This is a genomic window from Pseudofrankia asymbiotica (assembly GCF_001983105.1).
GTDB classification, from domain to species: Bacteria; Actinomycetota; Actinomycetes; order Frankiales; family Frankiaceae; genus Pseudofrankia; species Pseudofrankia asymbiotica.
Window position 1 is genome coordinate 1 of record NZ_MOMC01000042.1, and the last position, 57671, is coordinate 57671.

At 72.0% G+C, this 57671-nt stretch carries 43 protein-coding genes (1 of these 43 running past the window's edge); 16 read left to right on the plus strand and 27 right to left on the minus strand.

Annotation, left to right across the window (positions count from 1 at the left end):
- Positions 1–51: 51 nt before the first annotated feature.
- The 10 genes from BL253_RS20285 to BL253_RS20330 all read right to left on the minus strand — a co-directional run bounded on the left by BL253_RS20285 (position 52) and on the right by BL253_RS20330 (position 17586).
- Positions 52–1206, minus strand: coding sequence for a cysteine protease StiP family protein (locus BL253_RS20285; RefSeq protein ID WP_076818772.1), 1155 nt, complete (start codon positions 1204–1206; stop codon positions 52–54).
- 80 nt (positions 1207–1286) lie between these two features.
- Positions 1287–2693 (minus strand): phosphoribosyltransferase family protein, encoded by a 1407-nt coding sequence (locus tag BL253_RS20290; protein ID WP_420801699.1) that lies wholly within the window; start codon positions 2691–2693, stop codon positions 1287–1289.
- Positions 2694–2824: 131 nt separating this feature from the next.
- The gene (locus BL253_RS20295; RefSeq protein WP_076818714.1) at positions 2825–4018 is read right to left on the minus strand and encodes an HpcH/HpaI aldolase/citrate lyase family protein; all 1194 of its coding nucleotides are present in this window, start codon (positions 4016–4018) and stop codon (positions 2825–2827) included.
- A gap of 363 nt (positions 4019–4381) precedes the next feature.
- Positions 4382–5839 carry a glycoside hydrolase family 26 protein gene (locus BL253_RS20300; RefSeq protein WP_241834963.1) on the minus strand — a complete coding sequence of 486 codons (1458 nt, stop codon included), beginning with the start codon at positions 5837–5839 and terminating at the stop codon, positions 4382–4384.
- 556 nt (positions 5840–6395) lie between these two features.
- Entirely contained in the window at positions 6396–10889 is a 4494-nt protein-coding gene (locus BL253_RS42365) for a hypothetical protein (RefSeq protein WP_076818715.1), read from the minus strand.
- Between the two features lie 742 nt (positions 10890–11631).
- A complete protein-coding gene (locus tag BL253_RS20310) occupies positions 11632–13323 on the minus strand; it encodes an Hsp70 family protein (protein ID WP_076818716.1) in 1692 nt (563 codons plus the stop codon).
- Between the two features lie 124 nt (positions 13324–13447).
- On the minus strand, positions 13448–14368 hold the full coding sequence (locus BL253_RS20315; RefSeq protein ID WP_076818717.1) for a hypothetical protein: 921 nt from the start codon (positions 14366–14368) through the stop codon (positions 13448–13450).
- Complete coding sequence (locus BL253_RS20320; RefSeq protein WP_076818718.1) at positions 14365–15036, minus strand: TerD family protein; 672 nt, start codon at positions 15034–15036, stop codon at positions 14365–14367. The genes BL253_RS20315 and BL253_RS20320 overlap by 4 nt, the downstream gene beginning before the upstream one ends.
- Before the next feature lie 292 nt (positions 15037–15328).
- The gene (locus tag BL253_RS20325; RefSeq protein WP_076818774.1) at positions 15329–16480 is read right to left on the minus strand and encodes a DUF475 domain-containing protein; all 1152 of its coding nucleotides are present in this window, start codon (positions 16478–16480) and stop codon (positions 15329–15331) included.
- Positions 16481–17010: 530 nt separating this feature from the next.
- Complete coding sequence (locus BL253_RS20330; RefSeq protein WP_076818719.1) at positions 17011–17586, minus strand: TerD family protein; 576 nt, start codon at positions 17584–17586, stop codon at positions 17011–17013.
- 1483 nt (positions 17587–19069) lie between these two features.
- Here BL253_RS20330 and BL253_RS20335 point away from each other — a divergent pair.
- The 4 genes from BL253_RS20335 to glgB all read left to right on the plus strand — a co-directional run bounded on the left by BL253_RS20335 (position 19070) and on the right by glgB (position 27623).
- The gene (locus tag BL253_RS20335; protein WP_198946330.1) at positions 19070–21055 is read left to right on the plus strand and encodes an alpha-1,4-glucan--maltose-1-phosphate maltosyltransferase; all 1986 of its coding nucleotides are present in this window, start codon (positions 19070–19072) and stop codon (positions 21053–21055) included.
- On the plus strand, positions 21052–22785 hold the full coding sequence (treS, locus tag BL253_RS20340; RefSeq protein ID WP_076818721.1) for a maltose alpha-D-glucosyltransferase: 1734 nt from the start codon (positions 21052–21054) through the stop codon (positions 22783–22785). Before BL253_RS20335 ends, treS begins: the two co-directional genes overlap by 4 nt.
- A 688-nt stretch (positions 22786–23473) precedes the next feature.
- Positions 23474–24976 (plus strand): maltokinase N-terminal cap-like domain-containing protein, encoded by a 1503-nt coding sequence (locus BL253_RS20345; protein WP_076818775.1) that lies wholly within the window; start codon positions 23474–23476, stop codon positions 24974–24976.
- Positions 24977–25181: 205 nt separating this feature from the next.
- Complete coding sequence (gene glgB / locus BL253_RS20350; protein ID WP_076818722.1) at positions 25182–27623, plus strand: 1,4-alpha-glucan branching protein GlgB; 2442 nt, start codon at positions 25182–25184, stop codon at positions 27621–27623.
- A 52-nt stretch (positions 27624–27675) separates the two neighbouring features.
- On the opposite strand, the gene BL253_RS20355 is transcribed toward glgB, so the two are convergent.
- Positions 27676–28710: a tetratricopeptide repeat protein gene (locus tag BL253_RS20355; protein WP_076818723.1), complete on the minus strand. Its 1035-nt coding sequence runs from the start codon at positions 28708–28710 to the stop codon at positions 27676–27678.
- Positions 28711–28890: 180 nt separating this feature from the next.
- Positions 28891–29184, minus strand: coding sequence for an MTH1187 family thiamine-binding protein (locus BL253_RS20360; protein WP_076818724.1), 294 nt, complete (start codon positions 29182–29184; stop codon positions 28891–28893).
- Between the two features lie 617 nt (positions 29185–29801).
- Between BL253_RS20360 and BL253_RS20365 the strand changes: the two genes are divergently transcribed.
- Entirely contained in the window at positions 29802–31343 is a 1542-nt protein-coding gene (locus BL253_RS20365; RefSeq protein WP_076818776.1) for an ATP-binding response regulator, read from the plus strand.
- An 82-nt stretch (positions 31344–31425) separates the two neighbouring features.
- On the opposite strand, the gene BL253_RS20370 is transcribed toward BL253_RS20365, so the two are convergent.
- The 5 genes from BL253_RS20370 to BL253_RS20390 all read right to left on the minus strand — a co-directional run bounded on the left by BL253_RS20370 (position 31426) and on the right by BL253_RS20390 (position 36004).
- Positions 31426–31881 (minus strand): cupin domain-containing protein, encoded by a 456-nt coding sequence (locus BL253_RS20370; protein ID WP_076818777.1) that lies wholly within the window; start codon positions 31879–31881, stop codon positions 31426–31428.
- Between the two features lie 5 nt (positions 31882–31886).
- Positions 31887–32951, minus strand: a complete 1065-nt coding sequence (gene meaB / locus BL253_RS20375; protein ID WP_081438489.1) for a methylmalonyl Co-A mutase-associated GTPase MeaB — start codon at positions 32949–32951, stop codon at positions 31887–31889.
- A 16-nt stretch (positions 32952–32967) separates the two neighbouring features.
- Positions 32968–34158, minus strand: a complete 1191-nt coding sequence (locus BL253_RS20380) for an acetyl-CoA C-acetyltransferase (protein WP_076818726.1) — start codon at positions 34156–34158, stop codon at positions 32968–32970.
- A 284-nt stretch (positions 34159–34442) separates the two neighbouring features.
- On the minus strand, positions 34443–35450 hold the full coding sequence (locus tag BL253_RS20385) for an FG-GAP repeat domain-containing protein (protein ID WP_076818727.1): 1008 nt from the start codon (positions 35448–35450) through the stop codon (positions 34443–34445).
- On the minus strand, positions 35447–36004 hold the full coding sequence (locus BL253_RS20390; RefSeq protein ID WP_076818728.1) for a SigE family RNA polymerase sigma factor: 558 nt from the start codon (positions 36002–36004) through the stop codon (positions 35447–35449). Before BL253_RS20390 ends, BL253_RS20385 begins: the two co-directional genes overlap by 4 nt.
- Positions 36005–36414: 410 nt before the next feature.
- Between BL253_RS20390 and ccrA the strand changes: the two genes are divergently transcribed.
- Complete coding sequence (ccrA, locus tag BL253_RS20395) at positions 36415–37764, plus strand: crotonyl-CoA carboxylase/reductase (RefSeq protein WP_076818729.1); 1350 nt, start codon at positions 36415–36417, stop codon at positions 37762–37764.
- A 585-nt stretch (positions 37765–38349) separates the two neighbouring features.
- On the plus strand, positions 38350–39039 hold the full coding sequence (locus BL253_RS20400) for a sugar-binding protein (RefSeq protein ID WP_076818730.1): 690 nt from the start codon (positions 38350–38352) through the stop codon (positions 39037–39039).
- A 207-nt stretch (positions 39040–39246) separates the two neighbouring features.
- On the opposite strand, the gene BL253_RS20405 is transcribed toward BL253_RS20400, so the two are convergent.
- Together BL253_RS20405 and BL253_RS20410 are read right to left on the minus strand one after the other, a co-directional pair.
- Positions 39247–39570 (minus strand): hypothetical protein, encoded by a 324-nt coding sequence (locus BL253_RS20405; protein WP_076818778.1) that lies wholly within the window; start codon positions 39568–39570, stop codon positions 39247–39249.
- 45 nt (positions 39571–39615) lie between these two features.
- Positions 39616–40161, minus strand: coding sequence for a YkvA family protein (locus BL253_RS20410; protein WP_076818731.1), 546 nt, complete (start codon positions 40159–40161; stop codon positions 39616–39618).
- Positions 40162–40736: 575 nt separating this feature from the next.
- Between BL253_RS20410 and BL253_RS20415 the strand changes: the two genes are divergently transcribed.
- On the plus strand, positions 40737–42509 hold the full coding sequence (locus BL253_RS20415; RefSeq protein ID WP_076818732.1) for a 3-hydroxyacyl-CoA dehydrogenase family protein: 1773 nt from the start codon (positions 40737–40739) through the stop codon (positions 42507–42509).
- Between the two features lie 497 nt (positions 42510–43006).
- Here the strand turns inward: BL253_RS20415 and nucS are convergent, their stop codons facing one another.
- Together nucS and BL253_RS20425 are read right to left on the minus strand one after the other, a co-directional pair.
- The gene (gene nucS, locus BL253_RS20420; protein ID WP_076818733.1) at positions 43007–43669 is read right to left on the minus strand and encodes an endonuclease NucS; all 663 of its coding nucleotides are present in this window, start codon (positions 43667–43669) and stop codon (positions 43007–43009) included.
- A gap of 82 nt (positions 43670–43751) precedes the next feature.
- The gene (locus BL253_RS20425) at positions 43752–44300 is read right to left on the minus strand and encodes an HD domain-containing protein (RefSeq protein WP_420801697.1); all 549 of its coding nucleotides are present in this window, start codon (positions 44298–44300) and stop codon (positions 43752–43754) included.
- A 384-nt stretch (positions 44301–44684) separates the two neighbouring features.
- Between BL253_RS20425 and murA the strand changes: the two genes are divergently transcribed.
- From murA to BL253_RS20445, 4 genes are all read left to right on the plus strand, one after another.
- Complete coding sequence (gene murA, locus BL253_RS20430; RefSeq protein ID WP_076818734.1) at positions 44685–45959, plus strand: UDP-N-acetylglucosamine 1-carboxyvinyltransferase; 1275 nt, start codon at positions 44685–44687, stop codon at positions 45957–45959.
- A gap of 199 nt (positions 45960–46158) precedes the next feature.
- A complete protein-coding gene (locus BL253_RS20435) occupies positions 46159–46860 on the plus strand; it encodes a hypothetical protein (RefSeq protein WP_076818735.1) in 702 nt (233 codons plus the stop codon).
- Between the two features lie 313 nt (positions 46861–47173).
- Positions 47174–49207, plus strand: coding sequence for a protein meaA (locus BL253_RS20440; protein WP_076818736.1), 2034 nt, complete (start codon positions 47174–47176; stop codon positions 49205–49207).
- Between the two features lie 94 nt (positions 49208–49301).
- Positions 49302–51059, plus strand: a complete 1758-nt coding sequence (locus BL253_RS20445; RefSeq protein WP_076818737.1) for an ATP-binding protein — start codon at positions 49302–49304, stop codon at positions 51057–51059.
- Between the two features lie 78 nt (positions 51060–51137).
- Here the strand turns inward: BL253_RS20445 and BL253_RS20450 are convergent, their stop codons facing one another.
- Positions 51138–51590, minus strand: a complete 453-nt coding sequence (locus tag BL253_RS20450) for an NUDIX hydrolase (protein WP_076818738.1) — start codon at positions 51588–51590, stop codon at positions 51138–51140.
- A gap of 34 nt (positions 51591–51624) precedes the next feature.
- Here BL253_RS20450 and BL253_RS43885 point away from each other — a divergent pair, with 34 nt between their 5' ends.
- The 4 genes from BL253_RS43885 (at position 51625) to BL253_RS20465 (ending at position 54083) form a co-directional block, all read left to right on the plus strand.
- Positions 51625–51819, plus strand: coding sequence for a hypothetical protein (locus tag BL253_RS43885; protein ID WP_241834966.1), 195 nt, complete (start codon positions 51625–51627; stop codon positions 51817–51819).
- A 69-nt stretch (positions 51820–51888) separates the two neighbouring features.
- Positions 51889–52608 carry a hypothetical protein gene (locus tag BL253_RS20455; protein WP_241834967.1) on the plus strand — a complete coding sequence of 240 codons (720 nt, stop codon included), beginning with the start codon at positions 51889–51891 and terminating at the stop codon, positions 52606–52608.
- A gap of 10 nt (positions 52609–52618) precedes the next feature.
- Positions 52619–53443: a protein phosphatase 2C domain-containing protein gene (locus tag BL253_RS20460; protein WP_076818739.1), complete on the plus strand. Its 825-nt coding sequence runs from the start codon at positions 52619–52621 to the stop codon at positions 53441–53443.
- A 67-nt stretch (positions 53444–53510) separates the two neighbouring features.
- Positions 53511–54083 carry a cob(I)yrinic acid a,c-diamide adenosyltransferase gene (locus tag BL253_RS20465; protein WP_076818740.1) on the plus strand — a complete coding sequence of 191 codons (573 nt, stop codon included), beginning with the start codon at positions 53511–53513 and terminating at the stop codon, positions 54081–54083.
- Positions 54084–54102: 19 nt separating this feature from the next.
- Here BL253_RS20465 and BL253_RS20470 read toward each other — a convergent pair whose 3' ends face one another.
- From BL253_RS20470 to BL253_RS20490, 5 genes are all read right to left on the minus strand, one after another.
- Complete coding sequence (locus BL253_RS20470) at positions 54103–54381, minus strand: type II toxin-antitoxin system RelE family toxin (RefSeq protein ID WP_076818741.1); 279 nt, start codon at positions 54379–54381, stop codon at positions 54103–54105.
- On the minus strand, positions 54381–54674 hold the full coding sequence (locus BL253_RS20475; RefSeq protein ID WP_198946332.1) for a type II toxin-antitoxin system Phd/YefM family antitoxin: 294 nt from the start codon (positions 54672–54674) through the stop codon (positions 54381–54383). Before BL253_RS20475 ends, BL253_RS20470 begins: the two co-directional genes overlap by 1 nt.
- A 180-nt stretch (positions 54675–54854) precedes the next feature.
- Positions 54855–55109, minus strand: a complete 255-nt coding sequence (locus tag BL253_RS20480) for a F0F1 ATP synthase subunit epsilon (RefSeq protein WP_076818781.1) — start codon at positions 55107–55109, stop codon at positions 54855–54857.
- Between the two features lie 8 nt (positions 55110–55117).
- The gene (atpD, locus tag BL253_RS20485; RefSeq protein ID WP_076818782.1) at positions 55118–56533 is read right to left on the minus strand and encodes a F0F1 ATP synthase subunit beta; all 1416 of its coding nucleotides are present in this window, start codon (positions 56531–56533) and stop codon (positions 55118–55120) included.
- Between the two features lie 454 nt (positions 56534–56987).
- Positions 56988–57671 carry the 3' portion of a F0F1 ATP synthase subunit gamma gene (locus BL253_RS20490; RefSeq protein WP_076818742.1) on the minus strand. Its footprint extends 213 nt past the window's final position, so 684 of the gene's 897 nt are visible here — the last part of the coding sequence; the start codon falls outside the window, past its right edge; it ends in the stop codon at positions 56988–56990.

The window sequence follows — 57671 nt, forward strand, 5'->3', positions numbered from 1 at the left end:
CGTCGGTCACGGCTGCGTCGGTCACGGCTGCGTCGGTCACGGCTGCGTCGGTCACGAGCCGTTGGCCTGGGGGGACGCGGCGGGGCGGTACCGGGACTGCGCCGTGTGGAACTCCGGGGCCTCCCCGTCGGCGCGCACCGGGCGGACGAGGCCGACGCAGGAGAACGGCAGGCCGGGCATCTCCTCGACCGGCACGCCGCGCGCCTCGGCCAGGGCGAGCACGTGCGCGAGCTCGCCGGCCCGGCCGGGGGCGATCAGCACCCGCCACGGCACCCGGCGCAGCAGCACCCTGGTCGCCTCGCCGACGCCTGGCTTCACCATCGCCACGTCGGGGATGTCGTACCGCTCGGCGATCCGCTCGACGGCGGCCCAGCCCTCCCAGGTCGGGGCCCGGTCGCCGGCCCACAGCCGGGGCCAGGTCTCGGCGACCTCGTCGGCGACGTCGGCGAACCGGGCGACGACCGTCTCGACGAAGTGGCGGGACAGGTCGTGCGCCTCCAGGTCGCGGTAGTACTTCGCGCCGTGGAAGTCGTCCGGGCCGATGTGCTCGGCGTTCAGCACCGTCCGGCTGACCAGCCCGCTGACCGTGGAGTTCAGGCAGGCGCTGGGGATGAGGAAGTCGTCGCGGGTGCCGTAGAGCGGCACGCACCGGGCCGGGTCCGCGAGCACCGCCAGAGTGTCGTCGAGGCCGAGCGGGACGACCGTCTCGGTGAGCACCCGGGTCATCACGCCCTTGCCCGTCCAGCCGTCGACGAACTGCAGCGCGGCCGGGTCGTGGCGGGCGGTGAGGTGGCGGACCGCGTTGAGGTCGACGCCCCTGTCCTTGATCACCGAGATCGCGTAGTGCGGCACGTCGAGGCCGTARCGGAAGGCGTACCAGCGGCGCATCAGGATGCCGATCGGCGTGCCGGCCCTGGCGATCGAGACCAGAACCGGCGCGGGCTTCGCGACCCGGACCAGCTCGGAGACGAGGCCGGCGGCCAGCGCCACCCTGGTCGCCGAGCGCTCCAGGGCCTGGTGGTACAGCTCCAGGTAGCCGTCGTCCGGCTGGTACTCGACCGGCAGGTCCTCGGAGTAGTGCCGGCCGCGCTGCATGTCCTCCTCGCGGTCCTCGGTGGGCCGCTCGAGGGCGACGGCGGAGAGGTCCTTGAGCAGGAACGTGACGTCCGCCGGGTCATAGGAGCCGGAGCCGATCGTGCCAGGCAGGCCCGCGCCGGGCGGCGCGTCCGCTGGGACCGGGCCGGCGGCGGGCCGGCCGGCGGCCGGTGTCGCCGCGGTCGTGGCGGTCACCGGGCGCCCGCCGGGACGAACGACGGCAGCGTGACGACGGTGACCGGCGCGCAGCGGCGCAGTACCTCGACCATGCCGGCGGGGGCCGGGCCATCGCCCGCGGCCGGCGCGGCCGCGTCCGTGCCGTCGTCGACGACCACGACGATGTCGTCGTAGCGACCGGGCGCGACGTTGTAGACCTGGCTGACGCGACCGGGGTCGTCCGGCGCGGGGAACTCCAGCGCGCACCGGATCGCGTAGCCGGGCACGTCGAGCGGGTGCACCGGCGACCGGGTCGTCGACTGGTAGCGCACGTCGCCRCCGGTCACCCGGCCGAGCGCCGCGGCAAGCCGCATCGGGGTGTACATGAGCTCCTCCGTCCCCAGCACGAGCGTCCGCCCGCCCGGCTCGACCAGCCGGTCCGCGATGGCGGCGGCCACGTCCCCGACCGTCTCCTCGAGCGGCCCGCGATGGCGCGGCGCCCAGCCGTGCCGCCCGCCGTCGGGCAGCCCGGCCGGCCAGGGCGGGCGCAGCCACGTCACCCGCCCCGCCGGGCCCAGCCCGGTCAGCGCCGGGCCGCCGGGCGTGTCACCCACGTCGCCACCCAGGTCGCCGCTCGCGGGGGCGGCGCCGCCCGCCACGGCGCCATGGCGTTCCCGCAGCGCCCGGGCACGGTCGGCCACGTCGGGCGGCACCGCGACCGTCGCGGACACCAGCGAGACGACGTCGACGGGCACGCCCAGCTCGTCCGCCACCTCGTCGAAGCGCGCCCGCGAGGCCGCCGGCCGCGCGTCCAGCAGCGTCGCCACCGTGTAGGCGGGGCGCGGGGCGAGCGCGTGCAGCGCCCGGATCGTGCCGAGCGCCGTGTTGCCGGTGGACAGCTCGTCGTCGACGAGCAGCAGCGGGCGCGGGTCGGTCAGCAGGCGCGGATCGGCGGGCAGCAGCCAGTGGTGCACGGCGTGGGAGTGCGTCTCGGCGAGCTCCAGCTCGGAGCGCATCCCCGCGACCGCGCGGCGGGTGGTGTGCAGGTAGTCGGCGTCGGCGAAGCCGTCGGCCACCGCGTGTCCAAGGGCGGTCGCCGTCTCGCAGTAGCCGAGGACGAACGGCGCGCCGCCGGTGCGGCCGACGGCCGAGACGTCGCGCGCCCTGGCGGCGAGGGCGGCGGCCGCGGCGAGCGCGACCTCGGGCCGGACCGGCAGGTGCTTGCCGAGCACCCGGCTGACCAGCAGGTGGGCGCGGCGCGGGTTGCGCCGCAGCGCGAGGCCGACAATGCCGCCCAGCCCGGTACCGGTGACGTCCTCGGTCACCTCGGCCGCCAGTCCCAGCGCCGCCCACAGCCAGCCGTCGTCGTCCCCGTTCCCGGCCGGCGGCCATGGGCTCGCGGGAGAACGGTCCGCCAGGCCCGCGAGCGGGAAGCTGTCCAGCACTGGACCACCATCCGCGAATCGGCCGGCCATGGAACCGCCTGGCTCCGAGACGCCCACCACAGCGTCGCCGGCCCTCCCGGCCGCGGGTGCCGAGCCGCCAGGTGCCGAGCCGCCAGGTGCCGGCGGCGTCAAGCCGCCACCGCCTGGCTGGCCGCGAGCACGTCGACGAAGGTGTGGCCCTCGCGCAGCACCCCGAAGGCGGCGGCGCGCCTGGTCACGGTCTGGGCCCAGATCCGGTGCGGGCGCAGCTCGTTCATCTTGTTCGCGTAGCGGCTCGGCTGGACGCCGCCCGACTCGCCGGCGAGGACCGTCTGCGCGTCCTCGTACTCCTCGTGGGTCACGACGTAGAGGGCGTGGACGGCGGYGACATGGCTGGGATGGATGACGGTCTTGCCGATCAGGCCGTTCGCCCTGTCCAGCACGACCTCCTTGATCAACCGGTCGAGGTCGGCGGAGACGAGGTCCTGGCGCAGCGCGGGGCCCTGGACGTCCGGGTCCGCGAGGTCCGCCGTGGCGAACGGGGTGACCCGCAGCGTGCTGAGGAACAGCCGCTCGGGCTGGGCGAAGTACTCCCAGACCGGCCCCGTGACGACATGGTCACCGCCGCGGCCGCAGACGTTGACGATGTCGGCGATGCAGTCGCGCACCACGGCGATGTCGTAGATGGTCAGGTCGCGGTCGCGGCGCAGCCCGTAGAGCCCGGAGAGGTCCGTGGCGCCGAGGCGCACCGCCAGCACATGGTCGGCGTGCTTGTCGAGCAGGCGGCGCACGCCGAGCAGCGTCTCCAGCCGGGTCTCCCGGTAGATGACCTCCGGGCTCTCCAGCACGGGCATGGCCCACAGGGGACGGCCGATCGTGTCGCTGGCCCGCAGCACCGCCTCCAGCGCCGGTTCGCCGCTGTCCTCGACGAACTTCGGCAGCACGAAGCCGGTCAGCACGTCCGCCGCCGGGGCCGAGAGCCCGGCGATGAGGGCGGGGATCTGCTCGGCCGCGCGCACCCGCACGAACAGCATGCCGGGATGGTCACCGACGCGGGGCGGCTCGTCGCCCAGCTGGTTGAGGGCGCGCATCACGTTCGCCTGCGCCGCCGCCACCTCGTGGTCGGCGATCGCGTCCTCGAGGCAGAGCACCATCGACGCGACACCAGCGGCTGACTGGCGGCGCACGTCGTCCGCGAGCCGCGGCCGGGTTCCCGGCGCGTACAGCGTGGCGCCGAGTGCCGTCGCGACCATCCGCCGGTCGTCGTCGCGGGTGATCTCGACGGGCGGCAGGTGGAACAACGCGTCACTGGCCGCCGAGTCGAGGAAGGCGAAGTGTCGCACCGCAGCGGCTCCTTCTAGCTCGACGGGCCTCGCCACTGGGCGCGCGGCTCGGCGTGTTCCCGCCGGGATGCGCTCGCGCGCCGCCGGACCTGCGAGAACGTCCGACGCGTCGGAACGTACCTTCCAGAAGGGGTGGAACGCTGGGAAACGTCCTACTGATGTCTTTCAGACATTTGTCCGTAATGCCGCCGTTCCGTACCAAGCCGGCGCAGCCGATCACGGATCCGATCGGCATCCGCCCGGTCGCCATCCGCGACAACGCGACGATCACCGGATGACTACTCTCCGCGACGCCGCGACGTCGCCATACCCCTGGGAGCCGGTCCGCCGCGGGGCGGACCGGCTCGCAGGGTGGCGCGACCGCTAGACCCCGGCGTCCCAGAGCTTCTTGTACTCGGCGGACGAGTTCGGGTTCACCCCGCCGTTCAGGATCGTGGAACAGACGTTGTTCGGCATCGGGTCGTCGTAGTACGACTCGTAGCCCATGACGTCCTTGTTGGCGACGAACGCCTCCCACATCTTCTTGATGTAGAGCGGGTTGTCGCCGCCGGGGTCGCCGGAGCAGGACGTGACGCCCCACTCACCGACGGAGAGCTTCTTGCCGTGCTCCCGGGCGAACCCGGCCGCGTAGCAGAGCCCGTTCGGGTCGTTGCACTGCCGGTCGAACGTCGCCTCGTCGGGCGACGGCGGGAACATGTCGTACGGGTCGATCCCGATGTAGTCGACGTACTCGTCGCCGGGGTAGGCGGGCCAGGGCGTGCCCCCGTCCGGGACCGGCGAGCCGTGGGCGTTGAACGTCCAGTCGATCTTGACGTCCGGGTCGGTGGACCGGATCGCGCTCGCGACGTTCTGGAAGCACTTCACCCAGTTCGTCGGGTCGGGGTCGACGTGCCAGTACATGAACCAGCCGTTGAACTCCCAGCCGATCCGCACGATCGTGTCGGCGCGGTTCTTGCTCACCAGGAAGGCGCCGAACCGCTTCCACTGGTCGTTGTAGGCACCGGTCGCGCACTCGGCGTTGTTGCCGACGCCCTCCGGGTACAGCGGCTGGCTGATCACCAGCTTGCCGGGGAAGCTGGCGAAGTCGTTCACCGGCCAGTTCGGCTCGACGATCGGGTCCCAGCCCTGCTCACGGACCGTGAACACGTGGGCGAGGTCGACCTGCCGGCCTCGCCACGTGCCGAAGTCCAGGTAGGGCTGCAGCTCGTTCGCCGGATGGACACCCGACATCCAGGGAAGCCCGGACAGCTTGCCGGCGGTGTCCAGCTTGCTCGTCGTCTCGGGCGCGCCCGCGGGCAGGCTCGGCGTGATCGTCGGCGTCGGCGCCGGCGTTGGGGTGCCCACGGTCAGCTCACCGGAGGCCGTCCGCGTGCCCTGACTGGCGGTCACCGACACTTTTCCGGCGAAGCCGGCCGGCACCTGGAAGCCGAGCAGCACCCGGCCGTCGCCCCCGGCCTTCATGGAGGCCGAGCCGCCAAGCTGCTCGGTGGTCGCCTCGATCTTCACGTTCTGGCCGGGAAGGAAGCCGCGGCCGCCGACGAGCACGACGTCGCCGTCGAACAGCACGATCGCCAGGGTCGGCACGGCGGCCACCCCGCTGGTCTGCCCGCTCTGGTCGAGTGGTGCCGCGGCGGACGGGGAGGCGGCCGGCGGCGTGGTCGCCGGTGGGGTGGTGGTGGCCGAAGCGGCCGTCACGCCGGGCACCGTGAGTGTCAGCAGCGCGACGGCGAAGACGCTCGCCAGCGCGGCGAGCTCACGTCGGCGGAAGCGGCGCCGGTGGGAACGGCGCCAGGTGTGTCCGCCCGCCGCTACGGCGGGCATGGAATCGACGGCTCGCTGAACCGGACGGCTCGCCGGAGGGGACAGGCGACCGTTGTCTGCCAAGGCCATGCGAACGCGCTGCCTTTCGGTCGTGGCGGGCGAGGCGGCGACCGCGTGGCGCCGACTCGTCCTTCCGCCGTGGGTGTGGAGCACCCGGAGGTGTCGGCGCACGTCACGGGCAGCGGCGCGTGGCCCCGTCCCCTCCGGAGCGGCCGTAACGGCCCTCCCAAACGGCGCCCGCCACCGTGGCCCTGGACGACGTGCCGAATACCGGCGCACCCTCGGATACACGGCAATACTTGATCACAAGCATGGTAATCGCCACGCCCATGCGAGCGGCAGCGGCCATGGGAAAACACTTCCGGACATTTCGGGATGCCTGTCCGCATGTGCGCCGCGATTCCGGCAAAAGCTCGCCAACCGCCCCCGAAAATCAACCGGGAAGCTACGTCAGATCAACCATGGATCAACCATGTGGGCCACGTCAGTGCCCCGCCCTCGACCGGCCCTGGCCGCGTGCACCCCTCACGGCCCGCTCCCGCCCAGCCCAGCCCGTCTAACGGATCACGAGTGCGTCGTCCGGCGGGTGCTCGACCGTGACCGGGTCGTCCGCGCCGTCAGCCACGGGCAGCACCCTGATCCCCCAGGGCAGCAGGGCGCCGTCGAGACGGACCTCCATGGTCCGGGTGACGCGCTGCGCGGACGGCGCGAGCCGGGCGAGCGCCTGTCCCTGCGCGAGCTCCGCCGGCGGCAGCGTCCCGGGGCGGGCGACGAGCACCAGCTCGGGCACCGTGCCCCCGCTGCGGACCCTCACCCGCAGGACTCGCCGCCGCCAGCCGGCGCGGGTGACCGAGTAGGCCGCCCAGGGCTCCCCCGAGCCACCCTCCGCCGGCTCGTCGGCCGGGTCGTCGTCCGCGTCCTCGTCTGACGCCCCGGTCATTCCGGCGCCGTCGTCGAACCTGTCGTCGGGATGGCCCGTCGGCGATGGGCCGGTGTCAGGCCCGGTGAGGTCCTCCGGTGGCGACAGGGTCAGCTGGTCCTGGTACCCGGCGTGCTCCGGCATCCCGGCACCGTCACCGAACTGGCCGTCCGGACCGGCCGCGGCGAACAGGCCACCCTGCATCGCCGGCAGCGTCCAGCCAGGCCGCGGGGCGGACGCCGGGCCATTCGCGGGCGCGGGCCAGGCAGGCGCGCCGAGCGCCGGAAGGTGCCCATCCCAGCCAGCCGCGCCGCCCGTCGGAGTGGCGGGGATCCACGGCGGCAGGGCGGCCAGTCCCGCCAGGCCCTGAGGCGGTGCCGCCGGGCCCGCCCAGCCTCCCTGGCCCGGCCACGCGCCCGCGTCGGACCCGGGCGACGACGGCCCTGGCTGGTGCGACGGAACGGGTGGAGCGGACGGCATGGGCGCGGGAGGCGGCTCCTGGCCGGGCTGGACGAGCTGGCCGGGCTGGACGGGCGCTTCCGGCCGGGGCACGACAGGCAGTCCGGAGCCCGACGTCGGCGGGTTCACCATCGGCGGCAACGGCCCGGTGGGTGCGGCCTGACCTCGCGGCCCTGGCGGTACCCCGGGCCCGGCCGCCGGAGCGGGAGGCGGACCGGGGACCGGCGCCGAGGCCTGCCCCTGGCCCAGGGACGGCATGGGCGGCGGCGCTCCGGGCGCCGTGGCGCCTGGCGTCCCCGTCGGCGGCATCCCGGCAGGCGGCGGTACGAGCGGAACCGCCGGGGGCGGCGCCTGCGGCATCACGGCGGGAGACGGCGGCGGCGCGGCGCCCGAGGAGGACACCGGCGCCCCGGCGGGCACGGGCGCACCGCCCAGAGCGGCCGGCGGCCGGGCGGCGACCGGTGCCGTCGCGGGCGGCGGCATCGCGCCGGGCGGCGGCATCGCACCGGATGGCCACGCATGGCCACGCGCCGGTGCCATGGGCATCGCCGACGTCGCCGACGGGAGCAGCAGCGCGGCGCTGGCGGGGGACGGCACCGGCATGGCCCCGGTGGGAGCAGGCAACGCTCCGGTCGTGGAGGCGGGCGGCAGTGGCGTGAGGTAGGACGCCTCCTGCGCGGCCGGAGCTCCCGGTACGGCCATCGGGCCCGTGCCGATCCCGCCGGCCGGAAGTGGCACGGCGGGCGCCCGGGCGAGCAGCTCGGCGCCGGCGGACGCGGCACGCGGCTGGCCGTTCACCCGGAACACCGGGAAGCAGGACACGTAGTACGGCCAGCCATCGCGCGGCGCGGCGAGCCGCCAGCCTCCACCGCGCAGGGCGAGACCCGCGATGGTCACCGTCGCGGCCGAGGCCACGGGATCGTCCGGGCCGGTCGGCATCCGGTCGCGCCGCCAGAGCACCCTGGCCTCGGTGAGCCCAGGCGCGAGACGGAAGAACAGCACCAGTTCGTCGCCCCGGTCCTCGACGCGCAGCTCCGTCACCCCGCCGGGGGCCACATGCTGGACCGGCCGGCCGACGACACCCCTGCCGCCGAGAACGCTGACCGGGGTGTAGATCACCGGACCGACCGCGGCCGAGTCCAGCAGCCGGCCGCGCCGGCTCGCGCCGACGAGGCGGGCCGGACCCGTGGCGGCGCCCAGCGGCAGGTCGGCGTTCTCCGGCCCGAACGGCCCTGCCGGGGGGGATGGCTGGGTGGGGTACCGGCCGGTGGTCGGCGTGGCCGTGTCCGGCAACACGCCCGACGTGGCGTAGATCCGCACGTCCGAACCGGGAAGCGCCGTCCAGCGCAGCATGGTCTCGCCACCCGCGAACGCGACGGACAGGTCGAGGACCGGCCGCGGCCGCAGCGCCACCGCGACCGAGGTCTCCACACCCGGCGTACGGGCCGGCGAGCCGCCTCCCTCGACGTACTCCACCGACAACCGATAACGGTAGGTGACGCCTGGTTGCACGTCCGGATCGGTCAGCACCCCGCCGCTGACCCGGGTGTGCCGGACCGACCGGTCCACGTCCCGGGGCTCCCCGTCGCCGACCGCGAGCCCCGCGGTGGGCGGTCCGGCGCCCCCGTCGTCCAGCGCCTCCATCGGGTCGAGCTGCTCGACCGCCTCGACCGCCCGCTCGACGGTCACCAGCTGGACCGGGCCCTCCAGACGCCAGGTCAGCCGGACGCCGTCCGTGGTCTGCTGGGCCCGGAGCCCCTCGACGTCCCGGCTGAGGACCAGCGGCGCGGTCCGCGCGACCGGCGAGTGGCGGCTGCCGGAGACCGCCGTCACCTCGTAGTACACCGGCGTCCACGCGGGCGCGCCGGCATCGGTCAGCTCCATCGCCGTGGTGGTGCCCAGGGCGAAGCGGGCCGGCGGGGCGCCGAGCGTCCCGGCGACCACCCGGTCCACCCGGAACGACAGCGGCGTCGCGGTGTCGGCGGCCCGCCAGCGCAGCAGGACCGCCCCGGCGGCGCCCGAGGAGGCACCCCCGGCCGGCATCGCGGCCAGGTCGACCGGCGGCGCGAGCGGGAGCGCGGCCAGTGCCGCGAGGGCCTCCGGGCTGTCGGAGGCGCTGGCCAGCACGGCGACGAGCGCGGCCTCCCGCGCCGCCGGCGGCAACGCGAGCGCCGCGTCCACCCGTCGCCGGATCATCGCCTGGGCCATGGTCAGCTCTTCGAGGACCTCGGCGGCGCCTCGGCCGTCCGGGCCGGGCACGTCGGCCGCCTGCGCGACCAGCCAGCGCGCCTGCTCCAGCGCGGCCTCGGCCCGGCCCGCGGCACGGTCATCCGCGAGCGCCCGCCATCCCGCGTCGGCGGCGGCGAGCGCGGCGGCCACGCGCGCGGCGAGCTCGTCGCCGGCTGCGACGGCGGGGGCACCCACGGCGGCGAGCGCCGGCCGTGCCCGGCCGACCAGCTCGACCGCCTCGGCCGGCCGGCCGTCGTCGAGCGCGCGGCGGATGGCGGTGAGCGCCTCCGTCGCGTCCCTGGACTGGCGCAGGCTCTGCCCGCACTGCCGGCAGACGACGGCCGCCGCCTCGGTGAGTCGCCCGCAGGTGGGGCAGACGACGTAGAGATCCGTGTCGCAGTACCGGCAGACCCGGACCTCGCCGACCGGCTCCGGACGCCCGCAGCCGGGGCAGACGACGAAGTCGACCGTCGCGCCGGTGCTCACCGGGACGCCCAGGTCGCGGGCCAGGCCCAGCACGACGGATCTGACCTGGGCCGCCGACAGGCCACGGCCGGCGCCCAGCGTCCGGCGCATCAGGCCCTCGAAGGCGACCGCGGTGATCTCGCCGTCGAGCAGGACGTGCTCCTCCACCGCGGCGCGCAGCTCGTCGGCCGCGTCGGCGAGCAGGCCCGCGGTGTAGGCGGCCGGGTCGCCCTCCAGCAGGCGGGTGCGGACCAGCGCGAGGAGGTCCGCGGTGACCGTCTTCTCCCGGTCGTGCGGCCGGCGGGCGTTCACCGCCGCGACAGCCTCGTAGGCGGCCACGAGCCGCGCGGGCGGCCCGTCAGGCGACACCCCGAGGAAGGCCCACAGCGAGGCGGTCGAGGTGTGGTCGCCGCGGCGCAGCGCCCGCAGCTCGTCGAGCCGTTCCCGGATCTGGCCGCGCGCGTCGGCGGGCAGCGGCGCGACGCCCACCCCGGCGGCGTCGTCGATGAGCCGTTCCCTGGCGAGCCGCGCGTCGAAGCGCTCGCCGACCACCCCGGCCTGGGCGGCGAGGCGGCGCAGGCCCTCGACCCGGGAGATCGGGATGCCGCCGAACCGCTCGCGGACAGTGGCCAGGTAGCCGTCGACCTTGGCGAGCCGCTCGGTGTCGCCGTCCCGGCGAGCCTCGATGACGCGCTGGCGGGTCCGCTCCCGCGCCTCGGCGTCGCGCAGCGGCGCCTCCCACTCCGCCCGCCGGCGGACGAGCTCCGCGGCGAGCGTCGCGTACTTCGCCGAGCTGCGCTCCCGCTGCAGGAACGCGAGCACCCGAGCGAGCCTCGCCTGTACCTCGGCGTCGGTGTCGCCGCCCTCGGGATCGAGGTCGGCGACGAAGAACGGGTCGTCGAGCCGCAGCGGAGAGCGCGCGCGCAGCACCGCCAGCACCCGCTGGCGGTAACCGCTGCCATCAAACGCCGCGCTCACGCCTCACCTCATGTAACGCTGTGCCGAGCGAGCGGGCGCCAGCCGCCCCGTACATCCACCACCATCAGAACCGGACGGGCAGCCGCCCGACTGCCGGGCCTCGCGATCGCGCCGCCACCGTCAACCGGGCGACGTCACTCGACGGCACCAGACCGACGCCCCGGCGGCCGCTTCCATACGTCACCCAGGTTACGGACCGCCCAGACCGGCGATGCAACGGGTTTCTCCGTTTCTGGTTCGCTCTGTTTCTGGTTCGCTCCGTCCGGGCGCGGCGCTCCGCGGCCGTCCTCGCCTGGCGGCTCGGACGACCACTCCACGCCGCGTCCTCCTGCGCTCACGGGCGCTCCGGCGACCTCGCCGCGGCCCAACCCCGATCGCTTCGCTCCGGGGCCGGGCCTACGCGAGGCGCGCCTCCGCGCCCAGCACGGTCACCTTGCGCTGGAGCGTTCCGGAACCCGGCTGAGGGCCGGTGTTCGGGGACACCTCGCTGCGCTCGTGCCGGGGGTCACGGCCGGCCAGCGGCCGGACCCGGACTGGTGACGTCGCAGCGCAACGCCACCGGGCTGGCCCGAAGGCGCACCTCGCGGAGGCCCGGCCATGGAGCGCAGCGACCATGGCCGGGCCGCAGCGAGGTCGCCGAAGGGCACGTGAGCGCAGGAGGACACGGCGCGGAGGTCCCTTGGGAGCGAAGCGAGTAAGGGGCCGTAGCGCCGTGCCCGCACGGAGCGAACCAGAGATACAGCTACTCGCGGCGCTCGATGAGCTTGCCGACCTTCTCGGCCTCGGCGGTGCGCAGCGCCTCGCTGCCCACGCCGGCGGTGACCCGCAGCACCAGCGGCTCCGGGGTGCCCGGATGCGTCGCGCGTACCTCGATCGTCTGGTCGCGGCCCATCACGAAGCTCACCTCGACGGGCGTGCCCCTGGGATGGCCGGACGGGATGCCGCGCAGCGCGTCGGCGACKATGACCTTGTTGTCCTCGATGACGGGCGACGCGACCGCGGTGCCCTGCTCGAAGACCCGGATGTCGACCTCGGTCTGGTCGTCGGTGACGGTGTAGAAGGTCCTGGTCACCGAGATCGGCAACGGGTCGTTCTGGTGAGCGAGGAAGGCCGCCACCGGCCGGCCCCGGTCCTCGGCGAAGATCCCGAAGCCGCGCGACGTGACGTTGGTGACGGTGGTGCGCACGAGGCCGGCGACCGCCGCCGCCGGCAGGCCCACCTCTCCCGCCCGCTCGGCCGCCGCCGCCGCGATGTCCGCGTCCGAGGCAGCGGTGAGATCGTCGTCGGCCCCGATCCGCCCGGCCTTGACCAGGTCGTCGTGGACGGCGCGCTCCAGCGCCTTCTTCTGGCCGTAGACCGCCGCGCCCTTGGCGACGGCGAGATCCGGGTCGACCAGCTTGCAGACCAGGCCGAACTCCTCCGCGAGCCGCCGGGCGACCGCCGGCGACTTGCTCATGCCACCCACGAGCAGGCAGGTGTCGATCTTCTCGACACCCTTCTCCCTCGCCCGGCCCAGCACCGAGCCGGTGAGCTCGATGGTGCGGTCGAGCAGCGGCTTGGTGAGCTCCTCGAAGGCCGCCCTGGTCACCTGCACGCTGGTGCGCCGGCCGCCGTGCACCACGAGGACGTCGACGCTCTCCCGGCCCGACAGCGCGAGCTTCGTGTCCTCGGCGGACGTGAGCAGCTCCTGCTCGTCGTAGACGTCGTCGAGCGGGTCGCCGGCGTCGGGCTGCGCCTCGACGAACCGGCGGGCGAGGTGGCGGACCAGCTCCAGGTCCCAGTCGGCGCCGCCGAGCTCGTGGTCGCCGTCGGTGGCGACGACCGTGATGCCGCCCTCGCGCAGCCGGATCACCGTCGTGTCGAAGGTGCCGCCGCCGAGGTCGTAGACGAGGACGGTCGACTCCGCCTTGCCGTCCTGGGCGAACCCGTACGCGAACGCGGCGGCCGTGGGCTCGTTGATGATGTCGACGACGTTGAGCCCGGCGAGCTCGCCCGCGAGCTTGGTCGCCTTGCGCTCCTCGTCGCCGAAGTAGGCGGGCACGGTGATGACGACGTCGGTCACCGGGCCGCCGGTGGCCCGCTCGGCGTCCGAGACCAGCGCCTTGAGGACGAGGCTGGAGACGGCGGCCGACGTGTACTCGACGCCGTGCGCGACGAACCGCCAGTCGGACGTGCCCATGTGCCGCTTGACCAGGCTCGCCACGTCGTCCGGCCGGATGCGCAGCTGCCGCTTGGCCTGGGTGCCGACGACGAACGAGACCTGACTGTCGGCACCCTCGTCGAACAGCACCACCGACGGGGTGGTCGGCTGCGACTCGATGTTGCGGATCACGTCAGGCCGGCCGTACTCGTCCAGCCGCGCGATACACGAGTACGTCGTACCCAGGTCGATCCCGAAGACCTTGGCGCCCCGGGCGCCGTCACCCTCCGCCACGCCGCACCGTCCCTTCCGACGCCCCGCGCCCGTTACGGTCGCCGGCTCGCCTTGTCTATCCCTTTGTACCCAGCACGTCCCGGCCGACTGTCACCAACCCACCCGGCCAGCTCTGCCCCAAGTTCTACCGGTGGCGGTAGACCTCGGCCTCGGCGGGGCGCAGCACGGTCGAGGTGCCGCGGACGAAGCCAGGCCGGACGCCGCGGGCGATCGTGCGGTCGCGCGCCGGCTCGTCGGTCCCGATGCCGCGCAGCGCGAGGTGGCGCGTCGGATCGAACGGGCTGCCGGGCACGGCGATGTAGGGCCGCACGTCGGCGGTGATGTCGAGTACCTGCAGAAGCTGCTTGCGCAGGATCCCGGCGACGCTCTGCGGATCGTCCGCGCCGAGGCTGGACATCTGGTCGTGCAGCCTGATCAGGCCGCGCAGCAGCGGGGTCATCGCCTCGGTCAGCTCGCCCTGGCGCAGCCGGGTGTTCTCCTCGTGCAGCCGGTCAACCATCTCGACGTCGTGCCGGCGCAGCCGCGCGAGCTCGTCGACCCGGCGGGCGAGCACGCCCAGCTGCTCGACCAGGTCACCGGCGGCGCCACCCGGCGGCGTCGGCGGGCCCACGGCGAGCCCACCCGGCATCCCGCCGGCCACACGCTCGCCGCCAGGGGGCGTGAGGGGCCGCTGGGCGGGCGCGCCCCAGTCCGGGCCGCCGTTCGTCGGTTCGTCGACCGGGTCGTAGCTGTCGTAAGGGCCGCCCTCGAACGACGGCCGGCCGTCGATGGCCCCACCGGACCTGCCCGACATGCCTCGCGGGTTCGAGATCGGGGAGATGTCCACGGCGTTCCCGGCCGTGGGCTTGCCGCGTGCCCCGTCCGACGCCGACATGATCGGCAGCGTCGTCGGGGCACCGGGGCTCCCCATTCCGGGGAGCCCCGCCGCGTCGCCGTCGTCGTCCGGGCCGGCGCCCTGGCTCTGTCCGGACGGCCCGAGAGGGTCCAGCCCGGGAAACCAGCGGCCGGACCGCTCTCGACGGCGACGGGAGTGCGGCTCGGTCACTTCCGGCCCGGCGTCCAGTTCAGGCCCCAGTTGTACAGGGCGTCGAGCTGGCGATGGCCGCCGACGTACTTGACCTCCCGGCTGACCGTGAAGTCGCCGGCGCCGTTGTTCGTGAGCAGCGCGATCGCGCACATCCGGGAGCCGCCCGCCTTCTCGTCGAGACGGACCTCGATCGGCGCGCCCTGCGCCGGGGTCAGCGTCACGACCGCGTCGGCCTGGTCGAAGGACGCGACGCCCTCGTAGATGAAGGCGAAGATCAGGACCCGGCGGATGTTGGCCGCCTGCGCCAGGTTCACGTAGAGGTTCTCACCGCCGACCGCCGACCCCGTCCGGTCGTCGGCGTCCAGCACGACGAAGGGCGGCGCGTCGAACGACCCGAAGCTGTTGCCCAGGGCCTGCACCACGCCGGACTGGCCGTTGGCCAGCTCGAACATGGCGGCGAGGTCGAGGTCGATCCCGCCGTTCGCGCCGAGCACGCGCTTGAGGAAGCCGCCCTTCTGCGGGGCGGAGCCCGTGTTCCAGTTGAGGTTGACGTGCAGCCGCCCGCCGCCGCCCTGCTTGGAGAGCGACACGGAGGGGGCGGACTTGGTGAGGGTGACCTTGCTCAGGGACACGCCGGGCGCCGCGCCAGGCGTGTCGCTCGGACGCTTCGAGTAGTCAATTGCCATGTCCGCTCCTTTGCGGTGTCGTCCGCGGCGGCCCGTCAGATCGGGGAGTCCGGGGCGGCCCGGGGGCAGACCTCCCGGCCGTCACCGGCCCGACGACCCGCCAACCATTCTGCACAGCGGTAGAAGTGGTGGAGTGTGGTGGAGTATCGCCGTCACGGCCCTGCCCCGCGAGGGCTCCCACCCGGCCGCCCGCCCGGCCTGTGAACAGGCACGGGACGGATGGCCGATGGGAAGGCCGCGTCCTGCCTGACCGTTACCCGCCTTCTCGGGCGGCCGCGTGGTCAGTGCGCGGTCAGGACTTGGCGCCGACTGGTTCCGGCGCCTCCTGCTCGCCAGCCTCGTCGCCCTCGTCACGGTTCGCGTTGCGGTGTCGCATCGACGACAGCAGAGCGACACCGATGAAGGCGACACCGATCAGCCCGGTGACGATCTCGGGAACCTCGGTCTCGATCGACACGGCGAGAATGACGGCGAGCGCGCCGATCGCGTAGTGAGCACCGTGCTCCAGGAACACGTACTCCGACAGCGTTCCCTGCCGCACCAGGTAGACGGTGAGCGACCGGATGTACATCGCGCCGATGCCCAGGCCGGCGGCGATGATGAAGATGTTCTGCGAGATGGCGAACGCGCCGACGACGCCGTCGAACGAGAACGACGCGTCCAGGACCTCGAGGTAGAGGAAGAGGAAGAAGGCCGCCTTCCCCGTCGCCACGACCACGCCGCCACCCTTGGCACCGGTGGCCGCGACGGCACCCGGCTCCGCCGCGGTGTCGTCGTCGTCCTCGTCGGCGCCGATCCCCTGCGCCTCGAAGAACTCACCCAGACCGCGCACGGCCAGATAGGTCGCGAGGCCCGCGAGCCCGGAGACGAGGACCTGCTCGGTGTGGTCGTCGGAGAAGGCCTCACCGACGACGAGCAGCGCGACCAGCCCAAGCACCACCGGAATGACGTCGAGCTGGCCGGCCCTGCGCAGCGGCTCCTCGATCCAGCGCAGCCACTGGACCTCACGCTCGGAGTCGAACATGAAGTCCAGGAAGATCATGAAGAGGAAGATGCCACCGAATGCCGCGATCGCGGGGTGGGCGTTGTGCAGATGGCCGGCATAGGTGAACCCGTCGCTCACCTTGTCCGAGTTGACCGCCAGGTCGATGACCTGTACCGGGCCCAGGTGGGCGGTGAGCGCGACCACGACGATCGGGAAGATCAACCGCATCCCGAAGACGGCGATGAGCACACCCACGGTGAGGAACAGCCGCTGCCAGACTGGGCTCATCCGGCCCAGGATGGTCGCGTTGATCACCGCGTTGTCGAACGACAGGCTGATCTCCAGGACCGCCAGGATCGCCACGATCGCGGCGGCGTGCCAGCCACCGAGCACGCCAGCGCCCGCGACAACCACAGCGGTTATCGCGAAGGACCAGCCAAAGATCCGCAAGATGTGCACCAGTACCAGCACCTCCGCGGACCGGTCGAGGAATGTGACCGGCGGGCGCCCTGGCACTACGGCTCCGGTCCGCCGGAGTCCGCCGCACCGCCGTCACTGGCGCCGCCGTCTGTCGCGCCGGCCCGAGCGCCCGGCCGTCCGTCCGGGCTCGGCGGCGCCGAGTGGCTCCGGCGATCTGGTCACCGGCCGAACGACCTTCGACACGCTCGTGGTACTTGCGCGGCTCTCGGCATCGTAGCCAGCACCCCATGGACAAAGCTGACAAGCGGGCGACACGTCGCCAACAATCACCGTCCCGACCGGGATGGCCACTCTCGCAGCGGCGGCTCCACCGCGCGCCGCGGCACGCCTCGACGCGGGCACCGCCTCCAGGAATCCGCGTGTCAGCGGATCACTGGAGGCAGCACCCAAGGCCTGTCACGCGGCCGGACTGACCCTCTCGGCCGGCCACCGGGCTCCCGTCTCCGCCGATCGGCGGAGACGTCGGCCGCGGAGGATTCCAGACGTTGGACCTCTTGGACGTTGACGCCCTAGACGTTGACGCCGTAGTCCTGCGCGATGCCGCGCAGACCGGTCGCGTAGCCCTGGCCGACCGCACGGAACTTCCAGTCGCTCCCGTGCCGGTAGACCTCACCGAAGATCATGGCGGTCTCGGTCGACGCGTCCTCGGACAGGTCGTAGCGAGCGATCTCGGCGCCACCCATGTCGTTGACGATCCGGATGAAGGCGTTGCGCACCTGGCCGAAGCTCTGCTGACGCGCCTCGGCGTCATAGATCGACACCGGGAAGACGATCTTGTCGATCTCCGCCGGCAGGCTGCCGAGGTTGATCTTCACCTGCTCGTCGTCACCCTCGCCCTCACCGGTGAGGTTGTCGCCCTGGTGCTCGATCGCGCCGTCCKGGCTCTTCAGGTTGTTGAAGAAGATGAAGTACTGGTCGGAGAGCACCCGGCCGTCGGCGCGGCAGGCGATCGCGCTCGCGTCCAGGTCGAAGTCGCTCCCGGTCGTCGTCCGAGCGTCCCAGCCGAGGCCGACGATCATACTCGTGAGACCGGGTGCCTCCTTCGACAACGAGACGTTGCCACCCTTGCTGAGGCTGACTCCCACTGTGTTCCTCCCGCTGTCCGTGCGAACGGGGCTTCGGCGCCCCGAGCACCCTCGCCCCGGCTCGCTGCCAGTGTGATCGGCAGCCTATGCCCATAGGTGGGCAGACCGGACGCTCACCCGCCTGGGCGGCATCCGCCGGGACTTCTACGAGCCATACGAATGATGACGGCCCAGAAGTTCCCAACGCGGCCGGCGCGCCGATCCTTATTACCAGGGGCGCGTTCCTGGTCCGCCGTGTTGCCGGTTCGCTCCGCCCTCGCATCGCTCCCGGCCGCCATGGTCGAACCAGAGTTGGCCAGGAAGGTTGTTGCCGGTTCGCTCCGAAACAAGCCCCGGGGCGGGGCGGAAGGTCGCTGCCGGTTCGCTCCGTCCGGGCGGCGCGCTCCGGCCCCTTCACTCCCGGCCGAAGCGGTGGGCGGAGGTCGGACGGGGCCGGGCGGGAAGGTTGACATGGTTCGCTCCGTCCGGGCGGCGCGCTCCGGCCCCTTACTCGCTTCGCTCCCAAGGGACCTCCGCGCGCCGTCCTCCTACGCTCACGTGCGCTACGGCGACCTGCGCTGCGGCCCAACCACGTCGCTTCGCTCGTGGCCGGGCCTCCGCGCAGGCGCGCCTTCGCGCCAGCGCGGTTGCTTTGCGCTTGAACGTCGCCATCCAAGGCCGGGCCCGATCCGGGCCCGATCCGGAGCAGATCCTGGCGGAAGCCACTGATCAGGTGGGAACCACCCACGAGCGAAACGACGTGGGCCACGGGTGACGCGGCTGCGGGCTGGCGACGTTCAGCGGCACGCAACCGCGCTGGGCGCGAAGGCGCGCCTCGCGGAGGCCCAGCCCCGGAGCGAAGCGAACGGGGTTGGGCCGCAGCGAGGTCGCCGCAGCGCCCGTGAGCGCAGGAGGCGGACCTGCCAGATCGACTCCGCAAGCTCCGTCGATCCGGCAGGAACCCCGCGGCCCGGAGGTAGCCCGCGAGCCGCCAGGCGAGCGGGCTGCCGGAGGGCCGTGCCCGGACGGAGCGAACCAGCAACAACCTTCCCGACCAACCCCGGGCCGACCCCAGCCCCAACCCGAGGCTTGTCCGGCAGCGAACCGGCAGCGACCTTCCGCTCAGGCCCGAGACGCGTCCGCAGCGAACCAGCGGCAACCTTCCACCCCGGCCCGAAGGTGCTACTGGCATGTGTCAGCCGGGTTGGATCGGGGCTTGGGCTGACCGCCGCGAGGTGGCGGGGGTGGGAACTACCCGGCTGGGTGCCCGTCACGGCGGGGCGCTGCGCACATCTGGTGGCAGATACGTGGTTTCGTCGACCCAACCTGGGAACATCGACCACGGGCCGACCGACCCCACGGTGCGAACGCACCCTGGGTACGCCCTCCCGGCCCACCACATTGGGGCATCCGGTGGTCTCACCGAGTTCACGTTGGGGTGTCGTCATTTGCCATCTGGGAGGCGGATCATTGGGGCGTGGTTCGCCTGGATAAGGTCGATGTGATGATCGGACGTTCAGTAGGCCGGGTCGTCATCTCCGACGTCACCCCGGCCGTCTCATGTGGCCGTTGGCCCTCGCGCGCGGTGATCGGCGAAACCATCACCGTGGGCGCTACCGTGTTTCGGGAAGGTCACGACCTCATCGGGGTGAACGCGGTGCTGTCAGGCCCAGACGGGCTTGGCTCGCCGTTCACCCGGATGCGGCTGGTCGCGGCCGGAACCGATCGTTATGAAGCCGATCTCACAGTAACCGCGCAGGGCCTGTGGGGCTTCCGGATCGAGGCGTGGTCGGATCCACTCGCGACCTGGGTGCACGGCATAGAGCTGAAGGTGGGCGCGGGTCAGACCACCGACGAGCTCGCCGTCGACTTCGAGGACGGCGCGCGGCTGCTGTTGCGCGCGCTGCCCGGGGTGCCCGAGAGCGAGCGGGCGGCGGTGGCGCGTGCCGCCGCCGCGCTGCGCGACGACTCCGTCGACGACCCCTTCGCTCGTATCGACCCTGCCTGCGCCCCGGAGCTCACCGAGCTGCTGGCCCGCTATCCCATGCGGGAGCTGGTGACCCGGTCTCCCCTGCAGCGGGTCTGGGTCGACCGTGAGCGCGCGCTCTACGGGAGCTGGTACGAGCTCTTCCCCCGGTCCGAGGGCGCGTCCCTGGACCCGCCCCGCTCGGGCACCTTCCTGACCGCGGCGGAGCGGCTGCCCGCGATCGCCGAGCTGGGCTTCGACGTCGTCTACCTGCCGCCGATCCACCCGATCGGCGAGGTGAACCGCAAGGGCCCGAACAACACCCTCGTCCCCGGTCCCGACGACCCGGGCTCGCCCTGGGCGATCGGCAGCGAGCACGGCGGCCATGACGCCGTGCACCCCGACCTCGGAACGCTCGAGGACTTCGACGAGTTCGTCGCGCGGGCTCACTCCCTGGGCATGGAGGTCGCGCTCGACCTGGCACTCCAGTGCGCTCCCGACCACCCGTGGGCCAAGCGGCACCCGGAATGGTTCACGGTTCGCTCCGACGGTTCGATCGCATACGCGGAGAACCCGCCGAAGAAGTACCAGGACATATATCCGCTGAACTTCGACACGGACCCCGAGGGCATCTACCGGGAGGTCCTGCGGGTGGTTCGCCACTGGACGGCGCACGGCGTGCGCATATTCCGGGTGGACAACCCGCACACGAAGCCGGTGGAGTTCTGGGAGTGGCTTATCCGCGAGGTGAAGGCGACGGAGCCGGACGTGCTCTTCCTCGCGGAGGCCTTCACCCGGCCGGCGATGATGCACACGCTGGCGAAGGTGGGATTCACGCAGTCGTACACCTATTTCACGTGGCGTAATGCGAAGTGGGAGCTCGAGGAGTATGCCCGCGAGCTCGTCGAGGGCGCGCACTACATGCGGCCCAACTTCTTCGTGAACACCCCGGACATCCTGAGCGAGTACCTGCAGCACGGCGGCCCGGCGGCTTTCAAGATCCGCGCGGCGCTGGCGGCGACGCTCTCCCCCACCTGGGGTGTGTACGCGGGGTACGAGCTTTATGAGCGCGTGCCGGTACGCCCGGGCAGCGAGGAGTACCTCGACTCGGAGAAGTACCAGTACCGCCCGCGGGACTGGGCCGCCGCGGAACGCTCCGGGGCGTCGCTCGCGCCCTACCTGGGCAGGCTCAACGCGGTCCGGCGCGCCCATCCAGCACTGCACTGGCTGAGCAACCTGCACCTTCACCATGCGGATGGCGATGAGATCATCGCGTACTCGAAGCGGTCCGGAACCGGACCGGACGCCGACGTCGTCCTCGTCGTCGTCAACCTTGACCCGCATGCGGCCCGGGAGACAACCGTGCGACTCGACATGCCCGCCCTCGGTCTCGAGTGGTGGGACACCTTCGACGTCCGGGACGAGATCACTGGCGCCACCTACACGTGGGGCAGGGAGAACTACGTCCGGCTCGACCCGTCCGTCGAGCCAGCGCACGTGCTGACGTTGGCGCGGCGCTCGTGACTGGCGATGGGGGACCGGGAGCCGAGCCGGAGACCGGCGCCGAACCGGAGACCGGCGCCGAGCCGCTGCTCGGCGACCGGCTTTCCAGCGACCCGCTCTGGTACAAGCGGGCGGTCTTCTACGAGGTGCTGATCCGGGGCTTCGCCGACTCCAACGGCGACGGCACCGGCGACATCCGGGGGCTGATCAGCAAGCTGGACTACCTGCAGTGGCTGGGTGTCGACTGCCTGTGGCTGCTGCCGATCTACGAGTCGCCCCTGAAGGACGGCGGCTACGACATCTCCGACTACTTCCAGATCCTGCCGGAGTTCGGCGACCTGGGGGACTTCGTAGACCTCGTCGACCAGGCGCACAAGCGGGGCATCCGGATCATCGCCGACCTGGTGATGAACCACACCTCCGACCAGCACCCCTGGTTCCAGGCGTCACGCTCGGACCCGGACGGACCCTACGGCGACTTCTACGTCTGGTCGGACACGGACGACCGCTACCCGGACGCCCGGATCATCTTCGTCGACACGGAGAAGTCCAACTGGACGTGGGACCCGGTGCGCGGCCAGTACTACTGGCACCGGTTCTTCACCCACCAGCCGGACCTGAACTTCGACAACCCCGACGTCCAGGACGCCATGCTGGAGGTTCTGCGCTTCTGGCTGGACCTCGGGATCGACGGGTTCCGCCTCGACGCGGTGCCGTACCTGTACGTACGGGACGGCACCAACGRCGAGAACCTGCCGGAGACCCACGACTACCTGCGGCGGGTCCGCAAGGAGATCGACGCCAAGTACGCCGACCGGGTCATGCTCGCCGAGGCGAACCAGTGGCCGTCGGACGTCGTGCAGTACTTCGGCAACGACGACGAGTGCCACATGGCGTTCCACTTCCCGTTGATGCCGCGCATCTTCATGGCGGTGCGCCGGGAGTCGCGCTACCCGATCTCGGAGATCCTCGCGCAGACACCGGCGATCCCGCCGAACTGCCAGTGGGGCATCTTCCTGCGCAACCACGACGAGCTCACCCTTGAGATGGTGACCGACGAGGAACGCGACTACATGTACACCGAGTACGCGAAAGACCCGCGTATGAAGGCGAACATCGGCATTCGCCGCCGGCTCGCCCCGCTGCTGGACAACAGCCGCGACCAGATGGAGCTGTTCACCTCGCTGCTGCTGTCGCTGCCTGGCTCCCCGGTGATCTACTACGGCGACGAGATCGGCATGGGCGACAACATCTACCTGGGTGACCGGGACGGTGTGCGCACCCCGATGCAGTGGTCGCCGGACCGCAACGGCGGCTTCTCCACCGCCGACCCGGCACGGCTCTACCTCCCGCCGATCATGGATCCGGTCTACGGCTACCAGGGCCTGAACGTCGAGGCGGGGACGCGCCTGTCGACGTCATTCCTGTCCTGGACGAAGCGAATGATCGAGGTGCGCAAGCGGCACCAGGTCTTCGGCCTCGGCGCTTTCGAGGAACTGGCCGCGTCGAACCCGTCCGTGTTCGCGTACGTACGTACCCTCGGCGACGACCGGGTGCTGTGCGTCGCGAACCTCTCCCGGTTCGCCCAGCCGGTGGAGCTGGACCTGCGGCGATTCGAGGGAATGGTTCCGGTGGAGTTGCTCGGCCGGGTGCATTTYCCCCCGATCGGCGAGCTGCCCTACCTGCTCACGCTGCCGGGGCACGGTCACTACTGGTTCGCCCTCACGGCGGCCGGGGAATTCAACCMCTGAACGAGGGGCACGATGCACCTGTCCGCCGGGCACCACGCGTCCGATGGTTCTGGCATAGGGCTGTCGTCGTGGGAAGCGCCTGGGCCTGGTTGAGCCAGTGCCAGGTTCGCACGGCGTATGCCTACGGTCGGGCACCGTTTGCCGTCGCCGCGAAAATCAGTTGAACAAGTGCTGTCTCCCGGGCGGCGTGTCCGTTAGGTTGACAGACAGGCAGTACGCCCGTTCCGGTACGGCCCACCGTGGCCGCTGGCGAAGGCCGGCTTCATGGTGGGCCGCCGCATATGTTCGCCGAAGGCGATCCCGTCCGCCCAGGCGGCTGCCGGCCACAGACGTCAAGCTTGAGCCTCGGCCCGACCACCGAGAGCAACCGGACCAGCCGCCGAGAGGTCGCCGGTCTTGGTCGGCCTCTCGGGGGAACCACTGAACTGAACAGTGCTTACATCCGATGCACGCGGGGAGTACCTCCTTCACCGATCCGCCCACTCTGACGCCGGTTCGTTCGGGTTCGCCCAGTCAGTAAGCGGATCACGGACCCGCCGGATCGGCGTGACCGGTCAGGCGGGAGCCCGGAACCCCGGGCCCGCGGCTGCGGGGACGACGGCTCTCCGGCTGTGCGACCAGCCTGCCACTCGGTCGCCCGGCCCCTGGACCTGTGACATCGCGTAGGCCTCCGGCAGTGCGGCGAAACATGATCGCATTGCCTCCGGCCAAAGGGAGGTCGACCGTGCGAGACCACTCCGAGCTCGGGTCTCTGCTGACAGACTGGCTACCCAAACAGCGCTGGTTCGCGGGCAAGGGCCGCCCCGGCGCGCGACTGGAGATCCGGCAGGACGTCGGCGTCTCCGACCTGCTGCGCCATCTGGTCGTCGAGGTCCGCTATGACGACGGCGGGCCGGCCGACAACTACCAGGTCCCGCTGGTGATCCGGTCCGACGCGCCGCACGGGCACACCGGCTTCCTGCTGGGTGAGGCATCGAGCGGGCTGGTCTACGACGGGCTGCACGACCCGGACGGCAGCGCCGCGCTGCTCGACTTCCTCGCCGCCCAGCGCGGCCAGGACGGCCTGACCGGGTATGCCGTGACGCCGCTGGCCGAGCTGCCGGCGCACTCCGTCGGCGCCGAGCAGTCCAACACGTCGATCGTCTATGGCGAGGCGTACATCCTGAAGGTGTTCCGCCGGCTCTGGCCTGGCGTGAACCCGGACCTCGAGGTGACCAGGGCGCTGGCCGACGCGGGCAGCCCGCACGTCGCCCGCCCGCTCGCCTGGCTCGAGGGCCGCCTGTCCGGACCCGCCACCGAGACCGCGGCGACCGAGGACGACGCCGTCGCCGCCGAGGCGGCGGCCGCGGGCATCGAGACCGTCGGCGGCGCCCCGGACGGGCCGACCACGTTCGCGTTCATGCAGGAGTACCTGCGAAGCGGCACCGAGGGCTGGAAGCTCGCGCAGACGAGCGTGCGGGACCTCTACGCCGAGGGCGACCTGCACGCCGACGAGGTGGGCGGTGACTTCGCCGGCGAGTCCGAACGGCTCGGCCAGGCCACGGCGGAGGTACACACCCTGCTCGCCCGCTGCTTCCCCACCGTCCCCGTCGAGCGCGCGACGCTGCGCGCGACGGCCAGCCAGCTGCATTCCCGGCTCGACGTGGCGCTGGCCGGCGTTCCGCGGCTCGCCCCCTACGAGGCCGGCACCCGCGCCGCCTTCGAGGCGCTGGCGATCGAGGCCTCGGCGCCGCCGTTCCAGCGGGTCCACGGTGACCTGCACCTGGGCCAGGCGCTGCGCACCGACAGCGGCTGGGTGCTGTTCGACTTCGAGGGCGAGCCCGCCCGGCCGGTACCGGAACGGCGCCGGCTGACCTCACCGCTGCGCGACATCGCGGGCATGCTCCGCTCGTTCGACTACGCGGCCCAGTCGATGCTGCTGGAGCGCCAGGGCGAGGAGGGGCTCGGCCGTCGCGCCCGCGAGTGGGCTGACCGCAACCGGGGAGCCTTCCTCGCCGGCTACCAGGCCGGCAGCGGCCTCGACCTGGCGGCGTTCGAGGTCGCGCTGCGCGCCTTCGAGCTCGACAAGGCCGTCTACGAGGTGCTGTACGAGGCGCGGCACCGGCCGACCTGGATAGAGATCCCACTCGGGGCGGTGCGCCGCCTCACCTCGCTGCGCCCGCCGCTGGCGACGGGATCGGCCGCGGTGTGAGGCCCGCGCGGCCTCGCGTGGCGACCCCGTTCCCGGGGCATACCGCGTGAAACCGCCCGGGAACGGGCCGGCCGGCCCGGTCGGGCCGGCAGGCCCGGTCGGGCCGGCAGGCCCGGTCGGGCCGGCCGCAGGCCCGGTCGCGCGGCCTTCGGCCGCCGCGGCGAAGAGATTTGGTGACGCAAGCCGGACAAGCTTGGGAGAAGCAGTGATCGACACCGACGACGGTCGCCCCAGGCCATCGACCGCCGGCCCGGCCCGCGAGAAGGTGGGCGCCACGGCCGGTCAGCCCGCGAGCTCGGACGGAGCGGCCGGACGGTCGCCGGTCGCCGAGGGCCGCCCGCCGGCCTCGGCCGCGCCGGCCGTCCTCGCCCCGCCGCCCGATGTCGACCTGCCGCGCGCCGAGCTCGACCGGCTGGTCAACGGGCGCCACCATGACCCCCACGGGGTCCTGGGTGCCCACCCGGCCGGCGACTGGACCATCGTGCGCGCGCTGCGGCCGGACGCGTTGGGCGTCGCCGTGGTCGTGGACGAGGAGCGGTATGAGGCGACGAGGCTGCACAGCGGCGGCGTCTTCGCCGTCGCCGTCCCCTGGGGCCAGGTGCCGAACTATCGGCTGGAGGTCGCCTATCCCGACGGGCGCTACCTCGTCGACGATCCCTACCGGTACCTGCCGACGGTCGGCGAGATGGACCTGCATCTGATCGCCGAAGGCCGCCATGAGCGGCTGTGGACCGTCATGGGCGCGCACGTGCGCCGCTACGCCGCCGAGGACGGCCGGGTGGTCAGTGGGATCAGCTTCGCCGTCTGGGCGCCCAACGCGCGCGGCGTGCGGGTGGTCGGTGACTTCGACTTCTGGGACGGCCGCGCCTTCCCGATGCGCTCGCTGGGCCATACCGGCATCTGGGAGCTGTTCGTGCCGGGCATCGACACCGGCACCCGCTACAAGTACGAGATCCTCGGCTTCGACGGGGTCTGGCGGCAGAAGGCCGACCCGATGGCGATGCACACCGAGACCCCGCCGGCGACCGCCAGCGTGGTTTACGAATCCGACTACTCCTGGTCGGACGAGACGTGGATGACCGAACGCGCCGRCACGCCCTGGCACGCGGCGCCCGTGTCCGTCTACGAGGTACATCTGGGCTCGTGGCGTCGTGGCCTGTCCTACCGCCAGCTGGCCACCGAGCTGGTCGACTACATCAAGGAAACCGGGTTCACCCACGTCCAGTTCCTGCCGGTCGCCGAGCACCCGTTCGGCGGCTCCTGGGGCTATCAGGTCTCCGCGTACTACGCGCCGACCTCCCGGTTCGGCAGCCCCGACGACTTCCGCTACCTGGTGGACACGCTGCACCAGGCCGGCATCGGGGTGCTCGTCGACTGGGTGCCCGCGCACTTCCCTCGGGACAACTGGGCCCTYGGCCGGTTCGACGGCACGCCGCTGTACGAGCACGGYGACCCGCGCCGCGGCGAACACCCGGACTGGGGCACCTTCGTCTTCGACTTCGGTCGCTCCGAGGTCCGCAACTTCCTGGTCGCGAACGCCCTGTACTGGTTCGAGGAGTTCCACATCGACGGCCTGCGGGTCGACGCCGTCGCCTCGATGCTCTACCTCGACTACTCCCGCCCAGAGGGCCAGTGGGTGCCGAACATCCACGGCGGCCGGGAGAACCTGGACGCGGTGGCGTTCCTGYAGGAGGTCAACGCGACGGTCTACCGCAAGGCGCCCGGCGCGATGATGATCGCCGAGGAGTCCACGTCCTGGCCCGGCGTGACCCGCCCGACCCACCTCGGCGGCCTCGGCTTCGGGTTCAAATGGAACATGGGCTGGATGCACGACACGCTCGACTACATGACCCGGGCGCCCATCTACCGGATGTACCACCACAACCAGGTCACGTTCTCGATGGTCTACGCCTACTCCGAGAACTTCGTGCTGCCGTTCAGCCATGACGAGGTCGTGCACGGCAAGGGCTCGCTGCTCGGCAAGATGCCCGGCGACCGCTGGCAGCAGCTGGCCAACCTGCGCGCGCTCTATGCCTACATGTGGGCGCACCCCGGCAAGCAGCTGCTGTTCATGGGCAGCGAGTTCGCCCAGGAGCGGGAGTGGGACGAGGCGTCGACCCTCGACTGGTACCGCCTCGACGACCCGGGCCATCGCGGCGTCTCCCGACTGGTCGCCGACCTCAACCGCGCCTACCGCGCCACGCCGGCACTGTGGACCCGCGACAACGAGCCGAGCGGCTTCGGCTGGATCGACGCCAACGACGCCGAGAACAACGTCCTGTCGTTCCTGCGCCTCGGCGACCAGCCCGCGACCGGCCACCCGAGCGCCCAGGTGGCACTCCCGCGCCCCGAGGCCGGCGCGGCGGCCGTCGCCGAACCCGCGGCCGACGACCACGGGCCGACGATGCTCGCCTGCGTCACGAACTTCTCCGGCGCGCCGCACCACGGCTACCGCCTCGGCCTGCCCCGCGCGGGGCGCTGGCGGGAGCTCCTGAACACCGACGCCAGCAGCTACGGCGGCGCCGGCCAGGGCAACCTCGGCGCGGTGTACGCCTCCGCCGAGCCCCACCACGGCCAGCCCGCCTCGGCCTCGCTCACCCTCCCCGCCCTGGCGACCATCTGGTTCGCCTACGAGGGCGACGAGTAACCGCATTTCCGGCTCGCTCCGTCCGGGCGCTGCCCGGACGGAGCGAATCAGGCTAGAACAGCGCGGCGGCCAGGGCGCGGCGGGCTGGGGCCACCGCCGGGTCGGCGTCGCCGAGGGCCTGGAAGAGGCCGACCAGGTGGGCGCGGGCCTTCTCGCGGTCGTCGCCGGAGGCGCGGCGGACGAAGGCGACGAGCTCGCCGAACGCCTCCTCGACCTGTCCCTGCGCGATCCTCAGGTCGGCCGCGGCGAGAGCCGCGTCGACGTCGTCGGGGTCGGCGGCGACCCGGCGCAGCACGTCCGCCGGGTCCAGCCCGCCGACCCGCTCGAGCAGGGTCACCCGGGCGAGACCGAGGGTCGCCTCCGGGTCGGCCGGCGCCTCGGCGAGGCGGGCGCGGAACGCCGCGGCCGCGGCCGGCAGGTCGCCGAGCTCGAGCGCCTCGTCGGCGGCGGCCAGGTTCGGGTCGCGCGCGGGGCCCGCGGCACCCGGCTCACCGCCTAGCGCCTCCGCGACGAGGGCCAGCAGCTGGTCCAGCCAGCCGCGTACCTCACGCTCCGGCAGCGCCCCGGTGAACTCCCCGATGATGCGGCCGCCGACGACGGCCTTCACCGCCGGGATGCCCTGGACGCCGGCGGCCTGCGCGAGGCCGGGATTGGCGTCCACGTCGATCCTGGCGAGCACCCACTGGCCGCCGTCCGCCTCGGCCAGGCGCTCCAGTATCGGGCTGAGCTGCTTGCACGGGCCGCACCACGACGCCCAGAAGTCCAGCACCACCGGCACCTGCATGGACCGGTTGACGACGTCCTGGGCGAAGGTCGCCTCCGTGACGTCGATGACCACCGGCCCGCCGGGCGCGCCGCCTCCCGGCGCGCCGGGAGGCGGCGCGCCGCCCGCGGCCTGGCGGGCCGCCGCCGGTGGGGGCGGTGGTGGCGATGCCGGTTTCGGGTCGAGCGGCACCGCGCCAGCCAGCCGCAGCCCACCGAGCCGGTCCGGGAGCGGGCCGGCCTGGGCACGCGAGGGCTGTGCACGCGAGGGCTGTGCGCCTGGCGGGCGTCCGGGGACAGGAGGCCTACGTTGCATACCTACCATCGTGACATCTCCCACGGCACGTTGGCCGCGGCGCCCGCGAGAGTTTTCTCCGCGTCCAGCCGGCCATCGCCCGCTGGCCAGGCCCGCGCCGTCGCCCGAGGCGTCCGGACGCCGCACAAATGATCACTAACCCGGCCCCCGGGGACGAACCCACCCGCGCCACGACGGCCCGGGCGGCGGTCAGGGCTCCAGATGACGCTCGACGGTTGCCACCTTGGCATGAAGCGCGTCGACGGTGCCGGGGCGGATGTCCGCCTTGAGGACAAGGCTCACTCGCCCGGAGCGGGCGGCGACCGCCTCGGTCGCCCTGCGCACGACGTCCATGACCTCGTCCCATTCCCCTTCGATCGTCGTGAACATCGAGGTGGTCTCGTTCGGCAGGCCGCTGGCCCGCACCACCCGGACRGCCTCGGCCACCAGGGCGCCGACATCCTCGCCCGCACCGATCGGGGTCACGCTGAACGCCACAAGCATGGTCTCGGCTTACCACGTCCGCGTCGCGGCCGATCCCGCCCCCGCCGGTTCCGCCCCGCTGGACCGCCGGCCCGGCGGCCGCCTCGCCCGCGTTGGCCGCCTTTGCCATGAGGGCTCCGGGAGATCGGCCGGGAGATCGGCGATCAGGGATGTCCGCCGCGAGGCCCGAGACTGGCTATCTGGCGGACACCCAACGTTTCGACTCCCGTCGAGGCTCCGACCCGCCCATCGGCTGGGATGGAGAACCGTCCAGATAGCGGGGCTACGATACGTACCCACGACCGGCCGCCTCGCCGTCGCCGGGCACGCTCCGAACACGCATGGCGGCGGACTCGATTCAGCACGTGACGTAAGCGCCGAGCCGGGCCGCTAGAGGTAACGAATGGTCGCGCTGCGCTCCACCATGAAGCTACGGCCGGCCTTGCTACGCAAACCCGCCACAACGCCGGATGAAGGCACGCCCTACCATTGGCCGCCGTGGGACGGACACAGGCAGCGCTGACCCGCCGAGGGGTCTCGGCGGGCACTGCCGCGTCCCTCCGTCCAGCCACACCACACCGTCGCGGTCGGTCCGAAGGGATCGCGCGCCACGGGCAGCCCAACGGGATGTGGTCCAGGTGAGCACCCGCACGCTGTTGGACGCGTTGAACGACCTAGTGGTTGTAGTCGGCACCGACGGCCGGATCCTCGACGTMGGCGCGACGGCACGCGCCTTCCTCGGCGACCGGCTGGCAGGGGTCACCTGCCTGCGCGACCTCGCCGGCGTCGTCGAGCCCTCAGCCGAGGTCGCCCCCGACGCGGTGGTGGACGCGCTGACGCGCGCAGGCGAGTGGCGCGGCTCGGCCAACCTGCTCGACATGGCCGGCAACCCGGCACCGTTCGACGTCACGATCCGGGCCGACCGCGCGGGCTGGGTGGTCTTCGTGGCCAGGGACACCACCGACCGGCAGGCTCGGGCCGCGGCCGAGCGGGACTCCCGGGCCAAGGACGAGTTCATGGCCCGCCTCGGGCACGAGCTGCGCACCCCGCTGAACGCCATGCTCGGTTTCGCCCAGCTCCTCGAGCTCGAGCAGTTGCCCGACGGCGTGCTCGACGACGTCCAGCGGATCATCACCGGCGGCCGGCACATGCAGGCGATCATCGACGACGTGCTGGACCTCGCCCGGCTGCGCGCCGGTCGCGGCGACATCACCAAGGCGCCGGTCAACGTCCTCGACATCGTCGAGGGCGTCGTCGAGCTGGTCGAGCCGCTCGCTCAGCGGCGCGGGATCCGCCGGGTCATCGACCCCGCCCAGCCGCTGGTCGCCGACGCCGACCGCCGCCGCCTCTGGCAGGTGCTGCTCAACCTGCTCGGCAACGCGATCAAGTACGGACGCGACGGCGGCACCGTCCGGGTCGGCATCGTCCCGGTCACCGGCGGCCGGCTGCGCATCGAGGTCGAGGACGACGGGCAGGGCCTCCCCCCCGACGCGATGGGCCGGCTCTTCCGGCCCTTCGAGCGGCTCGGCGCCGAGCACACCCGGACCGAGGGCAGCGGGCTCGGGCTCGCCCTCTCGCACGCGCTGGTGACGGCGATGGGTGGCGTGCTGACCGCCGCCAGCCGCCATGGCGTCGGCAGCGTGTTCGCCGTGGTCCTCGACGCCGTCGACGTCCGTTACCCACACCCGGACCCGGAGCTGGACATGTTCCCCTCGGGCATCGGCGGCCGGATCCCCACCGACGCCGCCATGCGCGTGGTCCACGTGAGCGGCGACCCGGCGACGCGCGCCCAGGTGAGCCAGACCCTCACCCGCACCTTCGCGGCGGACACCGTCAGCGTGCCGCGCGGCGCGCTCGCGCTCGACGCCGTCCACCGCGCGTGCCCCGACCTCATCATGATCGACCAGCAGCTCCCCGACACCACCGCCGCCGACCTGCTCGCCCACCTCGCCGCCGACCCGACGGCGTGCGCCATCCCCACCGTCGTGCTGTCGGCCGCCGACGACCCGGTCGAGGTCCTGCGGCTGCGCCAGGCCGGCGCCCGTGACGTCGTTCCCTCCCCGATGGACACCGGCGCCCTCGTCATCGCCGTCAAGGGCGCCGCGGGCACCGCCACCCACGCGGTCCGCGACCGCCAGCCCGCCATCCCCCACCACTCGGCCACCCAGCGCCCCGCATAGGCCTCAACCGCCTCAACCGCCCGTCGACGACCTCCCGGCCGGTCCCCGACGACCTCCTGGTCGGTTCCGCGTCCTGCCTGGCTCAGACTGGTTGCGGGCCGTGGAGCTCGAAGTCGGCGAAGTCGAAGCCGGGAGCCACCACGCAGCCGACGAGAACGGCCTCGCCCGCCCCGCCGGCCTGGCCCGCCATGGGCTCGGCCGTCTGCCAGCAGCCGGCGGGGACCACCGCCTGGAGGTCGTCGACGGCAGGGTCCGGGCCCAGGACGACACGCTCGGCCGGCGCGGGACCGAGGCCCGAGCCGCCAAGGGTGAGGACGAGGCGGCCGCCGCCCTGCCAGAGCCAGATCTCCGCGGAGGCGACCCGGTGCCAGGCGGACACCTCGCCCGGCTGGAGCAGGAACAGGATCGAGGTGGCGACCGGGCGGGTGCCGCCGTGCGCGGGGATCTCGTCGGGGCTCGCCCAGGTGCGCCGGTACCAGCCGCCTTCCGGGTGCGGAGCCAGCCCCAGCGTGTCGATCAGTGGATGACGGCCGATCATCACACTCACCGCTCCGTTCCGCCCACAAGCGTCGCCAGAAGGTCGTCGGCGGCGGTCCAGGGATCCAGGCGACCGGCGACGACCTCCTGGGCGAGCGCGCCCAGCTCGCGCGTGCCGCGGGGATCACCGAAGCGGGCTCGCAGTGCTCCCAGGGCGATCTGCTCGATCTCGTCCGCCGCGCGCCGCTCGCGCCGACGGGTCAGCTCGCCGGTGGCCGCGAGCCAGCCGCGGTGGGCGGTGATGGCCTCGACCACCTCGGGAACGCCGCTCCCGTCGGCTGCGACGGTGCGCACCACCCGCGGGGCCCAGTGGCCCGCGTCCTGTGCGGGCACGGGCCCGGCACCGCGGCCATGGCCACCGTTCCCGGCGGCCCGGGACAGCGCGACCATGTTCCTCAGGTCGCGGTAGGTCTCGTCGGCACCGGGACGGTCGGCCTTGTTGACGACCAGGACGTCGGCGATCTCCAGAATGCCGGCCTTGGCCGCCTGGATGCCGTCGCCCATCCCGGGCGCCAGCAGCACCAGCGTGGTGTCGGCCAGCGAGGCGATGTCCACCTCGGCCTGGCCGACTCCCACCGTCTCGACGATCACGACGTCGTAGCCGGCCGCGTCGAGCACCCGCAGTGCCTGCGGCGTCGCCCAGGACAGGCCGCCGAGATGGCCGCGGGAGGCCAGCGAGCGGATGTACACGTCCGGGTCGGTCGTGTGCGCCGTCATCCGCACCCGGTCGCCGAGCAGCGCGCCGCCGGTGAACGGCGACGACGGGTCGACGGCCAGCACTCCGACCCGCCGGCCGGCCGCCCGGAAGGCGGCCACCAGCGCCGACGTGGACGTCGACTTGCCGACCCCGGGCGAGCCGGTGACGCCGACGACCTCGGCACGCCCCGTCCGCGGCGCGAGCAGCCGCGAGATCTCCCGCAGCCACGGCGAGCTGTCCTCGACCAGCGAGATCATCCGAGCGACCGCGCGCGGCGACCGGTCCTCGACCGCCGCGGCCACCAGCTCCGCCGGGCTTCCGTATGGCCCCGGCCTACCGGCGGCCGGCCCAGAAGGGACCAACCTGGATGTCACCGGGGAACGACGCCGGTCAGGAAGCCGCCGGCACACGCAGGATCAGCGCGTCGCCCTGACCGCCGCCGCCGCACAGCCCCGCCGCGCCGATGCCCCCGCCCCGGCGCCGAAGCTCGAACGCCAGCGTCAGGGCGATGCGGGCGCCGGACATGCCGACCGGGTGGCCGAGCGCGATCGCGCCGCCGTTGACGTTGGTGACCTCGGAGGTGATGCCCAGCTCGCGCATCGACTGGATGCCGACCGAGGCGAACGCCTCGTTGATCTCGTACAGGTCGACGTCGGCCGGGGTCAGGCCCTCCTTCGCGAGGGCCTTGCTGATGGCGTTCGCCGGCTGCGACTGCAGCGAGGTGTCCGGGCCGGCGACGAACCCGTGGTGACCGATCTCGGCGAGGATGGGCAGGCCCAGCTCCTGCGCCTTCGCCCTGCTCATCACGAGGACGGCGCAGGCACCGTCGGAGATCTGCGACGAGGAACCGGCGGTGATCGTGCCGTTCTTGTCGAACGCCGGGCGCAGCCGCCCGAGCGTCTCCGCGGTGGTGTCGCCGCGCACGCCCTCGTCGTCCTTGACGATGATCGGGTCGCCCTTGCGCTGCGGCACCTCGACCGGGACGATCTCCTCCTCGAACAGGCCGTTCTTGGCGGCGGCCGCGGCGCGCTGGTGCGACAGTGCCGAGAACTCGTCCTGCTCGGCGCGGCTGATGTTCAGCGGCACGTTGTAGCGCTCGGTGGACACCCCCATGCCGACCTGGTCGAACGCGCAGGTCAGCGCGTCGTGCTCGGTGGCGTCGACCAGCTGCGCGGTGCCGTAGCGGATCCCGGCGCGGCCGTTCAGCAGCATGTGCGGGGTGTTCGTCATCGACTCCATGCCGCCGGCGAYGACGATGTCGTACTCGCCGCTGGAGACGTAGGTGTCGGCGAGCGCGATCGCGTCCAGGCCTGACAGGCACACCTTGTTGATCGTGATCGACGGCACGCTCAGCGGGATGCCGGCCTTGGCCGCCGCCTGGCGCGCGGTCATCTGGCCGGAGCCGGCCTGGATGACCTGACCGAAGATGACGTACTGGACGGCGTCACCGGCGACGCCGGCCCGCTCGAGCGCGCCCTTGATCGCGAACCCGCCCAGCTCGGTCGCGGAGAAGCCCTTGAGCGCCCCGGAGAGCTTGCCGATCGGGGTCCGCGCTCCGGCCACGATGACCGAACCAGGCATGGCTGCCTCCTGGGGAGAACGATGGGAGGGAGGGAAGAACTTTGTTCGCCGTGCTTGAAAACCATAACGTGATCTTGGCCGACGTGCTGGCCGAGCGTGGCCAGCACCACCCCACCGGTCACCGCGGCGCCGCGATCTGGCGACGCCGTGCCGGCGGTCACCCACGCACGCGACGCGCCCGTCACCAGGGTCAACGACCTGGGGCCCGCCCGCCATCCCGTTCCCGCGTCGCGTACGGCCGGGGGTGCCGAGACGCTCAACACCCCAGCRCCTCGGTCCCGACGTCAGGGGTTCCAGGTGCCGCAGAGGGCGTCGAAGGACGTGGTGGCGGTGGCGGCGGGAACCGTGCTCCTCGACGGCGTGCCCACCTTGGTCAGCCCGTCGATCGTCGCGGCGATGGTGGTCGTGGTGACGTCGTAGTTCGCGCCGCCGTCGGTCGACACGCCGGCGACCAGGCGCAGGCCGTTGGTCGAGCAGCTGAACCCGGCGCCCGTGGTCGTGGACCCCGTCGAGGCGGTGCCGGTGATCACCGGCTGCTCCGCGGCGTCCGCCAGCATCGAGACCTGGCCGGCCGCCATGAAACGCAGGACCGCGAACTGCTTGACGTCACCCGAGGACCCGATCTGCACGACCAGTTCGGAGAAGCCGTCCCCGTCGAGGTCGAAGCCGGACCACCGGCTGGCCGTCGCCCCGTCCGGCAGGACGACACGCGCGGGCGCGCCACCACGGCTCGGGGTCACCTCGACGACGGCGCCGCTCAGCCGGACCGTGTCCGCCTTGCCGTCGCCGTCGACGTCGCCCGGGATGGCCGGGCGGTCACCGAGCAGGGGCGGCCGGGTCGGGCTGTTCTCGTCGGGCCCGGTGCCGGTGGAACCTGGAGTCACTGGGCGCGTGGTGAGCGGGCTGATGGGCGGCGTGAGGACTGGCAGGGTCGCGGTCTGGCTCGGGCCGTCAGGGCCGGAGGTGACGCGAGGGGTGGCGGCGGTACCGCTTGACCCGACGCTGGGGCTGGACCGCACGGTGGTCCCCCCCGGCACCAGGCTCACGCGATTGGCCGGTTCCACGACCTGGGACGACGGGGCCGGCCGCAGCAGGAGCACGCTCAGGACCACCAGCCCGGCGAGGACCGCGCCGCCGGCCGCGTACAGCGGGACCCGCCACCGGCCGCGCCGCTCGATGCCGGCCTGGATCCGCTGATACCCCTCCGGCGACGGCCGGACCGGGTCCACGGCGGCATGCAGCAGCCTGCTCAGTTCCTGGGGGCTGAGCTGGGACTGCTCCGAGCCGTTCACCGTAGGTCCGCCAGCTTGGTCGACAGGGCGGCCAGCCCCCGAGACGTGTATGCCTTGACCGAGCCCACGCTGCACCCCATCACGGCGGCGGCGTCAGCCTCGGACATGTCCGCGTAGTAACGCAGGACGACGGCCTCCCGTTGCCGGCGGGGCAGCTCCCGCAGCGCCTGTATGACCGCGGCCCGTTCGACCAGAGAGTAGGCCCCCTCCTCCGCGCTGGCGGCGTCGGGCATCGGCTTGGGAGCGTGCTTCAGCGCGACGAGGCGGCGCCGCAGCGTCGACCGGGCGAGGTTGACGACGGTCTGGCGAAGGTAGGCGAGCGCCTTGTCCTTGTCCTGGAGGCGGCCCCAGGCGCCGTGGACACGGATGTAGGCGTCCTGGACGACCTCCTCGCAGAGGCCGATGTCGTCGAGCAGCAGGGCGGCGAGGCGGACGAGGGAGCGGTAGTGCTCCGAGTACAGGGCGGTGAGAGCCTGGTCCGCGTCCCTGGCGACGGCGCTACGGGCGGCGTCGCTCCGCGCAGGCACGGGTCGCCACCCTTCCACCAAGGTCATGGGCGCAGTCACGACATCTCTGACGCTGACCGTGCCCTATGGGTTGTCTCCACCGTTCTACCGCTTTGCGCCCAGGGGAGACAGGCTTCTCCGGGAAGCCGTGGTTGTCGGCCGTTGGACCCTGTCCGGTCGATGTGTCCAGGCGGCCCAGGAGTGGGCCCACAGACCCTGGTCCTCAGGGGCGGCGGCCCGTCTCCACCGTTCGACGCCCCGGGCTCCGACCAGGCCGGACGCGCGGGCCAGCACCGGGCCGGTGACGACGACGCGGACCGTGGGCCACGGGCCGGCGCGGGAGATCGGGTGTCGCCGGCCACAACCGCACGCGGACGTCGTCCTTCCGCGCGACCGAACGGGCCTCAATCGATGACACTTGCGATGCCGTTCGCCCGCCCGACTGCCGGAGGTAGACCGTGAAGGACATCCTCGACGCCATCCTCGCCGAGGCGACCCCCGCCGAGACCCGGGAGAAGGAGTTCAGCGCGCTGCCCGTTCCCGGGTCATACCGGGGCATGGTCGTCCGCAAAGACGAGACGGGCATGTTCGAGGGCATAGCGTCCCGCGACAAGGACCCCCGCCGGTCGCTGCACCTCGACGAGGTGGCCACGCCCGAGCTCGGGCCGGGCGAGGCGCTGGTGGCGGTGATGGCATCGTCGATCAACTACAACACGGTGTGGACGTCGATCTTCGAGCCGGTGTCGACGTTCGGCTTCCTGGAGCGCTACGGCCGCACGTCGCCGCTGGCGAAGCGGCATGACCAGCCCTACCACGTGGTCGGCTCGGACCTGGCCGGCGTCATCCTGCGCACCGGCGCGGGCGTGCACGCCTGGAAGCCGGGCGACGAGGTCGTCGCGCACTGCCTGTCGGTCGAGCTGGAGCGGCCCGAGGGCCACGACGACACCATGCTCGACCCGGAACAGCGGATCTGGGGATTCGAGACGAACTTCGGCGGCCTCGCCGAGCTCGCGCTGGTGAAGGCCAACCAGCTGATGCCGAAGCCCGACCATCTGACCTGGGAGGAGGCGGCGAGCCCCGGCCTGGTGAACTCGACGGCCTACCGTCAGCTCGTGTCCCGCAACGGGGCGGCCATGAAGCAGGGCGACGTCGTTCTGATCTGGGGCGCCTCCGGCGGGCTGGGCTCGTATGCCACCCAGATGGCGTTGAATGGCGGCGCGATCCCGGTCTGCGTCGTGTCGTCGCCGGAGAAGGCCGACATCTGTCGCTCGCTTGGCGCGGAGCTGGTCATCGACCGTGCCGCCGAGGGTTACCGATTCTGGAGCGACGAGCAGACGCAGAACCCGAAGGAGTGGCAGCGCTTCGGTAAGCGGATCCGCGAGCTCACCGGCGGCGAGGATCCCGACATCGTGTTTGAGCACCCGGGCCGCGAGACGTTCGGCGCCTCCGTCTACGTAGCCCGGCGGGGTGGGCAGATCGTCACCTGTGCCTCGACCAGCGGCTTCATGCACAGCTATGACAACCGTTACCTGTGGATGAACCTCAAGCGCATAATCGGCTCCCACTTCGCGAACTACCGGGAGGCCTGGGAGGCGAACCGGCTGATCGCGCGCGGGCTGATCCACCCCACCCTGTCTCGGGTCTACCCGCTGGAGCAGACCGGCCAGGCGGCGTACGACGTGCACCGCAACGCCCACCAGGGCAARGTCGGCGTGCTCTGCCTGTCACCCCGCGAGGGGCTCGGCGTCCGGGACCAGGCCCTGCGCGACCGCCATCTGACCGCGATCAACCGCTTCCGCGACGTCTAGGGCGTCCGGGCGCTGGACGCGCCGTCCTGCCCGGGGTTCCTGCCGGATCGACGGAGCTTGCGGAGTCGATCCGGCAGGTCCGCGGACGCTGAGCGTCCTCCTGGCCTGGTGTCGGGCACAAGCGTATGGCCGTGGCTGGCGTGGCGCTGGGCCGAGGAGATGGCTGGGTTGGTGCTGCGCTGAAGGCGCCGTCACCGGTGGCACGGATGGATTGAACCGGTGGGCATATAGGTCTGAATAGCTCATAACTGGCATAACGGGTGCGGAGGATCAACTTGTTGGCGAGTTTAGGAAGCGTCCCTCGAGCCGGCGTCATCCGAACACGACGTGTAACAGGCAGGCATGTCGGTGGACGCACGGACCGGAGTCGAACCGGCGGGAGACCTGCCCGCCCCGTCACGACCAGCACCGAAACGCGTCATGACCGGCACCGAAAGTAGACGGCGGAAGATGCCGCCGGAGCGACCGAAAGGGCGCTTCCGGCGGGTCCCGGCGAAGGGGTAGGGGCCATGCACGCGGTGGAACCGGGGGCGGTAGGGTGGCGGCTGTGACTAGCCACGCCACCGTCTGGAATGCAGGTCTCGTATGACCGAGCACTCCGATCTCATCCCGATGGCCGGCGAGGGCGAGGGCTCCCCCGGCTTCGACCTGGTTCGCCGCGGCTACGACCCGCACCAGGTCAACTCCCACGTCGCCTGGTTGATGGAACAGCTTCGGGAGGCAGAGGCCCACCGGGCCGCCGCCGAGGCGGCCGCGTCCGAGGCCGCCGCCGAAGCCGCGCGCATCCGTGACGACCTGGCCTCGGGCCGGCCCGCCTGGGACGACTTCGGCGGCCGTATCACCCAGATCCTCATGCTCGCCGAGGAAGAGGCCGCCACCGTGCGGTCCGAGCGGACGAGGGACGCCGAGGCTCAGCTCGATGAGGCCCGGCGGATCGTCTCCGACGCCGAGCACACCCGGGACCGCACCCTGCGCGAGGCCGATGAGCAGGCCGCCGGGATTGTGTCGACCGCGCGCGGCGAGGCGGAGCACATCATCGAGACGTCGCGCAGCAAGGCGCACAAGCTCGAGGGTGAGTCGCAGCAGCGGCTGACCGAGCTGGAGCGTCAGCGCGACCAGGTCACCTCGCAGCTCGGCGCGCTGCGCGACCAGGTCACCTCGCAGCTGTCCGCGCTGCGCAACCAGCTGGCCGCCGCCACCGCCGCGATCGAGCTGCCCGGCGTGGACGAGGCCAAGGCCGTCGGCTCGACGTCCAAGGCCGGCTCCCGCATCTGACCGTCGGGACCTGACTGACCGTCGGGACCCAGCACGCCGGACCACGCACGCCGGGACCAGGCCTTCGGGCCCACCCGGCGCGCCGGGTCGGGCGGGCCATCCGCGGCAGGGGTACTGACCGACCCGCGTGGCACCGATCGGCGTGGCACCGGCCGGCTCGGCGCCGCTACCGGACGGCGCGGCCCGGGGGCCGTGGACAGGTCTCGGTCAGTACGGCTCTCGGTAGGGCCTGGCACCAGCGCGGCGCCGGTTCCAGCATGGCGTGTGCCAGTGACGACGGTGCTCCATCCGCCCGCTCGGCCAGGCCACCACGTGCGGGACGCCCGGTGCGATCTCATGGTCGCAGCCCGGGCACCGGTATGCCTTCGTGCTGGCCGCCCCGGTCACCGGGCGGGCCGCCCAGTCCTCGCCGTCCACCACCACGGCGTCGACCAGCCAGGCCGGCCGCCGCTCGTCGTCGCCGTCCGCGCCGCCGCCCATCCGCCCGGAACGCCGGGCACGGCGCTCGGGCCGCGCGCGTCGCGGGCTCACCGCCACCGCCTGCTCATCGGGCGCCTGGCCGACCTGCGCCCGCGCCTACTTGCGGAGACGATCGCCGGCGGCGCCCCTGCCCTGCGACGGGCCCCGCGGGGCGGCCTCGTCCACGCGGCCGATCACCTCACCGTCGACGACGCGGCCGGAACCGGCGCCGGACTTTCCCCAGCCGCCGACCCCGCCCACGCGCCCGAACGCGGCGGTGGCGATCGTGGTCGCGACCTTCGCCCTGCGCAGCACTCCGGCGGGGCTGGCGAGCGCGGACGACGCTCCGATGAGGGCGTGGAAGGCCCGGTCGCTTCCCCGCCAGTGCTCGCGCAGGATCGACTCGCCCGCCCCGACGACCAGCCGGCGGAACGCGAACGCGACCACCGCGACGTCGTCGAGCTGCCCGATGAGGGGAACCATGTTGGTGATCTTGTTTTTGGGTGACACGAGGTAGGCGAGCGCGGCCCCCGCCTCGAGCTTCGCCTGCTGCGGCACGCGCGGATCGGCCACCACTCCGCGAAGCATGAACACCAGGTCCGGCAGGAACGTCGCGACCTCTCGGCCGAAGGTGCGCAACCCGTCCTTGTCCATCGAGACCATCGGCCGACCTTCCTCCCCGTCCGGCTCGCCATGCCGTCGCACGCGAGCCCGGCCACCGTGACGCCGCGGCGAGAGCGAGCCACCGCACACGGCCGGGCCGGTACCGGCCCGGCGGCCACTGCCAACCCATCCTAGAACGGGCGTACGACGACACAGCGCTCCGACGAGCACCCGCTCCCGGCGGTGCGCCCGGCCGAGGGGCGCGCGGCGGCGGCGGCGCCCCGCTCGTCCAGGGCGCCTCCCCACCGATGGCCGGTTGGCGCGGGAGCCGGGCGCTCGGTTGGCGCGCGACCGGACTCCGTGGGGACACTCCGTCGACGGCGCGACCCCGACGACGAACGAGCCCGCGCGCAGAGGCACGGTCAGCGGCAGAAGGCCGTTCACGGAAGGCACTCTGCTTCGCGATCGCAAGCTTGTCCGTCATCAATCTGGGAGGATCCGGTCAGTGGCTTCCGGAACGACTGCCGCCGGGCGCGTGAAGAAGATCATTTTTACGCACCCTTTGGCGCTCTGACGGCGGACTCTTCTGGCGCGCGGGCCGGGGACGCGGGCACAACTCGACACAGGGGGCTGGCATGGGTCTCGATCTGACGACGGTGGCGGTCGTCGGCCTCGGCACGATGGGCGCCGGCATCGCCGAGGTGCTCGCCAGGGCCGGCATCGAGGTGATCGGCGTCGAGAAGGACGATGCCGGGCTCCAGCGCGGGCTCGGCCACCTGGCGCACTCGACCGACCGGGCGGTGCGCGACGGCAAGCTGACCGGGCAGGAGCGCGACGCGCTGCTCGGCCGGATCCGGACGGGTACCGACCTGAGCGCCGTCGCCCCGGCACGGCTGGTCATCGAGGCGATCGACGAGGACCTCGACGAGAAGAAGGCCCTGTTCGTGCGGCTGGACGAGCTCTGCTCCGCCGAGACCATCTTCGCCACCAACACCAGCTCGCTGTCAGTCACCGAACTCGCGGCCGCGACCGGCCGGCCGGGCCGGGTGGTGGGCACGCACTGGTTCAACCCCGCCCCGGTGATGGGCCTCGTCGAGATCATCAGCACGGTCGTCACCGACCCGACTGTGCTGACCGACGTCACCGGCCTCGTCGAGCGGGTCGGCAAGAGCGCGGTGACCGCCGGCGACCGGGCCGGGTTCATCGTCGACGCGCTGCTGTTCGGCTATCTCAACAACGCGGTGCGGATGCTGGAGGCCCGCTACGCCAGCCGCGAGGACGTCGACGCGGCGATGCGCTTCGGCTGCGGCCACCCGATGGGCCCGCTGGCCCTGCTCGACCTGATCGGCCTGGACACCGCCTACGCGATCCTCGACTCGATCTACCACACGTCACGCGACCACCTGCACGCGCCGGCGCCGCTGCTCAAGCAGCTGATCACGGCGGGGATGCTGGGCCGCAAGACCGGCCGCGGCTTCTACACCTACGCCGCGCCCGACTCGCCCGAGGTCGTCGACCCGGCGCCGCCCACCACCATCGCCGGCGCGGACGCCCGCGCGGTGCGCGCCGTCGGCGTCGTCGGCACCGGCACGATGGCGGCCGGGATCGTCGAGGTGCTCGCCAGGTCCGGCTACGACGTCATCGTCCGGGCCCGCGCCGAGGAGAAGGTGGCGGCCGTGCGCAAGCGGGTCGAGTCGTCGCTCGAGAAATCCGTCGCCAAGGGCCGGATGTCCTCGGACGACCGGGATGCCACGCTCTCCCGACTGCGGGGCACCACCGACCTCGCCGACCTCGCCGAGGCCGATCTGATCATCGAGGCGGTCGTCGAGGACCTCGACGTCAAACGGGAGCTGTTCACGCAGCTGGACAAGGTCGCGAAGCCGGGGGCGGTGCTCGCCACCACCACCTCGTCGCTGCCCGTCGTCGAGTGCGCGGCGGTGACCTCCCGGCCGGCCGACGTCATCGGCATGCACTGGTTCAACCCGGCGCCGGCGATGAAGCTGATCGAGGTGGTACCGACGGTGCTCACCGCGCCCGACGTCGTCGCGACCGTGCTCGCCGTCGCCAGGGCCGCGCGCAAGCACCCGGTGACCTGCGCCGACCGCGCCGGGTTCATCGTCAACGCGCTGCTGTTCCCCTACCTCAACGACGCGGTGCGGATGCTGGAGGCGCACTACGCGACGGTCGAGGACATCGACACGGCGATGAAGGTCGGCTGCGGGCATCCGATGGGCCCGTTCGAGCTGGCCGACGTCGTCGGGCTGGACGTGACGCTGGCGATCCAGCGCACCCTCTACCTGGAGTTCCGCGAGCCGGGCTACGCGCCGGCGCCACTGATCGAGCACCTCGTGCGGGCCGGCTACCTGGGCCGCAAGACCGCCCGAGGCTTCCACAACCACAGTGTTTAATGGTTCGCTCCGTGCGGGCACGGCGCTCCGGCAGCCCGCTCGCCTGGCGGCTCGCGGGCTACCTCCGCGCCGCGTCCTCCTCCGCTCACGGGCGCTGCGGCGACCTCGCTGCGGCCCGGCCACGTTCGCTTCGCTCCATGGCCGGGCCTCCGCGAGGCGCGCCTCCGCGCCCAGCACGGTCACCTTGCGCTGGAGCGTTCCGGAACCCGGCATGAGGCTGGTCCCGTAGGGCACTTCGCTGCGCTCGTGCAGAAGATCACGGCCGGCCGGCGGCCGGACCCGGACTGGTGACGTTGCAGCGGCACGCGACCGGGCTGGCCCGGAGGTGCACCTCGCGGAGGCCCGGCCCACGAGCGAAGCGAGGTGGGCCGGGCCGCAGCGAGGTCGCCGAAGGGCACGTGAGCGCAGGAGGACACGGCGCGGAGGTCCCTTGGGAGCGAAGCGAGTAAGGGGCCGTAGCGCCGTGCCCGCACGGAGCGAACCAGAGATACAGCGGCTCAGAAGAGGGTGGGGATGGAGGGTTCCAGGCCGCGTAGGGCGTCGTAGTTCACGGTGACGGTGGCGAGGCCGCGGTCGGTGGCCAGCAGGCGAGCCTGGGGCGTGATCGACTGGGCGACCAGGATGCCGTGGACCGGGTGCGGCAACCCCGGGTCCTCGACCATCCTGGCGACGTAGCGGGTCAGCTGCTCCACCCCGTCGATCTCGCCGCGGCGCTTGATCTCGACGGCCACGCTCGCGCCGTCGCCGGACCGGCAGAGCAGGTCGACCGGCCCGATCCCGGTCTCGTACTCGCGGCGCACAAGCGTCAGGTCCTCGCGGATCGCGTCCGGCCGGTCGGCCAGCAGCACCTGCAGGTGTGCCTCGACGCCGTCCTTGCGCAGGCCCGGGTCCACGCCGAGCTCGTGGGTGGAGTCGTGCATCACCTCTTCGATGGTGATCAGCAGCGACTCGTCAGCCTTGTTGGTGATGCGCCAGAGCCCCTCCCCCTCGGTGAGGACGCATGGCGGGCTCATCCAGTTGAGGGGCTTGTAGGCGCGGCCATCGGCGTGAATCGATACGGACCCATCGGCTTTGACCAGTAGCAGCCGCACCGCGCTGGGTAGGTGGGCGTTGAGCCGACCGACGTAGTCCACGCTGCACCGAGCGATCACGAGGCGCATTGGGCCACGTTATCGCGAAGTCCCCCGCCTGCCCGGCTTGGGTGATGGCAAGGCCACGTCGCCTGCCAGCGGACGTCCGTCGCTATTCGGCGGGCCGAGGCTCGCCCTCCGCGGAGGCAGAGCGCTCCGCGTCCGGGGAGGACGCCGCGGCGGTCGCGGCGGCCACCAGGTCGTCGAGCAGCGCCTTGCGCCCGGTGTAACGGATGGTGAGCCGGTCGGCCTGCTCTGCCGGCAGGCGGCCCAATCGGACCGGATCGCTATTGTCCGCCATGTCGGCACGCTTCACCACGACCGCGAGCGGGTTCGCCGCGACCCTGGTCAGATAGTTCTTGGTGGCCTCACCCGGACGCTTGGACAGGGCATCCACGGCGGCGACGACCCGCGGCGGATATCCGAGGCCCGCGAGCTCCTCGAGCGYCACAGGCGTGTCCTCGACGACGTCGTGCAGGAGCGCCGCGAGCTGTGCGTCTACCGGATCCACCCCGGCCGCCGGGGCACTGCGTTTCACCGTGGCCTGAACCCGCAGCGGATGGCCGATGTACTCCTCTCCGGCCTTGTCCAGCTGCCCGGCGTGCATCTCGGTCGCGAACGCGGCGGTCTCCTCGATCGTCGGCGCGGCGGCTGGATCCACGTCGGTGTCTCTCTGGCCGGTCAGGCGAGATCCGCCGCCCCGCCCGACGGCCTCGTCGCCATCAGGACGCCGGATGCTCTGCCCATCGGCCTTCGGAGGAGCAGCGCCGGATTCGGGACACTCCATGCGCACCATGTTCCCCAAGGTAGCCGCGGTAGGCGACCCGTCCGCCGGCCAGCCAGCCGCCGCCAGACCGCCGACGGATGGTCAGCCCGGGCTCATGGACCCTTATCCTGTGGCCCACAGGCACGCATGAGGGCCTCGCGGGCAGGGAAGGTGCGGGGAATGCCGGAGGCGACGGATGAACCCCTATCGGGTGATGAACAGCCGATGCTCTCCCGTAGGGCAGGTAGACCCTGCGCGCAGGCCCTAGCATCGCCTTCCGTGGAGCGCTTCGTCGTAACTGGTGGATCAAGGCTTACTGGCCAGGTCCTTGTTCCTGGGGCGAAGAACTCCGTCCTGAAGCTGATGGCCGCGAGCCTGCTCGCGCCGGGCACGACGACGCTGTCGGCGGTGCCGGACATCCTCGACGTCGGCGTCATGGCCGACGTGCTGACCGCGCTCGGGGCGACGGTCCGCCGGGACCTGGCCGCCGGGTCGATAGCCATCGACACCCCGGCGATGCCGGGAGCGGCGGCCGACCCGGCGCTGGTACGCCGGATCCGCGCCTCGGTCGCCATCCTCGGCCCGCTGGTCGGCCGACGCGGTGAGGCACGGGTGGCGCTGCCCGGTGGGGACGCGATCGGTTCCCGCGCGCTCGACATGCACGTCAACGGCCTGCGCCGCCTCGGCGCGGTGGTGGACATCGAGGACGGCGCCCTCGTCGCCCGCTCGTCCGGYCGGCTGCAGGGCGCGGCGATCTGGCTGGACTTCCCGAGCGTGGGCGCCACCGAGAACCTGCTGATGGCTGGGGCCGTCGCCAAGGGAACGACGGTCATCGACAACGCCGCCCGCGAGCCGGAGATCGCCGACCTGTGCGAGTTCCTCACCGAGATGGGCGCCGGTATCGAGGGAATCGGCGGGTCGACGCTGGTCATCGAAGGCGTGGACGAGCTGCGCCCGGTGACGCACGAGACCGTCCCGGATCGGATCGTCGCCGGAACCTATGCCATCGGCGCGGTCATGACCCGTGGGGACGTGATGATCCGCAACGGGCGCGCCGAGCACCTCGGGATCGTGCTGGAGAAGCTGACTGCCGCCGGGGCCAGCGTCGAGACCGGCGCCGACGGATTCCGGGTGAGCATCCAGGACCAGCCACGCTCGATCGACGTCGTCACCCTGCCCTACCCCGGCTTCCCGACGGACCTGCTTCCCCAGATCATCGCGCTCGAGGCGGTCAGCCAGGGCATCTCGCTGATCACCGAGAACGTCTTCGACAGCCGGTTCGTGTTCTGCCGGGAGCTGCTGCGCATGGGCGCCCAGCTACGCACCGACGGCCACCACGTCGTCGTCCGCCCGGCCTCCAGGCTGGTCGGCGCGTCCGTCGTCGCCTCCGACGTGCGGGCCGGGGCGGGCCTGGTGCTCGCCGGGCTGGTCGCCGAGGGCATGACCGAGGTGCATGAGGTCCACCACATCGACCGCGGCTACGCCGGCTTCGTCGAGAACATGCGCGCCCTCGGCGCGGACATCCGTCGCGACCAGGTCACCGCGGCGGCCTGAGGCGGGCGCCGGGTACGCTGCGGCTCCGCGGACGTCGACGACCGCCCAACGGGGCTCCACCGCGACACCGGGGTGTCACCCACCCCCGGGAGTTCGGGCGGGCTCCGACCTGTGCGATCCTGCCTTTGATTGCACAGGCCTGAGGCCTACGTCCCCGGGGCACCACGGGGGAAGGTATGTGGAGGCCGAACGGAGGCACGTGCAGGAGATGGACGTACCGATGCCGGCGGGCCCGGGTGAGCAGACCCGCGTAGCAGGGACGCCCTTGGCGGCCTGGGTCGAGCAACGACGCCCGTTCGTGATCGCTGGCGCCTTCGTCCTGGCGGTCGTGCTCGGCATCGTCATCGGCCTGGCCACCGCGTCCTCCCCCGCCTCGGACGACGCGGGCGGCGGCGTTGACGTCGCGGCGCCGGCGCGCAAGCCACCGCTGCCAGCGCTGCCCTGGGAGGGCAGCCGCTCCCCGGGAACCGCCGTCAACATGACCGTTGGCGATGACCTACGCCCAGCGCTGACCTGGGCCACCGCGGACGCCGCACTCGCCAAGGCCGGCAAAACGACCCTGTCCGCGGCGTGGGAGGCAGCGCAGACGTCCGATTCCAGCGACGCGCAGTCCAACACGGGCGCAGCCGCGTTGACCGCCGACGCGATCACGATCCCGCCCCAGAAGCTGTTCTATGGCGCCGTCCAGGGCGCTTCCGCGGCCGAGGACGTGTTCTGGGCCGCCGGCCTCACCAGCACGTCGAGCACCGCCATCCCGGTCGCCCAGCTGCACGTCTGGAAGCGGGCCAGCACCGGGCCGTGGACCGAGGTCGCCAGCGGGGCCGGCGCCTGCGACAAGATGGTGCCCAAGCCGCTGCTCACCGTCTGGGGTCCCAACAAGGTGTGCTCCACCCAGGGCTGAGCCCCGAGCATCTCCTTGCTACGCGCGGTTCCCGCCAGCACGACGGTCCCGCCAGCACGGCCGCGAGCCAGCACAGCTGCTCCGGGAGCTTCGCGGGCACCTCGCAACCCGCCGTTCACCACCTCGGTGGGTCCGCCGCTGAGGCGTGAGTCTCGCCACGATTGTGGATCGTCCTGCTCAGGCGTGATTGGTGACAGTTCACTTGGCGGGCGCGGGACAGGGTGGCGCCGGTACGCTTTCGCCGTTGGCCACGATCTGGGAGGTGGCGCTTCGCCGCGGCGCGGCCTCCCCAACGGTGAGGGGATGGCTGGCGATGGTTGACCAAGCCGGTCAGGGCAGGGACAGCGCGGGCATCCGCCCGCAGCGGGATCGGCCGTGGATCGTCCGGACATACGCGGGTCACTCTAGCCCGGCGGAAAGCAACGCGCTCTACCGGCGCAACCTCGCCAAGGGCCAGACAGGGCTGTCGGTCGCCTTTGACCTGCCGACGCAGACCGGCTACGACCCGGACCATCCGCTCGCACGCGGCGAGGTCGGCAAGGTCGGCGTCCCGGTCGCGCACGTGGGTGACATGCGGGCGCTGTTCGAGGGCATCCCGCTCGACCGGATGAACACCTCGATGACGATCAACGCCACCGCGATGTGGCTGCTGGCGCTCTACCAGGTCGTCGCCGAGGAGCAGGGCGTCGCCCCGGCCGCGCTCAACGGGACCACCCAGAACGACATCATCAAGGAGTACCTGTCCCGCGGGACCTACGTCTTCCCGCCCGGGCCGTCACTTCGGCTGATCACCGACCTCATCGCCTACACGGTGACCGAGATCCCGAAGTGGAACCCGATCAACGTCTGCAGCTACCACCTGCAGGAGGCTGGCGCCACGCCGGTGCAGGAGCTGGCCTACTCGATCTGCACGGTGATCGCGGTGCTGGACGCCGTCGTCGCCTCGGGCCAGGTGCCGCGGGAGCGGATGGGCGACGTCTGCGCCCGGATCTCCTTCTTCGTCAACGCCGGGGTGCGTTTCGTCGAGGAGATGTGCAAGATGCGCGCCTTCGGGGCGCTCTGGGATGACCTGCTGCGTACTCGGTACGGCGTCGAGAACCCCAAGCACCGCCGGTTCCGTTACGGCGTGCAGGTCAACTCGCTCGGCCTGACCGAGGCGCAGCCGGAGAACAACGTCATCCGGATCGTTCTCGAGGCGCTCGGCGTCACCCTGTCGAAGGACGCGCGCTGCCGGGCCTTGCAGTTGCCGGCCTGGAACGAGGCGCTCGGCCTGCCGCGGCCGTGGGACCAGCAGTGGTCGCTGCGCATCCAGCAGATCCTGGCCTACGAGACGGACCTGCTGGAGTACGAGGACATCTTCGAGGGCTCGGTCGTCATCGAGAAGCGCGTCGCCGAGCTGGTCGAGGCGGCACAGGCCGAGATCGACCGCGTGCAGGCGATGGGCGGCGCGGTCGCCGCCGTCGAGTCCGGCTACATGAAGTCCCAGCTCGTCTCGTCGCAGGCGGCCCGACGCGGCCGGATCGAGAGCGGCGAGGACGTCGTCGTCGGCGTCAACCGGTTCACCGAGACCGAGCCGAACCCGCTGCTCGCCGACCTGGACGCCGCCATCCAGACCGTCGACCCGGCGGTCGAGGCGGCGGCGAAGGAGGCGCTGGCTTCCTGGCGGTCGAAGCGCGACCCGGCCGCCGTCGACGAGGCACTGCTGACGCTGCGCGAGGCGGCCAAGTCCGACGCCAATCTGGTCCCGGCGACGCTCGCCTGCGCCCGCGCCGGCGTCACCACCGGCGAGTGGTCCGAGGTGCTGCGCGAGATCTTCGGCGAGTACCGGGCGCCCACCGGCGTGTCCGGGGCGACCGTCGGCGCGTCGGCCGGCACGGCCGCCGGCGACGAGCTCGCCGCCGTCCGGGAACGGGTCGCCGAGACCGGTCGCGAGCTGGGCCGACGGGTGAAGGTCCTCATCGGCAAGCCCGGCCTGGACGGGCACTCCAACGGCGCCGAGCAGATAGCGGTGCGTGCCCGCGACGCCGGCTTCGAGGTCGTCTACCAGGGCATCCGCCTCACGCCCGAGCAGATCGTCGCCGCCGCCGTCCAGGAGGACGTCCACCTCGTCGGCCTGTCGATCCTGTCCGGCTCCCATCTGGAGCTGGTTCCCCAGGTGCTCGACGGCCTGCGCGCCGCCGGGCTCGGCGACCTGCCGGTCGTCGTCGGCGGCATCATCCCCGACCGCGACGCCGAGACCCTCCGCTCGGCCGGCGTCGCCGCGGTCTACACCCCCAAGGACTACGGCATGACCGCGATCATGTCCGGCTTCGTCGACATCATCCGCGAGGCGGGCGGCCTCACCTGAGCCTCCTCGCCGCCCCACTCACCAGGCCTCCCCGCCAACCAGACGGCAGAGTTCTATATCGCCCTGTCTTGACAGGGTGATATAGAACTAGCTCATGGCAGCCAGCCGACAGCGCCTCAGTCGCGAGGTCGACCGAGCGCTCCAGGAGGTACTCGGCGGGCGCAGGGCGTCCGAGCTTGAGTCGCTGACCTTGGACTTCAAGGAGATCAAGCGCCCCGCCCCCAATGACCGCGACCCACTCAAAGCCGCGGCCCTCGACCTGGCCGAAGCCGTCGCCTGCCTGTCGAACAGCCGCGGTGGCACCGTCGTGGTCGGCGTCTCGGACGGCGGCACCGGACCGGCCGGCATCGTGGGTGTGCCGGACGAGCTCGATACCGACGAGCTGCGTCGACGCATCTGGCAGCTGACGTCACCGCCGCTCGTCGTGGACCTCGAAGACCGGCAGGTCAACGGCCGCCGGGTCCTGCTGATCACCGTCGAGCCTGGGTTCGACCTTGTCCGCGTAGGCGGCAAGCTGCGGGAGCGGATCGGTACCTCCTGCGAGCCGCTGACCGCCGAGCGAGAGGCCACCGTCCGGGATGACCGGCGCGGGTATGACTGGTCCGCCGAGCGCACCCACCTGCGCGCGGATGACGTCTCCGCCCGCGCCGTGGAGGAGGCGCGCCGCCTGCTCATCGAGGCGGGAGACGCGCAAAGTCGGCGACGGGCCGAGCTGAGTACGGCGGACCTGCTGCGTGAGTGCGGGGTCCTGCTCGACGACGGAGACCTGACGCGAGCCGGCGCGCTGCTGTTCTGCGCGACGACGGGGCTGTCTGTGGAACCATCCCTGCACTACCTACGCCGGCGCACGCCAGCGGGCTCTCTCGCACGCCCGCCGTCTGTCCATGACACGCCTTTGACCGTCGCGGTGGTCGATGTACTGCGTGGCATCGACGCGATCAACGAGACGGTCTCCGTGACGCTCCCGACCGGTGTTCAGCAACAGCTGGAGACAATCCCTGGTCCGGCCGTTCGGGAGGCGGTCGTGAACGCGGTCGCGCACCRCGACTACCGCCACTCAGAACCTATCGTGATCGAACACAGCCCGAGCCGGCTCGTCGTCACCTCGCCGGGCGACCTCGTCTTTGGGGTGACCGAGGAGAACATCCTCACGCACGTATCCAAGCCCAGGAACCGATGTCTGATAGACGCGCTACGTGTCCTTCGCCTCGCGGAGCGTGCCGGTACTGGAGTCGACGTGATGGTCCGCGCGATGGTGCGCGCTGGTCACACGCCTCCGGTGTTTCACAGCGGCGGAGGCAGCGTCCGGGTGGTCCTCGACGGCGGTCCGCCGGCCGCCCGCCTCTCCATCATGATCGCCAGCTTGCCGTCGGAGATCCAGGATGACACCGACGCCATCCTGGTCATCCACTACCTGCGCTCCCATCCAACCGTCGATGCTCCGACGATCGCCCCGGTCCTGCAGAAGAGCGTCGAGGAGGCCGCCGAGGCGCTCCGGCGGCTGTCCGACGACGCCCACGACCTCCTCGAGCCGGCACGTGAGACCCGTCGTTACCGGCTGCCGACCTACCGGTTCAGGGAACGGGTCCGCGCGGAACTTGGCACCCTGCTCCCGTATCACCGGAGCTCTTCAGACGAATCCGAACGGCGAATAGTCGCCCACTTGCGTGAGTATGGGACCGTCTCCAACCAGACCGTCCAGAACCTCCTGCTCGTCGGCAGCCAACGGGCCAGCGTGCTCCTGCGCTCCCTCGCGGAGCGCGGCGTCATCGAACGAACCGCCGACTCACCGACCCGCGGCCCCAGCGTCCGCTACCAGCCCGGCCCGGCCTTCCCCACCAGAAAGCGCTGACCTGGCTGGATTACCTCCGCCGGTGTCCAGCAGCGATCGAATAGCCTCATCCGGTCGACGCGGTGGGCCAGCCGCCGGCTAACGCGGGACCGGCCAGCCAAAGCCGGTGTCGATCAGGTCGACGCCATCATGGCTGCGAACCGCCGGTTCGACCGCGCCCGAGCAGGCRTCGAGCACCCGGACCGCGAAGGCGGGAACGCTGCGCTCCCGTATCTCAGCCAAGGTCAGCCAGCTGACCTCTGCTGATTCCTCGGTCTGCGCGCTGGCCTCGCCCGCCTGGGAGCCGACCCGACACAGGAACACCAGTGCGACGACGTCACGCGCGACGTTCAGGTAGACCCCGGTCAACCTGATCGGCTCCACGGAGAGCCCGGTCTCCTCCGCAACCTCCCTGCGCAGCCCGTCCGGAATGTGCTCGCCGTTCTCCAGTACCCCGCCGGGTATCTGCCAACTGCCGTCGTCTCGTCGCCGGATGCAGAGCACCCGGCCGTCCTCCCGCCGGACCACTCCCGCGACGCTGACCGAATGCATGAGCGGAACGTACCAATTTCGTTACGCTCGCCGGGTGGAACACGGGCCACTCGGCGTGGCGCTGGCCGCCCTGCCCGCCGAGGCGCATCCCGACTTCGGCGGCCAGGCCCGTCGACTGCTGCGCGACCTCAACCCCACAGACGAACAGCTGACCACTCTGCTGAATGACATTGCTACGCCCGAGCAGATCAGGTTCAACGCCTTCTACTGCCTACAGGCCCGCGCATGACGCCGAAAGGACTACAGCAGGCACCGAGCCAACACCGACCGGTACCAGGCTGAGTTCGGTCAGCATGCCATGTTCTTCTTCATGCAGGCCGAGTACTACGCCTCGCTGAACGACGACCTGGTCAATCGCGACGCGGCAATGCGATTCGCGGACCAGGCCGTCGAGCGCCTACCCGGCGTTCCAGGCGTACTGCATCTCGCCGCGGAGATCATTGCGGACTACTCGGATCGGCAACCCAGCCCGGACCGCGACCTGCTGCTCACGGCCGACCGGCGGGTGCGGCAGGCCATAGCGATCAGCTCGGACGGCTATGCCCGCTACCACGCCACGCTGGCGCGCCTCTGCACGCTCCGCGGCGACTTCGCCGGCGCGTGGGCCAGTATCGCTCGCGCCGTCGACGGCGAGGACAGTTCGGATCCGGAATACGCGCTGCGCATCGGCAGCTACCAGCTGATCAGGTCGCGCATCCAGTACGTCCAGGAGACAGAGCAACTGCGGAGCCGACAGGAGGAGGCCAGCGGCGAGCTGCGCCGTATCCGCGGCCAGATCCTCGAAATCATGGACCTGCTGGCGGCCGTCATCGCGCTCATCACCACGGCGGCGAACATTGCCTCCGGTCAGTCGGCGCGCGCGGCCGGCGGCCTGATGACCCTGACTGGAGGCGTCATCCTCCTGGTCTTCTGGGCGTTTCATTTGTTGATCGTCGACACACCGGGCACGCGGCAGCGACTGGTGGTTCTCGCCCTGGGCGTCATGCTCGTCCTGGGCGGGTGGGCGCGGATGGGATGAGGGACGTCGGATGCGGGTGCGCGAAGCGATCAGCCGGTCGTCGAAGGTGTCCAACGAGGACGCCTACGGCTATCGGGAGGACGGCGTCTGGGTCATCGACGGCGCCAGCTCGTTCGACGACGGGCCGCTGGTAGCCGGCCTCAGTCCGCCCGCCTGGCTGAGCCACGCCGCTAGCCAGCTTCTCCACGACGTCCCGTGGTCTGGACGGGGTCTGGCGGACGTGCTCGCGGCGGTGATCGAACAGCTCGCCGATCTGGGCGCCGCGCATGGCCTGGCCGGCAGCGAGTTCCCCACCGCGGCCATCACGCTGGTCCGTCAGGCGGGCGACCAGGTGGAGGTCGCCTCTCTCGGCGACTGCTCGGTCCTGGTGGGTGTCAGCGGTGGTAAGCCGGTCGAGGTGACCGACCCCCAGTTCGACGGGGCGGAGGAGGCAGTGCTCGCCCGCGTACGCGACCGGATGTCACGCGGGACGCCCGCCGAAGAGGCCTATCGCGAAATCCGGACGGAACTGCGGCAGCGGCGCCGTGAACGCAACTCGCCCGCGGGGCTGTGGGTGCTGGGGCCGGATCCCGAAGCGGCTCGGCACGCGGCCATGCGGGTCGTCCCGGCGCCGCCGGGCACGGACGTCGTCCTGATGTCGGACGGCTTCACTCGTGTCCTGTGGCCCTTCGGACTGGTTGGTGACGCCGCCGAGTTGATGGAACGGGTCATCTCAGACGGCGCCGCCCGACTGCTCGACGAGCTGCGGGACGCCGAGGGCAGGGATCCGGACTGTGCGCGAGTGCCGAGGTTCGGCACGCACGATGACGCGACGGTGGTCTGGGCTCAGCTGTGATCTCGGCGGTGTGATCTCGGCGGGTCGGGCTGGGCCTCCCACGGCGCGGTGGCCCTAGGGTGAACGCATGGCTGTCCATCTGACCCGCATTTACACCCGGACCGGGGACGACGGGACCACGGCGCTGGGAGACATGTCGCGGACCGTGAAGACGGACCCCCGGCTGGGCGCCTACGCGGACACGGACGAGGCGAACGCGGCGATCGGCGTGGCGTTGGCGATCGGCGGCCTGGCGGACGACGTGCGCGAGGTGCTGCGGCAGATCCAGAACGATCTGTTCGACGTAGGCGCGGACCTGTCGACGCCGGTGGTGCCCGACCCCAAGTACCCACCGCTACGGGTCACTCAGGCCTATGTGGACCGGCTGGAAGCRGCCTGCGACCGGTTCAACGAGGACCTGCCGAAGCTCGACTCGTTCATCCTGCCGGGTGRCACGGCAGGGGCGGCGCTGCTGCACGTGGCCCGGACGGTCTCGCGGCGGGCGGAGCGCAGCGTCTGGKCGCTGCTGGCGGTCGACGAGGAGCGGACGAACCCGTTGACGGCCCGCTACCTCAACCGTCTCTCGGACCTGCTCTTCATCCTCAGCCGCGTCGCCAACCCCGGCGGCGACATCAAGTGGCGCCCCGGCGGCAACGCCTGACCGGACCAGCCAGCGGATGCTAGGTGCGGTAGGCGTCTCGTCGGTGGCGGATGGATTGGATCTCTACTAGGCGCTTGGCTTCGTCGATCCGGTAGATGACCCGGTAGGTGCCGCGACGGGCCGAGTACAGGCCATCGAACGGTTCGTTGAATGGCTTGCCGACTCGATGCGGATTTACGGCGATCGAGCCCTTGATCGTCTCCATGGCCGCGACAGCTACCTCGACCGGCAGGTCCTCATGAAGATTTCGGCGCGCCTGCCGCGTCAACGCGATCGCGTAGGGCGACGCCGTCGCCATCAGGCCGCACCGCTACGCCGTCGCTCCAGTTCCGCCATGACCTCGTCGAACGCGAACGTGTCCCCGGCCGCGCTGTCCTCCCGAGACTGGCGCAGGTCCGCCAGGGTCTCGGGGTCGGAGAGGATGTCGAGGGTCTCCTGCATCGACTCGTACTCGGCCACGGAGATCAGCATCACGTCGGCGCGGCCRTTGCGCGTGATGGTGAAGTGGTCGTGTTCCCGAGCTACTCGATCCGCCAGCTCGGCGATCCGAGCCTTCGCTTCCGTGATCGGGATGGTMTCCATGTCGACCATTTTAACGACCGGTTTGAATTCTGACCATTCACGCTTCGATGCCCAGGGAGTGGGCACCTCGCGGTCCGCGGCGCCGAAGACCGGCCGTCGCGACCCCTGAGCCCGGACACGACGACGGCGGGGCGCGCTCCCCATGGAACGCACCCCGCCGTCGTGTTCAGCGTGGGACCCCGTCCGCCGTCAGGACTTCAGGGCCGCCGTCTCGGCGAGGATGCTGACGCCGTCCTTGGTCACGGAGATGAAGCCGCCACCGACGGTGTAGAGGAAGTCGCCGCCGTCGGTCTCGACCTTGATGTCGCCGCCGTCCTTCAGCACGCCCAACAGCGGGACGTGCCGCGGCCAGACGCCGAGGTCGCCGTCGGTGGTCGTGGCGAGGACGAAGTTCGCCTCGCCGGACCAGACCTCCGCCTCCGGGGAGACGATCGCGACCCGCATCGTCGCCACTACAGGTTCTCCGCGTTCTTCTGCGCGTCCTCGATCCCGCCGCACATGAAGAAGGCCTGCTCCGGCAGGTGGTCGAACTCGCCCTGGGTCATCCGCTTGAACGAGTCGATCGTCTCGGCGACCGGGACGAACTTGCCCGGAATGCCGGTGAACTGCTCGGCGACGAAGAACGGCTGCGACAGGAACCGCTGGATGCGCCGGGCCCGCCGGACGAGGACCTTGTCCTCCTCGGAGAGCTCGTCGATGCCGAGGATGGCGATGATGTCCTGCAGGTCCTTGTAGCGCTGCAGGATCCGCTGCACCTCACGAGCGGTGTCGTAGTGCTCCTGGCCGAGGTACCGGGCGTCCAGGATGCGCGACGTCGACTCCAGCGGGCTCACCGCCGGGTAGATGCCGAGGTCCGAGATCGACCGGTCGAGGACCGTGGTGGCGTCCAGGTGGGTGAACGTCGTGGCCGGCGCCGGGTCGGTCAGGTCGTCGGCGGGCACGTAGATGGCCTGCAGCGAGGTGATGGAGTGGCCTCGGGTCGAGGTGATCCGCTCCTGCAGCACGCCCATCTCGTCGGCCAGCGTCGGCTGGTAACCCACGGCGGACGGCATGCGGCCGAGCAGCGTGGACACCTCGGAGCCGGCCTGGGTGAACCGGAAGATGTTGTCGATGAACAGCAGCACGTCCTGCTTCTGGACATCGCGGAAGTACTCGGCCATGGTCAGGGCGGCCAGCGCGACCCGCAGACGGGTGCCCGGCGGCTCGTCCATCTGGCCGAAGACCAGCGCGGTGTCGTCGATGACGCCGGCTTCGGTCATCTCCAGGAACAGGTCGTTGCCCTCGCGGGTGCGCTCGCCGACGCCCGCGAACACCGAGACGCCACCGAACTCCTTGGCGACCCGGCGGATCATCTCCTGGATGACGACGGTCTTGCCGACGCCGGCACCGCCGAACAGGCCGATCTTGCCACCGCGCACGTACGGCGCGAGCAGGTCGATGACCTTGATGCCGGTCTCGAACATCTCGGTCTTCGACTCGAGCTGGTCGAACGCCGGCGCGGTGGCGTGGATCGGCCGATACGCCTCGGCGTCGACGGACGCGACGTCGAGCGGCTGGCCGAGCACGTTGAACACGTGCCCCTTGGTCGCGTTGCCGACCGGGACCGAGATCGGCGCGCCGGTGCTCTTGACCGGGGCACCGCGGACGAGGCCGTCGGTCTGCTGCATGGAGATCGCCCGGACCGTGTTGTCACCGATGTGCTGGGCGACCTCAAGAGTCAGGGTGGCGGTCTCGTCGCCGAGCGTCCGCTCGACCTGCAGCGCGTGGTAGATCTCCGGGAGCTCCCCCGGAGCGAACTCGACGTCAACAACCGGGCCGATGACTCGGGCGACCCGGCCGATCCCCGTCGTGCTGGTGGTGACGGTCATGGCGTCCTCGATCTTCACTAGAGCGCCGAAGGGGGCGCGTATTGCGACTTCTCCGCGCCCCCGGAGGCCCACATGCTGCCGATGGGATCTCTAAGGGGCTGGCTTGGCACCTTCGGCCACCCACGGCGTCAGGCAGTCTCTTCTGTTGAGCGGTGCTGCGGTGTCGCGTCGGTGAGCGGTGCTGCGGTGTCACTGCTGGGTGATACTTGGTCTTTCAGGTGGTACCACGTCTTTCAGGCCACCTCAGCGGCGTCCGACGGGCCGAGTTCCGGGGCCTCCGTCGGCGCGTCGTCGCGGGTCCGACCGGACCGGCCGCCGGACTGGCCGACCGGCGGTCCGATCACGAACCTTTGACCACGCTGTGGTAGTTGTCCCCACCTACCATGCCTTACGAATTCGATCCCGGCACCCAACCCGCCATCGGGCAGGTGCCCACTACTACCCGCGCCGTTCGCTACCCGGCGTCCGCCAGCGCGTTCGCGCCGCCGACGATCTCCGAGATCTCCTGGGTGATCGCTTCCTGGCGGGCCCGGTTGGCCAGCCGGGTGTAGGTGCGGATGAGCTCCTCGGCGTTGTCCGTCGCCGACTTCATCGCCCGCTGCCGGGAGGCCGACTCGGAGGCGGCCGCCTCCAGCAGGGCGACGTAGAGACGGCTCTCGACGTAGCGGGGCAGCAGCGCGTCGAGCACCCCCTCCGCCGACGGCTCGAACTCGTACACCGGCAGCGCGCCGCCCGCCGGCGCCTCGGTCGTCTCCTCCAGCACCATCGGCAGCAGCCGGTGCGCCTCCGGCGTCTGCGTCATCGCGCTGACGTACTCGGTGTAGACGATGTGGATCTCGCCCACGCCGCCGTCGGCCTCGTCGAGGGTGAACGCCGCGAGCAGCTCGTCCGCGATCGCCTTCGCGTCCGCGTAGGTGGGCTGCTCGGTGAACCCGGTGAACTCGCTCGCGAGCTCCCGGCCGCGGAACCGGTAGTACGTGACGGCCTTGCGGCCGACCGCGTACAGAGCCACGGACTTGCCCTCGTCGGCGAGCAGCTCCATGAGCTCGCCCGCCTGGCGCAGCGCGTTGGCGCTGTAGCCGCCGGCGAGGCCGCGGTCGGAGGTGACGACCACGACCGCGGCCCGGGTGACCCCGGA

Bases quoted from the DNA above. Each gene is read 5' to 3' on its own strand.
- BL253_RS20400 (WP_076818730.1), top strand. From the start codon at position 38,350: ATGACCGAGCACTCCGATCTCATCCCGATGGCCGGCGAGGGCGAGGGC.
- BL253_RS20300 (WP_241834963.1), bottom strand. From the start codon at position 5,839: ATGCCCGCCGTAGCGGCGGGCGGACACACCTGGCGCCGTTCCCACCGG.
- BL253_RS20440 (WP_076818736.1), top strand. From the start codon at position 47,174: ATGGTTGACCAAGCCGGTCAGGGCAGGGACAGCGCGGGCATCCGCCCG.
- nucS (WP_076818733.1), bottom strand. From the start codon at position 43,669: ATGCGCCTCGTGATCGCTCGGTGCAGCGTGGACTACGTCGGTCGGCTC.
- BL253_RS20460 (WP_076818739.1), top strand. From the start codon at position 52,619: ATGCGGGTGCGCGAAGCGATCAGCCGGTCGTCGAAGGTGTCCAACGAG.
- BL253_RS20390 (WP_076818728.1), bottom strand. From the start codon at position 36,004: ATGACCTTGGTGGAAGGGTGGCGACCCGTGCCTGCGCGGAGCGACGCC.
- BL253_RS20470 (WP_076818741.1), bottom strand. From the start codon at position 54,381: ATGGCGACGGCGTCGCCCTACGCGATCGCGTTGACGCGGCAGGCGCGC.
- BL253_RS20415 (WP_076818732.1), top strand. From the start codon at position 40,737: ATGGGTCTCGATCTGACGACGGTGGCGGTCGTCGGCCTCGGCACGATG.
- BL253_RS20335 (WP_198946330.1), top strand. From the start codon at position 19,070: ATGATCGGACGTTCAGTAGGCCGGGTCGTCATCTCCGACGTCACCCCG.
- BL253_RS20480 (WP_076818781.1), bottom strand. From the start codon at position 55,109: ATGCGGGTCGCGATCGTCTCCCCGGAGGCGGAGGTCTGGTCCGGCGAG.
- BL253_RS20320 (WP_076818718.1), bottom strand. From the start codon at position 15,036: ATGGCAATTGACTACTCGAAGCGTCCGAGCGACACGCCTGGCGCGGCG.
- BL253_RS20455 (WP_241834967.1), top strand. From the start codon at position 51,889: ATGTTCTTCTTCATGCAGGCCGAGTACTACGCCTCGCTGAACGACGAC.
- atpD (WP_076818782.1), bottom strand. From the start codon at position 56,533: ATGACCGTCACCACCAGCACGACGGGGATCGGCCGGGTCGCCCGAGTC.
- BL253_RS20355 (WP_076818723.1), bottom strand. From the start codon at position 28,710: ATGGTAGGTATGCAACGTAGGCCTCCTGTCCCCGGACGCCCGCCAGGC.
- BL253_RS20410 (WP_076818731.1), bottom strand. From the start codon at position 40,161: ATGGTCTCGATGGACAAGGACGGGTTGCGCACCTTCGGCCGAGAGGTC.
- BL253_RS20370 (WP_076818777.1), bottom strand. From the start codon at position 31,881: ATGATCGGCCGTCATCCACTGATCGACACGCTGGGGCTGGCTCCGCAC.
- BL253_RS20345 (WP_076818775.1), top strand. From the start codon at position 23,474: ATGATCGCATTGCCTCCGGCCAAAGGGAGGTCGACCGTGCGAGACCAC.